At 41.9% G+C, this 57671-nt stretch carries 48 protein-coding genes (1 of these 48 running past the window's edge); 37 read left to right on the top strand and 11 right to left on the bottom strand.

Features of this window, described 5'->3' with window-relative positions; all coding sequences use genetic code 11:
- The 4 genes in view from HMPREF1535_RS19615 to HMPREF1535_RS19600 are tightly spaced (at most 35 nt apart) and all read right to left on the bottom strand, a layout consistent with a single transcriptional unit that may run on beyond the window.
- A protein-coding gene (locus HMPREF1535_RS19615; protein ID WP_046147217.1) for a DUF5682 family protein crosses the window boundary here: on the bottom strand, positions 1-1259 show its 5' portion. The gene continues 1153 nt to the left of window position 1, outside the view; the window shows 1259 of its 2412 coding nt (coding positions 1-1259); its start codon is at positions 1257-1259; the stop codon falls past the left edge of the window.
- Positions 1220-2332 (bottom strand): ATP-binding protein, encoded by a 1113-nt coding sequence (locus tag HMPREF1535_RS19610; protein WP_046147216.1) that lies wholly within the window; start codon positions 2330-2332, stop codon positions 1220-1222. The genes HMPREF1535_RS19615 and HMPREF1535_RS19610 overlap by 40 nt, the downstream gene beginning before the upstream one ends.
- Positions 2333-2367: 35 nt before the next feature.
- Complete coding sequence (locus HMPREF1535_RS19605; protein WP_046147215.1) at positions 2368-4293, bottom strand: DUF4132 domain-containing protein; 1926 nt, start codon at positions 4291-4293, stop codon at positions 2368-2370.
- A 7-nt stretch (positions 4294-4300) separates the two neighbouring features.
- Entirely contained in the window at positions 4301-7537 is a 3237-nt protein-coding gene (locus HMPREF1535_RS19600) for a DUF4132 domain-containing protein (RefSeq protein ID WP_046147214.1), read from the bottom strand.
- Between the two features lie 41 nt (positions 7538-7578).
- On the opposite strand from HMPREF1535_RS19600, the gene HMPREF1535_RS19595 reads away from it, so the two are divergent.
- From HMPREF1535_RS19595 to HMPREF1535_RS19585, 3 genes are all read left to right on the top strand, one after another.
- Entirely contained in the window at positions 7579-7983 is a 405-nt protein-coding gene (locus tag HMPREF1535_RS19595) for a hypothetical protein (protein WP_046147213.1), read from the top strand.
- A 229-nt stretch (positions 7984-8212) separates the two neighbouring features.
- Positions 8213-10513 carry a TonB-dependent receptor gene (locus HMPREF1535_RS19590; protein WP_046147212.1) on the top strand — a complete coding sequence of 767 codons (2301 nt, stop codon included), beginning with the start codon at positions 8213-8215 and terminating at the stop codon, positions 10511-10513.
- 101 nt (positions 10514-10614) lie between these two features.
- On the top strand, positions 10615-11043 hold the full coding sequence (locus HMPREF1535_RS19585; protein WP_007657113.1) for an HIT family protein: 429 nt from the start codon (positions 10615-10617) through the stop codon (positions 11041-11043).
- Between the two features lie 39 nt (positions 11044-11082).
- Here HMPREF1535_RS19585 and HMPREF1535_RS19580 read toward each other — a convergent pair whose 3' ends face one another.
- The 7 genes from HMPREF1535_RS19580 to HMPREF1535_RS19550 form a co-directional block, all read right to left on the bottom strand.
- Positions 11083-11409, bottom strand: coding sequence for a type II toxin-antitoxin system RelE/ParE family toxin (locus tag HMPREF1535_RS19580; protein ID WP_007657112.1), 327 nt, complete (start codon positions 11407-11409; stop codon positions 11083-11085).
- The gene (locus HMPREF1535_RS19575) at positions 11394-11696 is read right to left on the bottom strand and encodes a hypothetical protein (RefSeq protein ID WP_224265325.1); all 303 of its coding nucleotides are present in this window, start codon (positions 11694-11696) and stop codon (positions 11394-11396) included. Before HMPREF1535_RS19575 ends, HMPREF1535_RS19580 begins: the two co-directional genes overlap by 16 nt.
- A gap of 210 nt (positions 11697-11906) precedes the next feature.
- Positions 11907-12509 (bottom strand): ribosome biogenesis GTP-binding protein YihA/YsxC, encoded by a 603-nt coding sequence (yihA, locus tag HMPREF1535_RS19570; protein WP_007657110.1) that lies wholly within the window; start codon positions 12507-12509, stop codon positions 11907-11909.
- A gap of 4 nt (positions 12510-12513) precedes the next feature.
- Complete coding sequence (locus HMPREF1535_RS19565; protein WP_046147211.1) at positions 12514-13974, bottom strand: sodium:solute symporter; 1461 nt, start codon at positions 13972-13974, stop codon at positions 12514-12516.
- 372 nt (positions 13975-14346) lie between these two features.
- Positions 14347-15660: a SpoIID/LytB domain-containing protein gene (locus HMPREF1535_RS19560; protein WP_046147210.1), complete on the bottom strand. Its 1314-nt coding sequence runs from the start codon at positions 15658-15660 to the stop codon at positions 14347-14349.
- A gap of 8 nt (positions 15661-15668) precedes the next feature.
- On the bottom strand, positions 15669-17666 hold the full coding sequence (locus tag HMPREF1535_RS19555; protein WP_046147209.1) for an OPT family oligopeptide transporter: 1998 nt from the start codon (positions 17664-17666) through the stop codon (positions 15669-15671).
- A 196-nt stretch (positions 17667-17862) separates the two neighbouring features.
- Positions 17863-18441, bottom strand: a complete 579-nt coding sequence (locus tag HMPREF1535_RS19550) for an HdeD family acid-resistance protein (RefSeq protein WP_010802953.1) — start codon at positions 18439-18441, stop codon at positions 17863-17865.
- Between the two features lie 163 nt (positions 18442-18604).
- Between HMPREF1535_RS19550 and rfbA the strand changes: the two genes are divergently transcribed.
- The 34 genes from rfbA to rfbC all read left to right on the top strand — a co-directional run bounded on the left by rfbA (position 18605) and on the right by rfbC (position 57441).
- A complete protein-coding gene (gene rfbA, locus HMPREF1535_RS19545) occupies positions 18605-19480 on the top strand; it encodes a glucose-1-phosphate thymidylyltransferase RfbA (RefSeq protein ID WP_007657099.1) in 876 nt (291 codons plus the stop codon).
- Positions 19477-20550 carry a GDP-L-fucose synthase family protein gene (locus HMPREF1535_RS19540; protein ID WP_046147208.1) on the top strand — a complete coding sequence of 358 codons (1074 nt, stop codon included), beginning with the start codon at positions 19477-19479 and terminating at the stop codon, positions 20548-20550. The genes rfbA and HMPREF1535_RS19540 overlap by 4 nt, the downstream gene beginning before the upstream one ends.
- Positions 20551-20563: 13 nt before the next feature.
- On the top strand, positions 20564-21715 hold the full coding sequence (gmd, locus tag HMPREF1535_RS19535; protein WP_007657094.1) for a GDP-mannose 4,6-dehydratase: 1152 nt from the start codon (positions 20564-20566) through the stop codon (positions 21713-21715).
- A gap of 112 nt (positions 21716-21827) precedes the next feature.
- Positions 21828-22964, top strand: a complete 1137-nt coding sequence (locus tag HMPREF1535_RS19530) for an OmpA family protein (protein WP_007657093.1) — start codon at positions 21828-21830, stop codon at positions 22962-22964.
- 100 nt (positions 22965-23064) lie between these two features.
- On the top strand, positions 23065-24462 hold the full coding sequence (locus HMPREF1535_RS19525; RefSeq protein WP_010802955.1) for an undecaprenyl-phosphate glucose phosphotransferase: 1398 nt from the start codon (positions 23065-23067) through the stop codon (positions 24460-24462).
- Positions 24463-24531: 69 nt separating this feature from the next.
- On the top strand, positions 24532-24954 hold the full coding sequence (gene ruvX, locus HMPREF1535_RS19520; RefSeq protein ID WP_044214382.1) for a Holliday junction resolvase RuvX: 423 nt from the start codon (positions 24532-24534) through the stop codon (positions 24952-24954).
- Positions 24955-24957: 3 nt separating this feature from the next.
- Entirely contained in the window at positions 24958-25515 is a 558-nt protein-coding gene (gene def / locus HMPREF1535_RS19515; RefSeq protein WP_007657090.1) for a peptide deformylase, read from the top strand.
- A 19-nt stretch (positions 25516-25534) separates the two neighbouring features.
- Positions 25535-27082, top strand: coding sequence for an acyl-CoA carboxylase subunit beta (locus HMPREF1535_RS19510; protein ID WP_007657088.1), 1548 nt, complete (start codon positions 25535-25537; stop codon positions 27080-27082).
- Between the two features lie 29 nt (positions 27083-27111).
- On the top strand, positions 27112-27438 hold the full coding sequence (locus tag HMPREF1535_RS19505) for an acyl-CoA carboxylase biotin carboxyl carrier protein subunit (protein ID WP_007657087.1): 327 nt from the start codon (positions 27112-27114) through the stop codon (positions 27436-27438).
- A gap of 255 nt (positions 27439-27693) precedes the next feature.
- The gene (locus tag HMPREF1535_RS19500) at positions 27694-29823 is read left to right on the top strand and encodes a tetratricopeptide repeat protein (protein WP_046147207.1); all 2130 of its coding nucleotides are present in this window, start codon (positions 27694-27696) and stop codon (positions 29821-29823) included.
- A 155-nt stretch (positions 29824-29978) separates the two neighbouring features.
- Entirely contained in the window at positions 29979-31934 is a 1956-nt protein-coding gene (gene thrS / locus HMPREF1535_RS19495) for a threonine--tRNA ligase (RefSeq protein ID WP_007657085.1), read from the top strand.
- Between the two features lie 33 nt (positions 31935-31967).
- Positions 31968-32612 (top strand): translation initiation factor IF-3, encoded by a 645-nt coding sequence (gene infC / locus HMPREF1535_RS19490; RefSeq protein ID WP_046147206.1) that lies wholly within the window; start codon positions 31968-31970, stop codon positions 32610-32612.
- 50 nt (positions 32613-32662) lie between these two features.
- A complete protein-coding gene (gene rpmI / locus HMPREF1535_RS19485; protein ID WP_007657083.1) occupies positions 32663-32860 on the top strand; it encodes a 50S ribosomal protein L35 in 198 nt (65 codons plus the stop codon).
- Between the two features lie 106 nt (positions 32861-32966).
- On the top strand, positions 32967-33311 hold the full coding sequence (gene rplT / locus HMPREF1535_RS19480; RefSeq protein WP_005635321.1) for a 50S ribosomal protein L20: 345 nt from the start codon (positions 32967-32969) through the stop codon (positions 33309-33311).
- Positions 33312-33766: 455 nt separating this feature from the next.
- Positions 33767-35941, top strand: a complete 2175-nt coding sequence (locus HMPREF1535_RS19475; RefSeq protein ID WP_046147205.1) for a beta-N-acetylhexosaminidase — start codon at positions 33767-33769, stop codon at positions 35939-35941.
- Positions 35942-36069: 128 nt separating this feature from the next.
- The gene (locus tag HMPREF1535_RS19470) at positions 36070-38313 is read left to right on the top strand and encodes a GH92 family glycosyl hydrolase (protein WP_046147204.1); all 2244 of its coding nucleotides are present in this window, start codon (positions 36070-36072) and stop codon (positions 38311-38313) included.
- Positions 38314-38470: 157 nt separating this feature from the next.
- A complete protein-coding gene (locus HMPREF1535_RS19465; protein ID WP_007657079.1) occupies positions 38471-39775 on the top strand; it encodes an AAA family ATPase in 1305 nt (434 codons plus the stop codon).
- On the top strand, positions 39756-40541 hold the full coding sequence (locus tag HMPREF1535_RS19460) for a hypothetical protein (RefSeq protein ID WP_010802959.1): 786 nt from the start codon (positions 39756-39758) through the stop codon (positions 40539-40541). The genes HMPREF1535_RS19465 and HMPREF1535_RS19460 overlap by 20 nt, the downstream gene beginning before the upstream one ends.
- 463 nt (positions 40542-41004) lie before the next feature.
- Positions 41005-42918, top strand: coding sequence for a UDP-N-acetylglucosamine 4,6-dehydratase family protein (locus HMPREF1535_RS19455; RefSeq protein ID WP_046147203.1), 1914 nt, complete (start codon positions 41005-41007; stop codon positions 42916-42918).
- Positions 42919-42939: 21 nt separating this feature from the next.
- Complete coding sequence (locus HMPREF1535_RS19450) at positions 42940-43908, top strand: SDR family oxidoreductase (RefSeq protein ID WP_046147202.1); 969 nt, start codon at positions 42940-42942, stop codon at positions 43906-43908.
- Positions 43909-43931: 23 nt separating this feature from the next.
- Entirely contained in the window at positions 43932-45200 is a 1269-nt protein-coding gene (locus HMPREF1535_RS19445; protein WP_046147201.1) for a nucleotide sugar dehydrogenase, read from the top strand.
- A 62-nt stretch (positions 45201-45262) separates the two neighbouring features.
- Positions 45263-46378, top strand: coding sequence for a glycosyltransferase (locus HMPREF1535_RS19440; RefSeq protein WP_046147200.1), 1116 nt, complete (start codon positions 45263-45265; stop codon positions 46376-46378).
- Positions 46375-47277, top strand: a complete 903-nt coding sequence (locus HMPREF1535_RS19435) for a glycosyltransferase family 2 protein (RefSeq protein ID WP_046147199.1) — start codon at positions 46375-46377, stop codon at positions 47275-47277. The genes HMPREF1535_RS19440 and HMPREF1535_RS19435 overlap by 4 nt, the downstream gene beginning before the upstream one ends.
- On the top strand, positions 47274-48356 hold the full coding sequence (locus HMPREF1535_RS19430) for an EpsG family protein (RefSeq protein WP_046147198.1): 1083 nt from the start codon (positions 47274-47276) through the stop codon (positions 48354-48356). The genes HMPREF1535_RS19435 and HMPREF1535_RS19430 overlap by 4 nt, the downstream gene beginning before the upstream one ends.
- A 2-nt stretch (positions 48357-48358) precedes the next feature.
- On the top strand, positions 48359-49111 hold the full coding sequence (locus tag HMPREF1535_RS19425) for a glycosyltransferase family 32 protein (protein WP_046147197.1): 753 nt from the start codon (positions 48359-48361) through the stop codon (positions 49109-49111).
- 48 nt (positions 49112-49159) lie between these two features.
- Positions 49160-50320 carry a glycosyltransferase gene (locus HMPREF1535_RS19420; RefSeq protein ID WP_161799519.1) on the top strand — a complete coding sequence of 387 codons (1161 nt, stop codon included), beginning with the start codon at positions 49160-49162 and terminating at the stop codon, positions 50318-50320.
- On the top strand, positions 50317-50865 hold the full coding sequence (locus HMPREF1535_RS19415) for an acyltransferase (RefSeq protein ID WP_046147195.1): 549 nt from the start codon (positions 50317-50319) through the stop codon (positions 50863-50865). The genes HMPREF1535_RS19420 and HMPREF1535_RS19415 overlap by 4 nt, the downstream gene beginning before the upstream one ends.
- Before the next feature lie 30 nt (positions 50866-50895).
- Positions 50896-52404 (top strand): lipopolysaccharide biosynthesis protein, encoded by a 1509-nt coding sequence (locus tag HMPREF1535_RS19410; RefSeq protein WP_148499121.1) that lies wholly within the window; start codon positions 50896-50898, stop codon positions 52402-52404.
- Positions 52405-52410: 6 nt separating this feature from the next.
- On the top strand, positions 52411-52959 hold the full coding sequence (locus HMPREF1535_RS26435) for an acyltransferase (RefSeq protein WP_046147194.1): 549 nt from the start codon (positions 52411-52413) through the stop codon (positions 52957-52959).
- A gap of 209 nt (positions 52960-53168) precedes the next feature.
- Complete coding sequence (locus HMPREF1535_RS19400) at positions 53169-54038, top strand: beta-1,6-N-acetylglucosaminyltransferase (RefSeq protein ID WP_046147193.1); 870 nt, start codon at positions 53169-53171, stop codon at positions 54036-54038.
- Positions 54039-54040: 2 nt separating this feature from the next.
- Positions 54041-54850, top strand: a complete 810-nt coding sequence (gene rfbF, locus HMPREF1535_RS19395; RefSeq protein WP_046147192.1) for a glucose-1-phosphate cytidylyltransferase — start codon at positions 54041-54043, stop codon at positions 54848-54850.
- Between the two features lies 1 nt (position 54851).
- A complete protein-coding gene (rfbG, locus tag HMPREF1535_RS19390; protein ID WP_046147633.1) occupies positions 54852-55907 on the top strand; it encodes a CDP-glucose 4,6-dehydratase in 1056 nt (351 codons plus the stop codon).
- 10 nt (positions 55908-55917) lie between these two features.
- A complete protein-coding gene (locus HMPREF1535_RS19385) occupies positions 55918-56835 on the top strand; it encodes an NAD-dependent epimerase/dehydratase family protein (protein ID WP_046147191.1) in 918 nt (305 codons plus the stop codon).
- A gap of 39 nt (positions 56836-56874) precedes the next feature.
- The gene (rfbC, locus tag HMPREF1535_RS19380; RefSeq protein ID WP_046147190.1) at positions 56875-57441 is read left to right on the top strand and encodes a dTDP-4-dehydrorhamnose 3,5-epimerase; all 567 of its coding nucleotides are present in this window, start codon (positions 56875-56877) and stop codon (positions 57439-57441) included.
- Positions 57442-57671 lie beyond the last annotated feature (230 nt).

Raw genomic sequence — 57671 nt, 5'->3', positions numbered from 1 at the left:
AGCGAACATAAGGAACGAAACTCACGGACCACAGGCGGGATGCAATCGTTGGCCGCAATCTTTCCGGCACCCATCCCGGAGAGAAGACGATACAGGAAATCCACTTCGAAAGTCGAAGTCGCATTCAGGTCGCCTTTCACAAAACAACTTCGTACACCATCCAGCAATTCATATACGCCGGCACTCTGTTTGCCTCTCAATATAGCCAGCGAACGTGCCATATTCAAGGCATTAATCTCATCGGGCAGGGAGATTATCTGTGTTTTACGGGCATAACGGGCCGTCTTTATAATATATTCGAGAACGGTCGAAGCAAACGGGTCTTTCTTTTGTTTTTCCATCTTTTCCCAGACTTCCTGGTAGAAAGCGGGGAAGGGCATACCGGCGGCGTAACCGCTTTTACTGTCGGCTTCCTTAAATGTGTAAGGCATCAGATAAGAAGCGACGTGCTCCGGGTTGCTTGATTTCAGCGATTGTTTCCGGTCTGATTGCAACTCATCCATTAAGCCGGCGATATGGAAAGCGCCTGCCACTACCAGTATTTTCTGATGGTTGGGGATTGCTTCCCGTATTTCTGCTGCCATATAAGTTTCCCGTTGCCGGTCTTCTTTCAGGGACATTTCGTTGCCGGGTGTTGCCAGCCGCATGAAATAACCGAGATGAAAAACATTGCGCACGAAGTCGTGTGTTTTCATTTTTCCGGCATCCAGTTCGAAGCGGCTTTCCCAAAATTCCGAAAAGCTGCGGCATCCGGCTTTGCGGGCAATCATGGCTGTATAGGTATTTACTTCGTATTCCTTATTCTCATTATAATAGAACTGTGTCTGCGGCTCTTCCTCTATTTTATTTATCAGTCGAAGTGCATAGGGCAGGTCTATAAAACGGGTCGGTATGTTGCGACGTGCCCCTTCACGGATAGCGACCAGCTCCGGCGAATAAGAGAGGAATGGATAGTAAGCGCGATACTTCTCTTTTTCTTCACTTACTTTTCCCTCCTTGTCATCGTAACTGTAATAGATGCAAAAAGGCGGAACCGATTGTCCGTCGGCTATGTAAGGCAATAGTTGTGCCGAATCCGAAGGCCCTTCTATCAGGATCAGTTCCGGACGGAAACTGTTGATTGTACGTTGCAGATGCAGCGCACAGACAGGGGAGTGGTGACGTACCGGAAAGTACACCACCTGTCCGTCCATATTGAAACTGGTTGCGAAGAGGTGCTCTATTTCAGCCAGGTCCGGTTGTCGTAATATTCCTTCCATTTTCCTCCTTGTCTTTCGGCTTTCAGCCGGACTACGCCGTTAAAGTAATCTTTCAGTTTGGGCAAATCGTCTTTGTTTTCTTTCATGACGGCACCCAACAGGTTTTGTACCAGGGAACGCATGCTTACGCTTCCGTCTCCGTAATAATATCCGTCCAGGGCGGACTGGTAATAAACGGATACGGCCTCGGCTGTACTCATTACGCCCGACATCTTCTGTATCTTGGCTTTCTCGAAGGAGGTTCCGTTGCGTAGTTCATTGAAGGTGGAGGCCAGAATGTCGACAACCTCTTCCTGCACCGGCATTTCCAATCCGTTGGCAGCCAGCATTCCCTGGCATTGGTCGGTGATGATGCGGCTTTCTAATGCTACGCTGCGTATCGGTTCGACTGTCTCAAAGTTGAAACGGCGTTTCAGGGCACTACTCATTTCGTTAATCCCTTTGTCGCGGGTATTGGCGGTTGCTATCACATTGAATCCGGATGAGGCGAAGAGCAACCCTTCTTCTCCCAGTTCGGGTATATTCAATACCCGGTCGCTCATAATACTGATCAGGCTGTCCTGTATTTCCAGCGGGCAGCGGGTAATTTCTTCGAAGCGTGTGATGATTCCCCGTTTCATGCCGATATAGACGGGAGAGGGGACAAGGGCTTCCTTGACCGGTCCTTTGGCAAGCAAAAGGGCATAGTTCCAGGAATATTTGATATTGTCTTCGCTGGTTCCCGCCGTACCTTGTACTGTATTGGTACTGATGCCGCAGATAGCGGCAGAAAGCAATTCGCTTAACATGGTCTTTGCCGTGCCCGGTTCGCCAACCAACATTAATCCTCGGTTACCGGCCAGGGTGATAATGGCACGTTCAACCAGGGCGTCATCGCCGAAGAACTTCGGGGTGATGGTGACCAGCCGTCCGTCCAGTTCTATCGGTTCGCTTTGACCGAGGATAAAGGCACGGACTGCACGGGGAGAGAGTTGCCAGTTTGCCGGCTTGGCTCCTGTATCTTGTTTGCGGAGTGCGGCAAGCTCGTCGGCATAGCGCATCTCCATCAATGGTTTCTGAATTTTGTTATCCATATAATATATGTAAGTGCTGTATTTGTTTTATTCGATTATTCATTCAGCGGAAAGGCACGATTCAGTATATCCAGCAGAGTGCTGATAAAGCGTTCGGGGATAGACGATAACGGTAGCCTTTCCTCTTTGGGCAACTGTATGGTGTTTATATCTTCCCCTTCTTCCACGGATGAGAAGTATAACTCTTTCAGGAAACAATCACTTTCTTCGTAAACAAATGAAAGCTGTGCCACCACATTGAGAGACCGGTCTATGATATGAAGCGTGTTGTTTTCTATCCGGGTGGTTATATCTGCCGTTTCAAACTCGTAAATGTTGCTGAGATAGACTTTTTTCCCTGAATAACGAAGAAGGGTATCTCCCTGCTTTTCCGTTTCGGTCAGACGATGGACCGGTGCGCTCAGTTGGGGAATGAAAGGAATAAGCTCGTAATCGTCCAGTTGCTCTTTCCAGCCAGCCAGCGTTTCATCGGGCAAGTCAATCGGATGCACGAGGGAAATGACTGCGTTGTCCGGGAGAAGGAATTCTTTTTCGTCGGCAGTTGTGAACGTGCCGTCTTCCAGGTAACGGAAAGAATCCTGGAGTTTCCCTTCCTTATAGACGCCCCAGATAAGTCCGGTTGCTATATACCGCATGACCGGATTCTCTATAAAGGTTGCCAGCCAGGCCTCTTTGGGCCAGGTCCGTCCGTTCTTGAGCGACTGTTCCAGCCGTCTTTTCTGAATATTGGTCTGCGTCTTAACCCGTTTCTTCAGGCTGGCCTGTTCGGCTCTGGCATTTTCAGCTTTCTCCCGATCATCGCTCTTTAAAGGGGCGGGAAGTGACTTGCTTACTTTCTGCTTATCAAGATCAAGTACGGATATGCTGAAGTCGGGCATCAAAGTTACCCGGAAAGTACGTGTGCCATAATCCACCCTCTTTTCTCCCTGGCGGTTAAAACCGAAGTCGGGGATGATTTGGTCGGCGAGTTCTTCTATCGACAGGCCTTTCCGGATGGCGGCTTGCCGGAATGCTTCCCAGGCAGCACGTTTGTACATGCCGTTGGGAGCAGTCTCCATCCAGTCGTTGAGTATGATAAGCGCGTTAGGACTAGCCTTCAATCCCAGCAACTTCATCGTGAGACCGACAAGTTGTTTGCGGGAGGCTTTCGACCATGACTTTATCAGGGGGGCTAATTGGGCTATCTGCCATTCTGCCCCGTAGAAACAATAAGGAAGCAGAAGCATCCTCCTGTTGGCCTCCGCACTATCTGCCAACCAATACCGGAACAGTTCTTCCAGGGCCGCCTGCCATTCTTTTTCATCGACGAAAGGGACAATCGCATCACAGGCATGCAGCCGGGTGATTTGGGTGAGTGCCATATGTTCGCTTAATACATAACGGAGCACATGGCGCGGCACAAACTCGTCTACATCGGTTTCATTTGCCCAATGGATTCTCGTATAAGGTTTCTGTGGTAACCAGGCTATTTGTTGCGTGCAATATAGCTCGATATGTTTGCTGCAATAGTCGATAACAGCCTGTTTGTTTCTGAATTTGATTTTACGGGCTGAGGCATGTGCGTTATCCCAGTATTTGAATAACTGCCGGGTCCAGTTCTGCGAATCCTCGTCCAGTTCCGGATACAGTTGTTCCAGTAAATTGCGGGTTTTCTTCTCTTTGTCGAGGATGATCTTTTCGATGTTTCTGCGGATTAGTTTGGAGTTTTCCTTCAGTAATCCCAGTAACTGCTCATAGTCTTTCAAGCCGCAATCGGAAAACAGCTTATTCAACCAGATCAGTCTCTTTTTCAATGCGACATCACTATATAAATAATCGTATGCTGCCTGTTTGTTCTTACGGATTATGTCGTCGAGCGGCATCTCCTGAAATGTTTTCAGAACCTGCCAGTCGGAGGCTGTATATGCTTCGCAATAGCTGTCGAATAATGCTGCTAAATCCGGTTGTTGCTTTTTCTTCATATCCTTTTTATTCTTCTTTCAATACATCAAAAATACCCAATACACTGCTCAGGAAGCGGGCCGGAACACTTTCGGGCGAGAGGATTGCGTTGTTTTTCGGTTCGTCGTCGGTCGTCTGGTCTTCTCCCAGGCGGTAGAGGATGACATCTCCGAGTGTCACGTCGTCATTATATTCCTGGCCCATGTACATATATTCGAAGTTCAGCAGGGCGGCCATATTCAGGTATTTGTCTACCAGATGATAACAAGTGTAGCTGCCGGCATCCCATACCTCTCCGCGAACCATGTTGTGTTTCTTTGCCATACCGCTTATCTTTCCTGACTTGACGGTCAGGCCGTTGTAACGGGTTATCTTATTTCCGTCCGTCTCCTTTTCTCCTAAAACAATTATGGGAGCGGTTAGTTGCGGGATGGGCTGCACAATTTCATAATCATCCAGTTGCTCCTTCCAGCCTGCAAGAACTTCTTCCTCCAGCTCGATGGGATGGACGAGGGTGATAGCAGCTTTTTCGGGCAGCGTATATTCCTCTTCATCTACTGTATTGAATGTGCCGTCTTCCATATAACGAAACGTTCCGGTCAGTTTGTCTCCGTCATACACACCCCATATCAGGGCGGTTGCAAAACGGTGCATAATCGGGTTCTCTACAAAGAGGGTGTTCCAGGAACCGGCTGTCCAGCGACGTCCGTTCATCAGTACCTTTTCCAAACGGTTGGTTTGTGACTGTACGGTGGCCTTGATTTGTTTTTTCAGTTCGGAGAATTCCTTTTTGGCGGCCGTCGCTTTCACTGCGTCGTCATTGGCTCCGGGAGCAGGCATCGACTTGATGGCTTTCTGTTTTTCGTTATCGAAGATAGAAAGTGAGAAGTCGGGCATCAAGGTTATTGTGAAGTTTCGCGGACCGTAATCGAGTATCTTTTCTCCTTCCTTATTGAAGCCCAGGGTGGGGACAATCTTGTCGGAGAGTTCATCCTCCGGTATTTCCAATGCTTTGGCTGCAAAAGAGAAGGCTGCCTTGGCGGCATTTTTGACCTGATTATTGGGGAACTTGACAGAGATGCCGTCTATCATGACCAGTGCAACGCTTCCTCCGTTCATGGCGATGGCGTTGACCACAAAGGCGGCGATAGCACCACGTGAAGCTTCGGCCCAGTCTTTCAACTGCGTTTTGAGGCGGAGTATCTGTGTGTCGGAACCGTAGATGCAATACGGGACCATAATCATTTTCTTTTTGGCTTCGGCTCCGTTCTCTTTCCAGAACAGATAAATGTTCTCCATCATTTGCTGGAAGTCCGGAGTATGCAACTGCTCCGTTATTTTATCGCAAGCCTTTATTTTGTAGGCTTCTTCCAGACAGAGATATTCGGAGAGGATATAACGGGTGACGATGGCGGGCGCTTTTTCGGTCATGTCGGCAAAGCGTACGTCGGTGAACATGTCTTCGGGTATCCAGGCAATGAATTTCTGATTATCCTTGTCGAAGTTGTCGTTGCAATATTCGACGACGCTTTCTTTGGTAAAGGTAAAGTCTGCACCGAATTTCCGTTCGTTGTCCCAGCGTTTGATGATTCGTTTACCGGCTGCCAGGGCATCTCCTTTCAGTTTGGATAATCCCGATTCCAGCAACGGACGGGTTGCTTCTTCATGGAGGTTAATCAACTCTTCGGCAGTCTTGCGGAGTATCTTCGATTTGTTGGATAATAACCCGAGCAACGGTTGGACGTCCGTTATTTTACAGGTTCCGTAAATCATGTCGAGCCAGTTCTGTGTCTCTTCGATCGAGAGGTCGCCGCTGTTTAGCAAGTCCAGTGCCAGAGACTGGTGGCTGATAATATCTTCTTTATCCAGAACGTCCTGCATCCGGTTCGGGTTATAGGCATAGGCTTTGAAGGCTTCGGCATAGGTGAACCGGCTGGTGGTGTCGAGTAATAGCCGAAGGCTTTCCTTTGGAGAACTGTTCAGCCATTTCTTACGTGTTTCAAGGAATATGTATGTAAGATATACCGGATTATTTATTGCGGCACTGGTACGGACCTGAATCAGCAGCACGTTGATGAACCGCCGGGCCAGTTCCGACTCACAGTATAGAAGAGCCAGGGCACCGATCAATAAAGCCGGAGCATTTTTCCCGTATCCCCAGCCGAAGTTGCCGCAATTCTTCAGACGATTCTCCCAGGTAACTTGCGGTGTCGAATCGTCCGTCAGGGCTGAAATAAAATTATCGGTGTTACCTAAGTTTTCTCCCAGCAGGTTAAGCATGCAGCGAGCCTGTAACTCTGTACTTTCTGCCAGTTCTTCCGTGCCTTCTCCATGTTCGAGCAGGATTGACAAAAGGTAAAGGCTGTAGGCGGCCTGTTGGATGGGAGTTGTCTTTGCCAGCATCCGGTAGACTTCCATGAACAGTTCTTTATCTTCTTTATATAAGGTATGGAACATGGATGCCTTGTCGGCATCATTATCTTCTGTCAGAATCAAATAATAATAAATGCCTAAAGGAGCCCCGATCGATTGCAGGAATGCCAGCATCTTATGCGGATTGAGATGGAAGAACAAGGCCCGTGCCGATATAGTCTCTTTGAGCAGTTGGAGTAAACGCTCTTTTAGTTCGGGAGCGAACTTATAGCAGAAATACAGGATGAATGTGAAACTCGGACCGGAATATCTGTAAGCCAAAGCAGTCAGTACCGGCAGATAGCGAGCATATTTATCCGCATCCTGTTCCAGCAACAGGATGGCCAGGTATAAAGCCAGGTATAATTCATGGGTGTTGTTTCGCTGTTCTTCCAGTTCCTTTAATTTATCGGAAAGAAGCAGGTCGGCAAATGCTTCCGATTCGGACGGGCAATATTTCAGTAATATCTGTGCTGTTTCATATAACTCCGGACCTTGTGTTTTGTGACGGGTTACCGACTCTTTAATCAGGTTTCTGAAATCATGGCCGTAACCGATGAGCAGGCAAATCTCCAGATCATCTTTCATCCCCCATTTATGGATAGGTCCGTCGCGACGTATTTTCGAGAGGATAACCAGCATGCGGCGTGCCAGCTCCGCATTGTCCCCGTTTAATTCGTGTATAATCCAGGCGTCATAATCAACATATATCTTTGGGCCCGACATCACCGTTTCGGGAATCTGGTCGGTTTTCTCGTCCAGATATTCATATACTTTCGGGGTGAAAGTGCATTTGTAGTATCCTTGCTCATAGATTCTAGTCCATTGTTCGAGCATTTGTTCTTTTGTCATGGTGTCGTTTTAAAGTTTGCTTTGATTGAATATATAAGCAAATGTATAAAAAATATTTTGTAATTTTGCACCTTCCAAACAATAAGGGCGTGAGACAAACGATGAGAAAATATCTGAAATGGCTGCTGCCGGTGATTTTTATCGCCTACTATAGCTGTATCACGTTATTTATCCATGTCCATATCGAACATGGCACGACGATTGTCCATTCTCACCCTTTCGGAAAGATGAACGGCGGTCCCTGCCATCATCATGCTTCCCTTTCCGAAATACAGCTATTCCATATACTGACGACTCTTAGTGTGGAAGATGGGGCTGTTCATGCGTTACATCTGAATTTTAATGCACAGCAAGTCGCTGAAATAGTAGAATATCCGGTCTATCCGGATTATAAACTCCCAGACAAAGGGCTGTTTAGCCTTCGTGCCCCTCCTGTTTTCTGCTAAAGAATAGTAAGACTTTTATTGATAAGGATAGGTGTTTCTACTATAAACATACCGTCCTTCTAATCTTTTGACCCTGGTCGAATACATTTTTGACCTGGGTGAAACATGTAGTTGACCCAGGTGAAATATGTATTCGACCCAGGTCAAAAGTATAAAACATCGGAGGCTTTGAATTAGAAAGTGCCGTGTTTTACATTATAACATTACCTATTTATCAGAACAAATCGCAATGAATAAGATAATTACGCTTATACTATGTCTATGCTGTGTCTTTACAACAGCATGGGCGGATGATGCTCCGGCCCTGAATCCGTCGGATGCCAATATCGTAGGACATATACTGGACAAGAAAACGGGTGAGCATCTTTCTTTTATTAATGTATTTCTGAAAGGAACGACAATCGGTACATCGACCGATGCCACCGGTCATTATTACCTGAAGAACCTGCCGGAAGGCAAATACACCCTGGTGATGAAAACGCTGGGCTTTAAGACTGTAGAGAAACCTATCACCTTGAAGAAAGGAAAAACGCTGGAAATCAATTTTGAGGCGGAGGAAGACCTGGTATCGTTGGATGGGGTTGTCGTATCGGCAAACCGTAATGAGACAACCCGCCGCCTGGCTCCTTCGTTGGTGAATGTGCTCGATTCAAAAACATTTGAGACGACACATGCTACTTCTTTAGCGGACGGTTTGAACTTCCAGCCTGGTGTGCGTGTGGAAAACAATTGCCAGAACTGTGGGTTTCAGCAGGTGCGTATCAACGGACTTGAGGGCCCTTATACGCAGATATTGGTTGACAGCCGTCCGATATTCAGTGCTCTGACGGGTGTGTACGGTTTGGAACAGATTCCGGCCAATATGATCGAACGTGTGGAGATTATGCGTGGGGGAGGTTCCGCCTTGTTCGGTTCTTCCGCTATTGCCGGTACGATTAATATCATTACCAAAGAACCGTTGCGAAATTCGGCACAGATTTCTCACTCACTGACGATGATTGGCGGCGACCGTCCCGATAATAACACAACGATAAATGCTTCGCTGGTGACGGACGACCATAAAGCCGGTATTTATATGTTCGGACAGAACCGTTATCGCGGAGCTTACGACCATGACGGTGACGGATATACCGAACTGGGCAAACTGAATGCCCGCACGCTCGGTTTCCGTTCTTACCTGAAAACAAGCATGTATTCGAAGCTGACTTTCGAATATCATAATATCAATGAATACCGTCGTGGCGGTAACCTGTTGGACCTGCCTCCCCACGAAGCCGATATTGCCGAGCAGACCGAACATAACATCAATGGCGGTGGCCTGAAGTTCGATTTGTTTTCAAAGGATTATAAGCATCGTCTGAATGTGTATACTTCTGCCCAGCATACAAAAAGAAACAGTTATTACGGCGCAGACAAGAACCCGAATGCTTATGGCAGCACAACGGATATGACCTTTGTCGGAGGAGCGCAGTATTCCTATGAATGGGATAAATGTCTTTTCATGCCTGCCGAGTTTACGGGAGGTGCCGAATATAACTATGACGATTTGCAGGATAAGATGTTAGGCTATCACCGCACGATCGAGCAGACTGTACATATCGGTAGCGTTTTCCTGCAAAACGAATGGAAGAATGAGAAATGGAGTTTCCTGATCGGTGCACGGATGGACAAGCATAATTTGATAGACCATGCGATATTCAGTCCGCGTGCCAATGTGCGTTTTAATCCGACCAGCGATATAAACCTGCGTCTGTCTTATTCGAGTGGTTTCCGTGCTCCTCAGGCTTTTGACGAGGATTTGCATATTACGGCAGTCGGCGGCGATGTGGCGATCATCCAGATATCTCCGGACCTGAAAGAAGAGAACTCGCAAAGTATCAGTGCCTCTGCCGACTTTTACCGTCGTTTCGGTCCGGTACAGACTAATTTCCTGGTAGAAGGTTTTTACACAGACCTGCGTAATGTCTTCATCCTTGAAGAGATAGGGCGCGACAATGATAATAACTTGTTGATGGAACGTCGTAATGGGAAAGGTGCTCGTGTGATGGGAATAAACCTGGAGGCAAAAGCCGTCTATTCATGGATGCAGATTCAGGCAGGCGCAACTATCCAGCGCAGCCGTTACAAAGAACCGGAGAGCTGGAGTGAGAATGAGAATCTGGCACCTCAGAAAAAGATGTTCCGTTCGCCGGATGTATATGGTTATTTCACTTCTTCATTTACCCCGGTGAAGCGGTTGACGGCTTCGTTGACCGGTACTTATACCGGTAGCATGCTGGTTCAGCACCTGGCCGGTTATATCCCGGAAGACAGGGAGGAGAAAACGAAGGACTTCTTCGACCTGAATGTAAAGGTGGCGTATGATTTTCCTCTTTATAAATCTGTTACTTTGCAGGTAAATGCAGGTGTTCAGAATATCTTTAATTCTTATCAGGATGATTTTGATAAATATGAGAAACGGGATGCCGGCTATATTTATGGTCCGGGTATTCCCCGCAGTTATTTCATAGGTTGTAAGATCAGTTACTAAGATGCTGATTTAAAATATTCGGAAAGGCCCGGTAAAAGTTTCTTGTTTTTACCGGGCTTTATGTTTACTTTAGCGCCCATTATAAATAAATCTGATATAACATGAATTTAAGTGATCCCAAAGATTGTTTGTATTGCACGAACAATCAGACTTTAGATGATTTGATGATCGAAATAGCTCCTTTATCAGTCTCCCGGCTTTTTCTTTTCAAGGAACAGACTTATTATGGCCGTTGCCTGGTTGCCTATAAAGAGCATGTGCACGATTTGAATATGCTGAGCGATGACGAACGGAATGCATTTATGGCAGATGTCGTAAAAGTAACCCGTGCCATGCAGAAAGTATTCAATCCGCAAAAGATAAATTACGGTGCTTATTCCGATAAGCTGTCGCATCTGCATTTTCATCTGGCCCCTAAATATGAAGATGGTCCCGATTTCGGAGGAACATTCACAATGAATCCGCAGAAAGTTTATCTGTCGGAACAGGAGTACAAGGAGATGGTGGAGAAGATAAGAGAGGCGTTGTAAGGCTATATAAGATAAAAAAGGAAGCGAAACTGCTTCCTTTTATCTTAGTTGTTCATTAAAATCTTCCGGATTCTGACTGTTAGACCAAATGTTGGCAATACAGATTGTCTTTTTTTCTACATAGTAAATGATTTTATGGTTCTTATGTTCTACGAAGGAACGATAATTTCTTTTACATGTTTCGGTATTCAGTTCAATCGGTTGTCCCATATTAGGATTTAATGCCAGTAAGTTTACAGTATCTAAAATACTGTTTATGAATTTGTCGGCAGCTCTAATGCCCATTTCTTTTTTATACCAGGCATAAGTTACTCTAGCATTCTTCCTTGCTGGACGTTTCCATTTAATAGTTAAAGGTTTCTCCATGAAGCAACAGCTTTTCGCATCTCTTCCTGTGTATAATAAACAGGATCGGCCTCCGACAACCTAAGGCTTTCTATCTTCTCCTCATAAGATAATGGACGCATAGCATTTTCAATCTCTTCATCAGTGATGATGTCAATGTCATCCACTTGAGTAGTACGGGATATTTTGTATCGGTTAGATGCGATACGTTTAATATACTTCTTTACTTTCTCGATACTTTCCGTGTCAAGGTTAATGATTTCGTTGAACAGCTCCAGGCGTTCACCCTGTAATTCCATTGCTTTCATATCTTTACTCCTTTCGGTTTTGATGAATTACAAATGTATTTATTTTTTTGGAACCGGCATAAGATAAGTAAAGAAAAATTATTCAGGAGGCTGTGGTTGCACGGCAACTATACTTGGTGAAGCGCAACCTTGCAGAGCGGATGATTGTATCCGCTCCGGTATAATTGTGGCGATTCCGTGCAACCGACACCATGTCGCTCCCGGATAATGCTACCCTTTTAAACTTTTATTTATTGTATCGATATAATCAAGTATTTCTTCCCGCCCGTCTTTTTTCTCGGATGAAGAAAGTAGGATAGGGGGAAGCTCTTCCCACGTTTCAAGTAATTTTTCCTGATAGGCTTTCAGATTTTCTTGTAGACGGCCTTTACTAATCTTATCTATTTTGGTGAAGATGATGGAGAAAGGAACTCCGTTCTCACCCAGCCACTCCATAAACTCCAGGTCGATTTTCTGTGCTTCATGGCGGCAGTCAATTAAGACGAATAGATTAGTTAGCTGCTCACGTTCCAGGATATAATCTTCGATAATCCGCTGGATATTCTGTCTTCCTTCTTTTCCCCGTTGGGCAAAGCCATATCCGGGAAGGTCGACCAAAAACCAGTTGTTGTTGATAATAAAATGATTGATAAGCAATGTCTTCCCTGGTTTCTGTGAAGTCATTGCCAGACCTTTCTTGCCTGTCAGCATATTGATAAGGGAGGATTTGCCAACATTGCTTCGCCCGATAAAGGCATACTCCGGAAAGTTTCCTGCGGGGCATTTCTTTACGTCTGTGTTACTGATAACAAATTCTGCACTTTTGATTTCCATATTCTTAAACTTTTATTGTTTTGTGTTTGACTGAGGCCGCCCATAACCCGAAGAATGTGATGGCTCCGTTGAGCATCAGCATTTCGTAACCGAAGGCATAGCCTGTATGTTGTTTCACCAGGTAATCCGTTGCGAAACAGATTAGCGGCGAGAGAATACATATATAAGGAACATATTTGTCACGCGGTTGTTTTTTGGTGAACAAGCCAAAGACAAATAATCCCAGCAAAGGACCGTAGGTATAAGAAGCAATCATATAGATGGCATCAATCACGCTGCGGCTGTTTACGGCCTTAAAGATAAGGATTATTATGGCAAACAGAGCAGAGATAAGCAAATGAACCATCAATCGGGTGCGTTTAGCCTTGTTCGCTTCCTCCTTTTCCACTCCCAGAATATCGACGCAAAAAGAGGTGGTCAAAGCCGTTAATGCTGAATCGGCACTACTAAAAGCGGCTGCAATGATACCGATTGTAAAGAAAATTAGGATGGAATGCCCCAAGATTCCGGAGGTGCAGAACATCGGTAGAATATCATCGTTTAAGGCCGGCAGTTCGATATTCTTTTGCGAAGCCAGGCTCAACAATAATACACCTAATGCCAGGAACAGAAAATTGACCGGCGTGAAAGCAAAACCATAGGTGTACATATTCTTCTGTGCATCTTTCAGGCTTTTGCAGGATAGGTTCTTCTGCATCATATCCTGGTCGAGTCCGGTCATGACGATGGTGATAAAGATGCCGCTGAAAAACTGTTTCACGAAATGTTGTGTGCTGTGCCAGTCGTTGAATTCAAAGATACGGAAATGAGGATTCTCGGTCAGGGTTTGCACCATGCCTCCCATATCCAGTTCCATGGCATCTTTTACCTTCCAGATGATGACGACCAGCATGGCAACCAGGCAAAGTGCCTGAAGCGTATCCGTCCAGATAATAGTCTTGATTCCACTCCGGTAGGTGTATAGCCAAACCAGAAAAATACTGATGATAACAGTTACCCAAAAAGGAATATTCCAGGTACTGAAGACGTAATGCTGTAAAATCAGGACAACCAGATAAAGCCGTGCCGCTGCCCCGACAATCTTTGAAAGCAGGAAAAAAGAAGCACCGGTTTTATAACTCCGCTTTCCAATCCGGTCACCCAGATAGGAGTAGATAGAAGTCAGTTTCAATTTATAGTAAAGCGGTAACAGCACTTTGGCAATCAGTATATATCCGAAAAAGAATCCGAAAACCGTTTGCATATAAGTCATATCTATGCTGCGAACCATCCCCGGAACCGAAACGAAGGTGACGCCGGAAAGCGATGTCCCAATCATCCCGATAGAAACGATATACCACGGAGATTTACGGTTTCCCAGAAAGAAAGCATCGTTACTTGTACTTTTCCTGCCTGTTATCCAGGCAATCAACAACAGTATGCCAAAGTAAATTGCAATTATAGAGAGGATGATATAGCTATTCATTCACCAGTATTTAATTAAGTAGAGCAGGGTATTGGTCCCTGTCGAACGTTCGGATACAAAGATAACAACAATTTGCTAAAATGTAATATCATGTAAACTTCTTCTTCTTTCAGGCAGGACGTTAGAGGACGGATAAGGGTGTTTGTGGACCGTATGTCAGGTTCGTTCTAATGAATTTTATCGGTGTTTTTCCCTTTTTTGTGGGGAAAATATCCTTATTAATCTATTTTGTTTGTCTTCTTGATTTATTCTTTATTCCTTTGTAATCAGTTAGAGCTCGTGAGAGTAAAGACAACCGGATTCCACTAGGAACCGGAAAGATAGGTAAACACAAAAAAAGGCCGCTATCGTGAGATTAGCGACCTTTTTAGATTAATACCTTTTCTCTATGAATGCTCCCCGGAAATAATGTTCCAGTATTTTTGTATAAGCATATCCTTTTTCACCCATGACGGCTGCACCTATCTGGCAAAGTCCTACGCCATGCCCCCAGCCGGCACCCGTCAGTACGAAACGTTGGGGAATACGAACGCGTATATCTTCTTTGTCTACCACAAAGGCGGAACTGTACAGATGGGTTTCCGATAAAGTGCGCCGTATCTCCAATTCCTTGCCGATAGTATAAATACGGCGGGTTCCCACGATCTGTAACTCTTCGATACGTCCGGAAGTACCTCTTTTCAATGGTACCAGGTCTTGTATTTCGCCAAAGTCGATGCCGCTTTTACGATGAATCAGTTCGGACAACTCATCCTGGGTGTAAGACACTTTCCAGCGATAGAAATTTATCGTTTCCTGATCATAGTTGTTCAAGACCTGGCTGAGTATCTTTTTCTTTGTTGTGTTGCAAAATGCGTTAGGAGAATTACGTATCCACATTTCCGCTTCAATCGGGTCGGTCAGGTCGGGATAAGAAGTTTCTTTACTGTCCCGTACAACTGTCAGATAGGAGTGGGGCACCGGCTCCCAACAGTGTTCGAACTGCTCGGTCACGCCTCCGCAACATTTAGAGAAACGTGCGTCGCAGATGGATTCGCCATCGGTCAGTATCTCGCCGCGTGTTTCGTGGACCGCTTCCTGTACGATTGCGGTAGAGGCACGGGTTATGCCTTGGTAACGCTGGCAATGGTCGTCGGCACACACATCGAACATGGTATGATCTTCGCGGTCGTACCAACGGATTAATTGGTTATTGTCGCGATGGCAACTCTCATATTTTTCCGAAGCGTTACCCAGGCGGAAATTCTTTTCTATCTGCGCCAATAGCCAGCTGCGGGAGATTACGGCGTGTGCCTTCAGCAACTCTTTTGATGCTGTGGCACTCATTTCAGACGAAATCACGCTTGTCAGATATTCTTCAACGTCAATACTGTTGATTACAACAATCCCGTCATTCGTTGCCACCAGGTTCAGTGCTCCTTTGAAGCGTTGGTCTTCCTGGCGTTGCCAGTGGAAGTCCACTCCGATTGTCACAGCTTTCAGGTCAAACGATGATTGGGGCGAAGCCGGTTCAAAGAAAAGTTCCTTGTAGAGCTTGCCGTTATACACGATATTTCCGTTTACAAACAACGCGCGTTGTTCTCCCGTCAGGAAGGAACTGCTCTCCGTATGGATATATTCTCCATTGAATACGAAAGAGAGAGCCTTCCCCGTCATAATCCCAACATTAACTAGCGGTGCATCCATTCTTTATCTTATTCTTTTTTCGCGCTCAATGAACTTATCGCCAGATAAGCCATCAATGCAATATACATTACAACAGCCAGCGGTTCGGCAAAGTTTCCTTCCAACCATTTTTCGTTCAGCAGGTTGATGCCACCGAAACGTAAAGCTGCGCTGATAACTCCCATCAAGGCACCACCTGCGATGAAACCGGATGCAAGTAATGTTCCTTTTTCCAAACGGGCCGTATTCAATGCCTGGTCTTTGCTGCGGCTTCCTACATACCAGCTGATGGCTCCACCGATCAGCAGTGGAGTGTTCAGTTCCATCGGGATAAACATACCCAGTGCAAATGCCAGTGCCGGAATTTTACAGAAGTTCAGAACGATAGCCAGTACGGCACCGATGCCATACAGCACCCAGGGTGCTCCCGAACCGCTCATCAGCGGTTCGATAACGGCTGCCATTGCATTAGCCTGCGGTGCGGCCAGCTGCCCGGTCGTAAATCCGTACGTCTGGTTCAGGATAAGGATTACACCGCCAACTGTTGCAGCAGAGACTAAGGTGCCGAGAAACTTCCATGTCTGCTGTTTAGCAGGCGTACTCCCCAGCCAGTAACCTATCTTCAGGTCGGTAATGAAACCGCCTGCCATGGAAAGTGCCGTACAGACAACACCTCCGATAATCAGGGCCGAAACCATACCGGCCGTTCCTTTCAGTCCGGCAGCCACCAGAATGATGGACGATAAGATTAATGTCATCAGCGTCATACCCGACACCGGATTTGTTCCTACAATAGCAATGGCATTGGCCGCAACAGTCGTGAATAGGAAGGCAATAATCCCGACAATCAACAACCCGATTAAAGCATAATACCAGTTATCCAACACTCCGAAATGGAAGAACAGATAAGTAACAATCAGCGTAGCGAAGATACCAATCGAGATAATCTTCATCGATAAATCTTTCTGTGTGCGTATTGTGGCTGTGTCAGCTTCCGTATTTTTCCCTTTCAGTTCTTTGGCTGCCAGTCCGACGGCTCCGCGGATAATTCCCCATGAATTGATAATACCGATAACTCCGGCCGTCGCGATACCACCGATACCGATATGGCGGGCATAGGTCGTAAAGATTTGTTCGGCACTCATGCTTCCGACTGTTGCGGTAATAGCGTCATTACCGAATGTCAATACGTCTGCACCGAAGATGGCGGACATCAGCGGGATGATGACCAACCAGACAAGGAATGAACCGGCACAGATAATCATGGAATATTTCAACCCGATGATATAACCGAGTCCCAGTACGGCGGCTCCTGTATTGACTTTCAGTACGACTTTTGCTTTGTCGGCCAGCATTTCACCAACTCCGACAATGCGTGTGCTGACGGTTTCGCTCCACCAACCGAAAGTGGCAATAATAAAATCGTATAAACCTCCGATCAGACCTGCCAGAATAAGCGGTTTCGCCTGGCTTCCGCCTTTCTCGCCCGAAACAAGCACCTGGGTGGTTGCTGTTGCTTCCGGGAACGGATATTTGCCATGCATATCCGAAACGAAATATTTCCGGAATGGGATTAACAGAAGAATGCCGAGTATGCCGCCCAGCAACGAACTCATGAATACTTCAAAAAAGTTGATGGTAATTTCCGGATATTTGTCCTGAAGGATATACAGGGCAGGAAGAGTAAAAATAGCTCCGGCTACGATTACACCGCTACAGGCTCCGATAGATTGGATAATCACATTTTCTCCCAATGCATTTTTTCGTTTGAAACCGCTCGACAGTCCGACAGCTATGATGGCAATCGGGATAGCTGCTTCAAACACCTGTCCGACCTTCAATCCCAGATAGGCGGCAGCCGCGCTGAATATGACAGCCATGACAAGTCCCCAGAATACAGACCAGGGAGTTACTTCCCTGTATTGTTTTTGAGGTGACATAATCGGGTTAAATACTTCTCCTTCTTTGAGTTCTCTGTAGGCATTTTCGGGTAGCCCGCTTACCTTTTCTTCATCTTCCTTTTTCACTGTGAGTATTATTTTTAGTTAGATTTAATCCCAAATGTGTTTTTCTGTATCTATAGCGTTACAAAACTACGTTATTTTTTTAATTGAACAAATGATTAAGGCTGGAAGAATGACAGACAGGGATATTTAGTGAAACAAAATCCCCACCTTTTTGACATAGGTGGGGAAAATGCCCCATTCAAGTGGGGAAAAAACTTTACTGTAGCGGAGTTGTCGCTTTTTTGTGCAGGCTTCTTAGTTCGAAAGAAAGCATTACACGGAAGATGCCGATGATAAGAAGTGCATAAGCAATCATATAAACAAGGGTGAATACGCCCAGTCCCGGTTGCCAGATGATAGCGATGCTACAGATGATTGCCAGGATACCGAAAGCCATATACCAACCCCAGTTTCCGGTTCCGAACCGTTTCAGGTCCATAGCATAACCTGTGGAAGAAAAGCCTCTGAACATCAACCAGAACGCCAGGATAAACGGCAGTACGGTCATACTCAGTCCCGGACTGGCCATGAGGTAAATACCCAGTATCAGGTCGATAATACCGCCGGCCAGATACCAGCCCCAGCTCGAAATGTGCTTCCGGTTCGACACGGCAAAAAGGATTTCAAGCGTACCGCTTACGAACATGGCGACGCTGAATAAAAGGCTTAAAGCCACATAACTTGCCATCGGTGTGAACATCAGGCATATTGCGATCAGGATATATAATAATCCCAGTAAAAGTGAAACCCACCAGTTCTTTACAGCGGAACTGATTCTTTCGTCAAATGTATTCATATCAAGTTACCTTTAAAAATTATTTCTACTGTAACAAACCGTAAGAAAGAAAGGTTTCACGATTAAGTAAATTAAGGGTGCCGATTGTATTTCCTCCATGCCTTCAAAATGAAATATTTTATATACATTTGCCCCGTATTAAGTAAAATTAAAAGTCTGTTTTATGAAAGGAATTGTACTGGCCGGAGGTTCCGGAACCCGTTTGTATCCAATAACCAAAGGAGTATCCAAGCAATTGTTGCCGATTTATGATAAACCGATGATCTATTATCCCGTGTCTGTATTGATGCTTGCCGGGATAAGGGAAATCCTGATCATTTCTACCCCGCAGGACTTACCCGGGTTCCGGCGGTTGCTGGGAGACGGTTCGGATTATGGCGTGCATTTTGAATATGCCGAACAACCTTCGCCCGATGGTTTGGCACAGGCTTTTATCATAGGGGATAAATTCATTGGTAATGACTCGGTTTGCCTTGTGTTGGGCGACAATATCTTTTACGGACAGAGCTTTACGGCTATGTTAAAAGAGGCCGTTAACAATGTGGAGAACGAACAAAAAGCAACCGTCTTCGGTTACTACGTAAACGATCCGGAACGCTATGGCGTTGCTGAATTTGACACGGACGGAAACGTGCTGAGCATTGAAGAAAAGCCGAAGAATCCCAAGTCGAATTACGCGGTTGTCGGACTCTATTTTTATCCGAATAAAGTGGTCGAAGTGGCAAAACAAATCAAGCCGTCGGCACGCGGAGAACTGGAGATCACCACCGTAAATCAGGAGTTCCTGAAAGACGGAGAGCTGAAAGTTCAGTTATTAGGACGCGGTTTTGCCTGGCTCGATACCGGTACGCACGATTCGCTTTCGGAGGCTTCTACATTTGTGGAGGTGATTGAAAAACGACAGGGACTGAAAGTGGCTTGTCTGGAGGAAATCGCTTACCGGAAAGGTTGGATTGATGACGAGAAACTGAAAGAAGCAGCTACTCCGATGATAAAGAACCAGTACGGTCAATATTTATTGAAGTTGATAAAGGAATGAATAAAGACAGTAAAATATTTGTAGCCGGTCATCGTGGTCTGGTCGGTTCTGCTATCCTGAAGAATTTGCAGCAGAAAGGATACACAAACTTTGTTTTGCGTACCCATGCTGAGCTGGACCTGACCGATCAGTATGCAGTCAATGAATTCTTTGCGACGGAAAAACCGGAATATGTCTTTTTAGCAGCTGCCCATGTGGGTGGTATTATGGCAAACAGCCGGTATCGCGCAGATTTCATTTACATAAATCTGATGATCCAGAATAATGTGATCCATGCTTCCTATATTAATAATGTAAAGAAATTACTGTTTTTAGGCAGTACCTGTATTTATCCGGGCGAAGCGCCGCAGCCGATGCCGGAAGATTGCCTGCTCACTTCTCCGTTGGAATATACCAATGAACCCTATGCCATCGCAAAGATTGCCGGGATAAAGATGTGTGAAAGCTATAACCTGCAATACGGAACGAACTATATCGCAGTGATGCCCACTAATTTGTATGGTCCGAACGATAATTTCAATCTGGAGACTTCGCATGTGCTTCCGGCGATGATCCGTAAGATTCATTTGGGCAAATGTCTTCATACCGATAATTGGGAGGCTTTGCGCAAAGATTTGAATGCACGTCCTGTAGAAGGAGTGGCCGGAAATGCAACGGATAATAACATCCTGGCTATTTTAGCGAAATACGGTATCTATCCGGGAAAAGTGCAGCTGTGGGGAACTGGAAAACCGCTCCGCGAATTTCTTTGGAGCGAAGAAATGGCAGATGCTTCCGTTTATATTATGGAACATATCGATTTTCAGGATGTGCGTCCGGAGGGAAATGAAGTGCGCAACACACATATAAATATAGGTACGGGAAAAGAGTTATCTATAAAAGAAGTCGCTACGCTGATTCAGGAAAAGATCGGTTTCGATGGCGAACTGGCTTTTGATGCTTCCAAACCCGATGGGACATTGCGCAAACTGACGGATGTCAGTAAACTGCATGCTTTGGGATGGCATCATAAAATAGAGATTGCCGAAGGTGTAGAACTTTTATACAACTGGTATTTAGACAAACAATAATAAATTCGTATAAATGAGTAAAGTAGCTTTAATAACAGGTATTACAGGACAGGATGGCGCTTATCTGGCAGAATATCTTGTAAAAAAAGGATATACGGTGCATGGTATCAAACGTCGTTCATCCATGTTCAACACAGACCGTATCGATCATCTTTATCAGGACCCTCATGTGGAGAACCGGAACCTGATCCTTCATTATGGCGACCTGACCGACAGCCTGAACCTTACCCGTATCATCGGTGAAGTGCAGCCTGACGAAATATATAACCTGGCAGCTATGAGCCATGTGAAAGTAAGTTTCGATACTCCTGAATATACGGCGAATGCCGATGGTCTGGGGGTGTTGCGTATCCTTGAAGCGGTACGTCTGCTGAACCTGATCCCTAAAACCCGTATCTATCAGGCTTCTACATCCGAATTATATGGATTGGTTCAGGAAGTGCCTCAAAAGGAAACGACTCCTTTCTATCCCCGAAGTCCGTATGCTGTTGCTAAACTATATGGTTACTGGATTACGGTAAACTATCGTGAAGCCTATAAAATGCATGCTTCCAACGGCATTCTGTTTAATCATGAGTCGCCGCTTCGCGGAGAAACGTTTGTTACCCGTAAAGTAACCCGTGCCGTTTCGCGCATTGCTTTGGGTATGCAGGAAAAAGTTTATATGGGAAATTTATCTTCCAAACGTGACTGGGGCCATGCCAAGGATTATGTCCGTGCCATGTATGCGATTCTCCAGCAGGATGAACCCTCTGATTATGTTATTGCTACCGGAATAACGACGACTATTCGCGATTTTATCAGTAAAGCATTTAAAGAAATAGGGGTAGAAGTCATTTTTAAAGGCGAAAATGTTAATGAGGTCGCAGTATTAAACTATATTGACGAAAAAATGTTTATAGAGAAAGTAGGTGAGGCTTATCTCGAAAATTTTAAAGAACGGATAGGTGAAGAGGTAGTCGGTATTGACCCTCAGTACTTCCGTCCGACCGAGGTTGACTTACTTATCGGGGATGCTACGAAGGCCCGTACCCGTTTGGGGTGGGAACCGAAATACACCCTTGATACTCTTATTCAGGATATGATGCAGAATGATATCAAGCTGATGAAAAAAGAATCCTATCTGAAAGAAGGTGGATATAAAATTCTGAATTATTTTGAATAAATTAAGAACAAAACATAGATTTATTTTGTTTTAGTTAAAAAAAGATTTAATTTTGCTCTAAATTTGAGCGTTATTTAAGGTAATTGATTGTTTAATTAAAAAGTTGATGAATATGAAGACTAAAGTATTACTTTTAGCTTTATTGTCAGGTTTTGTTTTCTCTGTGTCAGCACAGGAATTTAAACCACAAGTTGGTTTTAGTACTGAAAAAGGTTATAAGACAAATTTCAAGAAAAACAAAGCTGGCGATAATTGGTTTATTTCTGTTGCCGGTGGTGCAAGTATGTTATTGGGTGACCAGAATAATAAAGCAGATTTTGGCAACCGTCTGAATTTTGCGCCTCAGTTCTCGTTTGGTAAGTGGTTCAACCCGTATCTGGCTTTCCGTACTCAGTTGAACGGTGGTATTTTACACGGATTTGTAGGTGACAACGCAGAGATCATGCAGCACAACAAATATGCAGCTGCTCATGTAGACTTGTTATGGGATGTTACCAATTTCTGGGGAGTTTATAATGAAAAAAGAGTATTTCGTTTGATTCCTTGGGTCGGTTTCGGTTATGCACAGCGTTTCGAAAATCAGGGATATGCTAGAACAGAATCTCCTACATTAAATGCTGGTATCCTTACTGCTTTCCGTTTGAGCAAACGTGTTGATTTGAACGTGGAAGTTCAGGGTTCTTTGCTGAACGAACAGTTCAATCGTGTTAACATGTTCCACTTGACAGACGGTATCGCTCAGCTGAGCGCTGGTTTGACATTCAAACTGGGTAAAACTGATTTCGAAGTATTGGAACCAATGGATTACGCTTTGTTGAACGACCTGAACAATCAGATCAACTCATTGCGTGCTGCTAACGATGAATTGAGCAAACGTCCGGAATCTTGTCCTGAATGCGAAGAAGTTGTAACTAATGTTGTAAACAACTATGTTGACAATGTAGTATACTTCCGTCTGAATAGTTCTAAGATCGATAAGAACCAGCAGATCAGTATTTACAACACTGCTGAATTCATGAAGGCAAACAATGCTCCGATCAAGGTTATCGGTTATGCTGATAAGAACACAGGTACTTCTAAATACAACATGGGTCTTTCTGAAAAACGTGCTAAAGCCGTTGCTAAAGAATTGATCGATAAATACGGTATCAACTCTAACCAGATTACTATCGAATGGAGAGGTTCTGACGAACAGCCGTACAGCGAAAACAACTGGAACCGTGTTGTTATCATGTCTGCTAATAATTAATTTATTTTTAATTATATCTGAAAAAGGCTGCACATTCTATTGTGCGGCCTTTTTTTTGCACAGAATATTCATTACTTTTGTGGAATTTTAGAACACAGTTATGGAATTCGACAAAAAACATGGTTACCTTATCCAGTGGCTGATAGGAATGGGAGATTTAGTTGTATTAAATCTATTGTTCTTCGCTGTCTATTATGGGTTGGGGGAATTTTATACAAAAGCTATATCTTATAGTTTGAGAGAGGTTGTTCTCTTATTGAATTTCTGTTATTTCTTTGCCCTTTATTTTGTTCCCATGCAATTGCATGTGGCTGTTGTTTTTATTGACAAAATTGTACAGCGTGCCTTTGCGTTGGTCTCTATATTTGTTTTTCTGTTCGCTACTTGTCTTATCTTTCTGAATATAGGGGATGCCCTGGCTACATTTCTGCTGGTTTATTTTGCTGTAACAGTTATAATTTTTGCTCTTTGGAGAGTGTTTGTTCGCGTTACACTAAAGATGTACCGTAGAAAAGGACATAATTTTAAAAGAATTATTATTGTAGGAGCAGGTAAGAATGGTATGGAATTGTACCGGGTTATGAAGGATGATCTTTCCTATGGATTCAGTATCATGGGTTTTTTTGATGATAATCTGTCTTTGCAAAGTGTGTTGCCGAATTACCTGGGTATGACGCATGAAGTGGAGAAGTATGTATTGGCCAATGATATAGACGAAATCTATTGTACTTTGCCTGGAACGCAGGACGAGAAGATATTGCGGATAATGAATTTTGCTGAAAAGCATATGATTCGTTTCTATATTGTTCCGGAGTTTTACAGGAATATAAAGAAGAGTCTTGTTATGGAAATAATGGAGTCGATTCCATTATTGGCTGTTCGCCGTGAACCTTTGCAAGCAGCTTATAACCGGGCATTAAAGAGAACTTTTGATATTCTTTTTTCTTTGGGTATTTTACTGACCATTTATCCGATACTTTATGTCGTTATAGGAATATTGATAAAAGCAACATCTCCGGGACCTATATTTTTCAAGCAAAAGCGTACCGGTTTGTACGGGCAGGAATTTGAGTGTTATAAATTCCGGACAATGCGGGTCAATGCAGATGCCGATAAATTGCAGGCAGCAAAAGATGATCCGCGTAAAACCCGTATCGGAGATTTCCTTCGGCGTACGAATCTGGATGAGTTCCCTCAATTTATCAATGTATTAAGAGGGGAGATGTCGGTAGTGGGCCCTCGTCCTCATATGCTGAAACACACTGAGCAATATTCGGCTCTTATCGATAAATATATGGTACGCCATCTGGTAAAACCCGGAGTGACGGGATGGGCACAGGTAACCGGTTATCGGGGAGAAACCAAGACGCTCGAACAGATGGAAGGACGTGTGAAACGGGATGTGTGGTACATTGAGAACTGGTCGTTCTTCCTGGATCTGAAGATCATCGTGGTGACGATTCTGAACATGTCTAAAGGTGAAAAGAATGCCTATTAAACTTATAAATTGCACACTTTTTGTGTATTTGTGTAATACAAATGCATATTTGTGCTATCTTTGCAGCCGATGGGAAGGATACTAGCAATTGATTATGGCCGAAAACGGACCGGGTTAGCAGCTACAGACAATTTGCAGATGATTGCAAACGGTCTGACAACGGTGCCGAGTGGGGAATTGGTCTCCTGGTTATCTGCCTATGTGGCAAAAGAACCGGTGGATTTATTCGTGGTCGGTCTGCCGAAGCAGATGAATAACGAGCCTTCGGAAAACATGAAGTATGTAGAGGCTTTCGTGACACATCTGAAACGGACCATTCCGGATATTCCGGTTGAATATTATGATGAGCGTTTCACGTCTGTCCTGGCGCACAAGGCAATGCTCGACGGAGGTTTGAAGAAGAAAAAAAGACAGGATAAAGGCCTGGTGGATGAGATCAGTGCAGTTATTATCCTTCAATCATATTTAGAAAATAAAAAATATCAGTTATAGTTTATGATTTTACCAGTATACTTATACGGTCAGCCTGTGTTAAGAAAAGAGGCTGAAGATGTACCCAGGGATTATCCGGAATTAAAGCAGTTAGTAGCTAATATGTTCGATACGATGTACAATGCCGATGGAGTAGGCTTGGCCGCTCCCCAGGTTGGGTTGTCGATTCGTTTGCTTGTGATCGATGCTGATGTGATGGGAGATGATTTCCCTGAATGTAAAGGATTCAAGCGTGCGATGGTTAATCCGGATATCGTTGAAAGCAGTGAAGAAGAGATTTCTATGGAAGAAGGTTGTTTGAGCCTTCCTGGCGTACATGAGAAAGTGTCCCGTGCCAGCAAGATCCGGGTGAAATATTTTGATGAAAACTGGGAGGAACATGACGAGGTGGTAGATGGTTTTGCTGCCCGTGTGGTACAGCACGAATGCGAGCATCTGGAAGGTCACGTGTTCATCGACAATGTTTCGGCTATCCGTCGCCAGTTGAATAAAGGAAAACTAAATAGTATTATTAAAGGGACTGCTCGTTGTTCATACAGAGCAAAAGCTGTCGGTAAATAATAAAAATCTATTAAATAATATGACAGATTTAAGTAAAAACATTCAGGCCCTCAGGGAGAAGAAAGCCGTCGTTGAGATGGGTGGAGGCGAAGCTGCTATCGAAAAGCAGATCGCAATGGGTAAACTTACTGCCCGTGATCGTATTCTTTCCTTGCTGGACAAGAACTCTTTTCATGAGTACGATTTGTTTGTAAAGCACGATGGCCGTGACTTCGGAATGGATAAGAAAGATTTTCCGGGTGATGGTGTAGTTACAGGTACAGGTACTATTTTCGGTGCTCCGGTATGTATCTACGCACAGGACTTTACTGTAGCCGGTGGTTCATTGGGTTTGCAACATGCTCGTAAGATCACCAAGATCATGGATCATGCATTGAAGATGAAATGTCCGATTATCGGTATCAACGACTCGGGTGGTGCACGTATTCAGGAAGGTGTTGGTGCTTTGGCCGGATATGGTGAAATATTCTATAGAAATACAATCGCATCAGGCGTTATCCCTCAGATCTCATTGATTCTGGGTCCGTGTGCCGGTGGTGCTGTTTATTCACCTGCTTTGACAGACTTCGTGTTCGTGGTTGAAAATATCTCCAAGATGTTTATCACCGGTCCGAATGTGATCAAGACTGTTTTAGGTGAAGACATCTCTATGGAAGACCTGGGCGGTGCCCGTGTTCATGCGGAAACAACAGGTAATGCTCATTTCTATGCCTTGAGCGAACAGGATTGTTTCGAACAGGTTAAACGTCTGGTCAGCTTTATCCCCTGGAATAACCAGCAGCGTGCCAAGACTACTGAGCCAAAAGAACCGACAGCGATGCTGAACATTGAAGAAGTTGTTCCAGCTGATCCGAAACAGCCGTACGATGTTCGTGACGTTATCAAATGCATCGTCGATGATTCCGACTTCCTGGAAATTCAGGAACTGTGGGCTGCCAATATCGTGATCGGTTTCGGTCGTATGGCAGGCGAAACAGTCGGTTTCGTTGCTAACCAGCCGATGGTGCTGGCCGGCGTACTCGATTGCGACAGTGCCGACAAAGCAGCCCGTTTCATTCGTTTCTGCGACTCATTCAATATTCCTATTATTACCTTGGAAGATATGCCGGGTTATCTGCCGGGCGTAGACCAGGAGCATGCCGGTGTGATCCGTCACGGGGCAAAAGTATTGTATGCTTATTCGGAAGCAACTGTGCCTAAGATCACAGTAATCTTGCGTAAGGCTTACGGTGGTGGTTACATTGCGATGAACTCGCGTCACCTGGGTGCCGACTTTATGTTTGCATGGCCGAGCGCAGAGATTGCCGTTATGGGACCGGAAGGTGCAGCCAACATTATTTTCCGTAAGGAAATCATGGAAGCTGAAGACCAGAATGCAATGCGTCAGGAAAAAGTGAAAGAGTATATCGAGAAGTTCGCTAATCCTTATGTGGCAGCTTCGAAAGGATTTATCGATTCTGTTATCGAGCCGAAAGAAACACGTGCGTTGTTGCTTCACGCTCTGAAACTTTCTATTTTGAAAGAGGAATACAGACCGGCTAAAAAGCACGGAATCCCTCCGTTCTAATTAAATCCGTACATATACTTTTTGAAAATATGGAAAATAAAGAAAACGAATATGTAGATTTTGTAGTTACCGCCCGTAAATACAAAACACTGCTGACAGAGAAATATAAGAACCGTAAGATGTGGCATAAGCCCTTCGTCGGTGATGTGATTTCGACTCTTCCGGGAACTGTCGTGAAGATCTATGTGGAAAAAGGGCAGGAAGTTGAAGCCGGCCAGTTGCTCCTCATTCATCAGGCGATGAAGATGTACAATCGGATCGTCGCTCCGGTATCCGGAGTGATTACCGAGTTGGATGTAACCGAAGGAGATAAGATCGCAAAAGATCATTTGATGGTAAAAATACAGCCGAAGTAAAATTTGGTTATTTCATAATACGTGCGAAAAGGTTGTGCCAGTAGTGTTTATACACTGGTGCAACCTTTTTATTTGATACATTTTACATTCAATTTAAGTTTTTTGGCTTGATTACGGTTTGTTGAGAATTATTTTTGCTACGAACCGTTTTAACATTCACATGAATTGCTTATTTTTGTTCGCTGAATAAAGAGGGGTGTCAAAAGTCTGTTGAAACCTTTTGGCATGCCTCTTTTTAACACTTAAGGCAATCTGATGAAAAAAATATTCCTCTTTTTGATGTTTGTAGCATATTCGTTAGTGATGTCAGCGCAGATCAATACGGATCGTGTTCTGGCTATCGGACGTAATGCCTTGTATTTTGAAGATTACGTATTGTCGATACAATATTTCAATCAAGTCATTAAAGCAAAACCTTGGATCGCGGAACCCTATTTCTACCGCGCTGTTGCCAAGATCAATCTGGACGATTATAAGGGAGCGGAAGAAGACTGTACGCTATGTCTCCAGCGGAATCCATTTCTGGTTCAGGCTTATTATGCCCGCGGTATTGCCCGCCAGAGCCAGGAAAAATATGCCGAAGCGATTGCCGACTACGACAAAGGTCTTGAATTTAAACCCGAAGACCGCCAGATGCTTGTTAATAAAGCCGTAGCCAATATCCAACGGAAAGACTATGATGATGCTGAAAAGACTTTCGATGTGCTGATGAAAGCGCATCCTAAATATTCGATGAATTACCTGACCCGTGGTGCTATGTACACCGAGAAAGGCGATACGGTAAAAGCGCTTGCCGATTATAATAAGGCTATTGAAATGGACCCCTATTATGCTCCGTCCTATGGTAACCGTGCGATCCTGCTTTATCAGACAAATGATCTGAAAGGTGCTTTGGCGGATCTGAACGAGGCCATCCGCTTGAATACCCGTGAAAGTGGCTATTATATCAATCGTGGTCTGGTACGTTACCAGATGAATGACCTCCGTGGTGCGATGGATGATTACGATCAGGTAATCGGTATGGATAAAAATAATCTGATTGCCCGCTTTAACCGGGGACTCCTCCGTTATCAGGTAGGCGATAACAACCGTGCTATCGAAGACTTCGATGTGGTGATCCAGCAGGAACCGGATAACTATATGGCTTATTATAACCGTGCTCTCCTGCGTTTTGAAACAGGTGACTACCGTGGTTCTGTTCAGGACTTCGATGTTGTTTTAGGTCAATATCCGAATTTTACTCCGGGTTATTACAGCCGTTCCGAAGCTAAGCGTAAAATGAATGACCAGGTAAGTGCCGATCGCGACTACTGGACCGCTATCGAAATGGAAAACAATTCGAAGAAAGACCGCCAGTCTGCGCAGGGTGGAAATGCCATGGCCTCTACTAATACGACAGGACAGGATAGTAATGCTTCTTCTTCGGATGACAAAGGTGAAAATACACGTGAGAAATCAGATAAGAACATCAGTAAATTCAATCGCCTGGTGGTGTATGACAAGGAAGAGGAACGTAGGAATAAATACCAGAGTGATGTCCGCGGACGTGTGCAGGATCGTAATGTCCGCGTAGATATCGAACCTCAGTTTGTCCTGACTTATTATGAAAAGATTGATCCGATCAAGAAAATTGTCTATTACGACAAGACGATCGAAGAATATAATGCCCGTATGGTGTTATCACGCAAATTGCGTATAACCAATGAAGAGGCTGCCCTTACGGAAGATCAGATTTCGGTTCACTTTGCCTCGATCAATGATTATTCCGCGAAGATAGAAGCCCAGCCGGGAAATGCGGATGCGTGGTTTGGCCGTGCAGTAGATTATATGCTTGTACAAGACTTTACGGAAGCTATCAAAGATTTCAATAAGGTTATCGAACTTGATCCGACCTATACGATGGCTTATTTCAACCGTGCAGTGGTACGTTACAAACAATTGGTTTATGATATGTCCCAGACTACTACAACCGATGACTTGTCAGCCTCTATGGGTAGTATGAACTTTAAGATGGGGCAGAGTCCGACACAGCCGAAAGCTCCTTCTGATCCTAGATCGGCCGAAGTGAAGGATAAAAGGAAGGCTTACGAACATGAATTGATTACACGTGATTACGATATGGTTATCCGTTTGAATCCCGGATTTGTGTATGCTTATTTCAATCGTGGAAATTTACGTTGTGTGCAGCGTGACTTCCGGGCGGCCATACAGGATTATGATGAGGCGATCAAACGTGACCCTGATTTTGCAGAGGCTTATTTTAACCGCGGACTGGCTCATCTCTCCCTGGGTGATGCCAATCAAGGCATTGCAGACCTGAGTAAGGCAGGCGAATTAGGTATTATCAATGCCTATAGTATCATCAAACGTATGACAAGCAATTGATCTGAATAAGCTTTTTTAGATTCAAAACAGGCATGTTTCCCAACAAAACATGTCTGTTTTGGGTTTAAAGCATATATCTTTTGACCTAAAAAGATCATTTTACGAAAAAGAATGCTAAATTTGCATGCTAATTAAAGAATTATAGAGAACAGATTATGATAAAGATTACATTTCCGGATGATTCCGTAAGAGAATACGCCGAAGGAACAACTGCTATGCAGATCGCAGAAAGCATCAGTTCCCGTTTGGCTCAGGAAGTTTTGGCCGCAAGTGTGAACGGAGAAACATGGGACCTGTCTCGTCCAATTATGCAGGATTCAACTGTGAAGCTGCTGAAGTGGGATGATGAAGAAGGTAAACATGCTTTCTGGCACTCAAGTGCTCACCTGATGGCTGAAGCGCTGCAGGAACTTTATCCTGGCATCAAGTTCGGTATCGGTCCGGCTATCGAGAATGGATTCTACTATGACGTAGATCCGGGTGAAGCTACAATCAAAGAAGGTGATTTCGCAGCAATCGAAGCAAAGATGCTGGAACTGGTAGCTAAAAAAGAAGAAATCAAACGTCAGGACATTACCAAGGCAGATGCCATGAAAATGTTCGGTGACAGAGGTGAAGAATATAAAACTGAGTTGATCAGTGAACTGGAAGACGGTACGATCACAACCTATACACAAGGCTCTTTCACAGATTTGTGTCGTGGTCCGCATTTACCTAACACATCTTACTTGAAAGCTGTAAAGATTCTGAGCGTGGCCGGTGCTTACTGGCGTGGTGATGAAAAACGCAAACAGCTGGTTCGTCTGTATGGTATCACTTTCCCGAAAAAGAAAATGTTGGATGAATATCTGGCATTACTGGAAGAAGCCAAAAAACGTGATCACCGTAAGATCGGTAAAGAACTAGAGTTATTCACATTCTCTACCGCAGTAGGAGCAGGTCTGCCATTGTGGTTGCCCCGTGGTACTCAGTTGCGTTTGAAACTGGAAGATTTCCTGAAACGTATCCAGAAGAAATACGGTTACCAGCAGGTAATGACTCCGCATATCGGAGGCAAACAACTGTATGTAACATCTGGCCACTATGCAAAATACGGTAAGGATTCATTCCAGCCGATCCATACTCCGCAAGAAGGCGAAGAATTCCTGTTGAAACCGATGAACTGTCCTCACCATTGTGAGATATTCAAGGCATTCCCACGTTCATACAAAGACCTGCCTTTGCGTTTCGCAGAGTTCGGTACGGTTTACCGTTATGAACAGAGCGGTGAGTTACACGGTTTGACGAGAGTACGTGGCTTTACGCAGGATGACGCCCACCTGTTCTGCCGTCCGGATCAGTTGAAGGATGAATTCCTGAAAGTAATGGATATTATCTTTATCATTTTTAAAGCGCTTGATTTCGAAAACTTCGAAGCCCAGATCTCTTTACGTGATAAAGTGAACAGAGATAAATACATCGGTTCGGAAGAGAACTGGGAAAAAGCTGAAACCGCTATCATCGAAGCCTGTCAGGAAAAAGGCCTGAAAGCGAAGATCGAATATGGTGAAGCTGCTTTCTATGGTCCGAAACTCGACTTTATGGTGAAAGATGCTATCGGTCGCCGTTGGCAGTTGGGAACTATCCAGGTAGATTATAACCTGCCGGAACGTTTCGAGCTGGAATATACAGGTGAAGATAACAAAAAACACCGTCCGGTAATGATCCACCGTGCACCGTTCGGCTCAATGGAACGTTTCGTTGCCGTGCTGATCGAACATACAGGAGGTAAATTCCCGTTGTGGCTGACTCCGGATCAGGTATGTATCATGCCTATCAGTGAGAAGTTTAATGAATATGCATGGGACATCGCCCGTCAGCTGGAAGAACAGGATATTCGTGTTCTGGTAGATGACAGAAATGAAAAAATCGGTCGTAAGATTCGTGACAATGAATTGAAACGTATTCCTTATATGCTCATCGTCGGAGAAAAAGAAGCAGAAAATAATGAAGTTTCTGTAAGAAAACAGGGCGAAGGTGATAAAGGTTCGATGAAAATTGCTACCTTTGCAGCGCTTTTGAACGATGAAGTAGAGGACATGATGAATCGTTGGCAAAATAAAAACAAGTAAATAACTAATAACGAGGAGAATAAATCTTTTTGAATGAAGAATGACAATCTGAAAGAACAGTACAGAATCAACGAACGAATTCGTGTTCGTGAAGTTCGTTTAGTAGGTGACAATGTAGAACAAGGTGTATTTCCTACATCTCAGGCATTAAAAATGGCTGAAGATCAGGGATTGGACCTGGTAGAAATTTCACCCAATGCTGCGCCCCCCGTTTGTAAAATAACCGATTATCAGAAATTCCTCTATCAGCAGAAAAAGCGGCAGAAAGAGCAAAAAGCGAAATCTGTGAAGGTTGTTGTGAAGGAGATTCGTTTCGGACCTCAGACAGATGATCATGATTATAACTTCAAACTGAAGCATGCTAAAGGATTTCTGGAAGAAGGCTCTAAAGTGAAAGCATATGTGTTCTTTAAAGGACGTTCCATTCTTTTCAAAGAGCAGGGTGAAGTTTTATTGCTTCGTTTTGCCAATGATTTGGAAGACTACGGTAAAGTAGAACAGCTACCGGTTTTGGAAGGTAAACGTATGATCATCATGCTAACACCTAAAAAAGCGGGTGCATCGGCTACAGCAGCTGCTCCGAAACCAGCATCTGCAGGACCGGCAAAGCCTGTGGTTAAGAAAGTGATAACTTTGAAGCCGAGGACAGAATCTGAAGCTGAAGAAAATAAAGAATAAAAAACGCCCGTAGAGGGTGTCAAGTTTAATAATTAAAACAAAATTGGAAAATGCCTAAGATGAAGACTAATTCCGGTGCCAAAAAGAGGTTCGCCCTTACCGGAACAGGAAAAATCAAAAGAAAACACGCTTTTAAAAGTCACATTTTGACTAAGAAGACTAAAAAAGCTAAGAGAAACCTTACTCACACTGGCCTTGTTGCTACTGTTGATGTAAACAGTGTTAAGCTAATGCTTGGCATGAAGTAATCTTCTTAAATTAAGCGAGTTTTACAAAGATTTTTATTAACCGAATGTATTTAGCAAGTAAGATCATCATAAAGGATGACGCTAACATTCAAAACAGATTAGAATTATGCCTAGATCAGTAAATCATGTTGCTTCAAGAGCAAAAAGAAAACGGATTTTAAAACTTACCAGAGGTTATTATGGTGCACGTAAGAATGTGTGGACCGTAGCAAAGAATACCTGGGAAAAAGGTTTGACTTATGCATTCCGTGACCGTCGTAACAAGAAACGTAACTTCCGCGCATTGTGGATCCAGCGTATCAACGCTGCTGCTCGCCTGGAAGGTATGTCTTACTCTCGTTTGATGGGAGCTTTGCATGCTGCAGGAATTGAAATCAACCGTAAGGTGTTGGCCGACCTGGCTATGAACCATCCGGAAGCTTTCAAAGCTATCGTTGCAAAAGTAAAGTAAATTGATATATAAATGTCAATAAGAGAAGGGTTCCGGTTTCGGGACCCTTTTTTTGTTAGCTTTTTGCAATTCATACCTTCTGAAACACTGAGACTTTACTTTTTTATTCATTATTTAAGGGGAAATTGTTGACATTTTGTTTGGAAGATTCAAAGGCTTTACATATCTTTGTGATAAGAAAAATGAGTTAGCCGCACTTGTTCGATTGGGAAACTCATCAGTTTTTTTTAATTCCGAGACAAAGCTCTTGTCGCTAATGGCGGGCCGCACCCTTCGGGGCATGCATCGCACAGCGGATTACAAAGGTGGCAAAGCACTCAAATCCTGTCATACGGAGTTTGTTCATATCTACGGTGCGGCTTTCTTCTCATATAAAGGGAAAATCTCTTACGGGATTTTCCCTTTTTCTTTGTATATTTACCGCACCAAGAATAAATACACAAAAACTGATTATTATGTTACTGCCAAAACAATCGCGCATAGCGATGACGGGTGTTACTGTAGTATGCTCTTTGCTTCTTGTTGCCTGCTCTCCGAAAGAGACTGTGCAACTGAATGTAATCCCGCTGCCTGCACAGGTTAGTGCTTCAGGAGGCTTTTTGAAAGTCGACAGTGCTGCTGTTTTTTCTACGGCAAAGCCTGCAAATGTTCGCTTTATCGTGGATGAGTCAATAGGTGGAAATCCGGAAGGATACCAGCTTGTAGTGAATGAAAAGGGTATCGACCTGAAAGCAGCCACCGGGACAGGTCTGTTCTATGGCGAACAGACACTCCGTCAGCTATTTTCTCCCCAGGGAGTCCCTTATGTCACCATACAGGATGAGCCTCGGTTTAAGTACCGAGGGATGCACCTGGATGTGTCGCGTCATTTCTTTCCCAAAGAAGAAGTATTCAAGTTGCTGGACGTGATGTCCTTTTATAAGCTGAATAATCTGCATCTTCACCTGACGGATGCAGGAGGATGGCGTATCCAGATGGATAAATATCCTAAACTGACTACGGATGCTGCTTTCCGTACCGAATCCGACTGGCGGAAGTGGTGGGATGGAAAAGACCGCAAATATCTTCCTGAAGGAACTCCGGGAGCCTATGGCGGTTATTACACCAAAGACGATATACGTGCGATCGTTGCCTATGCAGCATCTAAACATATTAATGTATTGCCGGAAATCGAATTTCCCGGTCATTCGGAAGAGGTCCTGTTTGCTTATCCGGAGTTAAGTTGTTCCGGTCAGCCTTATAAGAATGGAGATTTCTGTATCGGTAATCCGAAATCATTTACCTTTATGGAAGACGTACTGGATGAAGTGATCGAACTTTTTCCATCCGAGTATATTCATATAGGAGGGGACGAAGCCGGTAAAGGTGCCTGGAAAACCTGTCCTAAATGTCAGGCTTTGATGAAAAAGAATGGCATGAAAAGCGTGGATGAACTGCAAAGTTATATGATACATAAGGCAGAGGAACATCTGATCTCTAAAGGCCGTAAGCTGATCGGCTGGGATGAGATACTGGAAGGTGGCCTTGCTCCGGAGGCTACCGTTATGTCCTGGCGTGGCGAAAGTGGTGGCATTAAGTCTGCCCGTATGGGACATGACGTGGTGATGACACCGGGTAATTATATGTATTTTGACTTCTATCAGGCTGATCCGAAAACACAACCTTATGCTATCGGCGGATATACTCCGATTAAGAAAGTGTATAGTTATAATCCGATTCCGGTCGACTCCCTGACTGCCGAAGAAAGTAAACACATCATGGGAGTACAGGCCAATACCTGGACAGAATATATTCCGAACGAACAACATCTGGAATATATGATGTTTCCTCGTGCTTTGGCTTTGGCTGAAATAGCCTGGTCGCCTCAGGAAAAGCGTGAATGGAATGACTTCAAACCCCGTATGAATGCCCATATTTCAAAATTACAGCAGATGGGCATCAATACATTTACTCTTTCCGACGAACTGGAGGTAACGATGAAGGTCGATACGGTCAGCAAACAGATTGAAGTCTACCTGGATGCCGAAAAGTATCCGGCAGAAATCCGTTATACGACGGACGGTACTGTCCCGACAGCCTCCTCCACAGTTTACGACGGGATGATTCAGGTGAAGGATTCAGCTTATATCAAAGCAGCCATTTTCAGTAATGGCCAGTTGCAGGGAACCCCGACCGAGAAGAAAGTCGATTACCACCGCGCCATCAACAAGCCTATACATTATAATAGCAAGTTGTATCCCGGTTATATGGCAGGCGGTATGAATGCGCTGCTCGATGGTTATCGGGGAGGACTGACCTATCTGGATGGTCGTTGGCAGGGCTACCTGAACGACCTTGATTGTGTGATCGATATGGAAGAAGTTACCGATATTCACAAAGTATCCGCCCGTTTCATGCAACTGATCGGGCCGGGAGTTTTCCAACCGGCTACAGTCGAGTTATTGACATCCGAAGATGGAACGAATTTCACTTCACAGGGAATTATCCCGACCACCATCTCCAATAAAGATCCCGAACTTTCTTTCCAGGAATATCTTTTCCAGGGAGACTGGAAAGCCCGCTATGTCCGTCTGAAAGCTGATGAAGCGAATAAGGGGTTCATCTTTGTGGATGAAATCGTCGTATGGTAAGAAGGATAATGAACCGATGTGGTAAATATGCCAATGTGCCGATTCTAAGAATGAATGCATATGTATCTCATTGGCATATTGGCACATTTTCAAATTAGCATATTATTAATTAACTAAATAAATCGAGAATGAAGAAGCAAGTAATGAGCCTCCTGCTGTGTGGTAGCCTGATGGCGGCAGCACAACAGCCGGTAGATTATGTAAACCCTTTTATCGGGACCAGCAACTACGGGACTACTAATCCCGGAGCCATCTGTCCCCAGGGTATGATGAGTGTCACTCCATTCAATGTGATGGGATCGGAGAGCAACCGCTTCGATAAAGACAGCCAATGGTGGTCCACTCCATACTCAGCCGACAATGACTACATGACAGGTTTTGCCCATGTAAACTTGAGCGGGGTAGGTTGTCCCGAATTAGGTAGTCTGTTATTGATGCCGACCGCCGGCGAACTGAAAGTCGATTACCGGGAATATGGTAGCAAATATAAGGATGAAGTAGCTCATCCCGGTTATTATAGTAATGTCCTGACAAAATATGGTATCAAGACCGAAGCGACAGCCAGTATGCGTACCGGCCTTAGCCGTTTCACTTTCCCGAAAGGGCAGGGGAATATTCTGCTGAACCTGGGAGAAGGATTGACCAACGAAACCGGAGCAACCGTTCGTATCGTCAACGAAACCGAGATTGAAGGAAGCAAGTTGCTGGGAACTTTCTGTTATAACCCGCAGGCTGTTTTCCCGATCTATTTCGTAATGAAGGTCAGCAAGGCTCCCAAGTCGATGGGATACTGGAAGAAACAGCGTGAAATGAAAGGTGTGGAAGCCGAATGGGATGTCTATTCAGGCAAATACAAACTATATACCAAGTATAACCGTGAAATGAGCGGTGACGATGTCGGTGTATGGTTCACCTATGATACGGAAGAAAACGAAGCCATCGAAGTCAAAATGGGTGTCTCTTTTGTCAGCATCGAAAACGCCCGTCTCAACATGAATACGGAACAACCCGGTTTCGACTTCGATAAAGTCAGGACAACCGCCAGCAATATGTGGAACAGCGACCTGTCTCGTGTAAAGGTAGAAGGCGGTAGCAAAGACGACAAGACAATTTTCTATACCGCTTTATATCACCTGCTGATTCATCCGAACATTATTCAGGATGTGAACGGTGAATACCCGATGATGGAAAGCCTGAAAGTAGGTCATACTACCGGAAACCGTTACACCGTATTCTCTTTGTGGGATACCTATCGTAACGTAAGTACCTTGATGACCTTGCTTTTCCCCGAACGTCAGCTCGATATCATCCGTACCATGGTCGATATGTATAAGGAAAGCGGCTGGTTGCCTAAGTGGGAACTATACGGACGTGAAACCCTCACGATGGAAGGTGATCCTTCCATACCTTATATAGTAGATGCCTGGATGCGCGGCCTTCGTGATTTCGATGTAGAAACAGCTTACGAAGCGATGCGTAAAGGAGCTACTACACCGGGTGAGTTCAACCTGCTTCGTCCGGACAATAACGATTATATGAGCAAAGGATATGTTCCGCTTCGTGAACAATACGACAATTCTGTATCCCATGCTTTGGAATATTATATAGCTGACTGGAACCTGTCCCAGTTTGCCAAAGCATTGGGAAAGAAGGAAGATGCAAAACTCTTCTATGACCGCTCAATGGGCTATAAGCATTATTACAGCAAAGAATTCGGTACGCTTCGTCCGATTCTGCCCGATGGAACATTCTATTCTCCCTTCAACCCTAAACAAGGTGAAAACTTCGAACCCAATCCCGGTTTCCATGAAGGAAGTGCCTGGAACTATACTTTCTATGTTCCCCACGATATCCCCGGTCTGGTTAAGCTGATGGGAGGCCAGAAGAAATTTGTAGACAAATTGCAGATGGTATTCGACGAAGGCCATTACGATATGGCAAACGAACCGGATATCGCCTATCCATATCTGTTCAGTTATTTCAAAGGTGAAGCCTGGCGTACACAGAAGCTCGTTCGTGAATTGTTAAGTAAATACTATCATAATGCACCGAACGGTCTTCCCGGCAATGATGATACCGGAACCATGTCAACCTGGGCCGTTTTCTCTATGATGGGATTCTACCCGGCTTGTCCCGGCGATATGGATTATGTACTGACTTCGCCGACCTTCAATAAGGTCACCATCGATTTGAATAAGAAATTCTATCCAAAAGGTGAGTTAGTAATCGAATCCATGCATAACAATCCGGAAGATATCTATATTAAAGAAGTAACAGCCGACGGAAAGAAGCTAAAAGGCTATACTATTTCTCAGGAAGAATTGGTAAATGCCGGAACGCTCAAATTCATTTTGGAAGATACGCATAAATAAGAGATAAAAACATGGCAGAAATAAGCCCTGGAAGTTTTGAAACTTTCCAGGGCTTTCTATTTCGAATATAGGATACTTGATAAATAATAAATCCTTTTACCTTTGTAGTCATCGGTTTTTCCTTTATTTTTGCAAAGACAGAATTAAAAAAGGACAGATGAGCAAATATAAATATTCGCTATATGGGTATCATGCTATAGAGAAAGCTGATATTACTATCAATGGAATAACTGTGTTGTCCGGAGAAAATGGTTGTGGCAAAAGTACTTTGTCAAGATGGTTGTATTATATAATTAATGAATCGAACAAATTTGATGAATCTCTTTATGAGGAATTCTCCAATCAATTAAGAGGAAATCTTCATAAATTGTTTAGAGCTAGTCGGGAGATAAGTCAGAGCGATGAATTCACCTCATATCATGAGGTGATCGATCAGATAAATGATCAAGTTGATATAGACACATTGAAAGAAAGATATATAAGTTTGGTTAAGCAGTTCGAGTTGAGACTGATATCTTTCTTATCTGCAGAAATGATGAAGAGCAGAAAAAAACGTATTTTCTCTTATCTGAAAATTTCATATAATGATGATAAAATCCTCTTAGAAAAGAATATTGCTGAATTTTTTAGTTTATTAATAGCTGATTTTGATCAAAAATATGAAGAACTTTATCTTAATAAAGAAAAACGCTCATTAGATCAACTGTATAGATTTATAAAAAGAAATTATTTAGAGGAAGATAAAGCCCCGTCAAAGATACAGCTTTCAGAAGATGGGGTTAAGCTATTGGAAAAAGGAAAATTTGATGCTCCATTGATGATTCATAGAGCAATATATATAGATACTCCAATGGCTTTGTCTGATAAAGCTAAAACGTTAAGTACCCATTGGACAGATTTATATGAAATGATGATAAGTCCTCGGGGAGAAATGCCTCAGTCTGGCAAAAAAGTGTTGTTACGTATCAGGCGACTGATAAATGGGCAGATAATAGTTGAAGACGATACATTTGGTTTTAATAAGGAATTGCATTTTCATCGGGAGGATGGTTTAAATATACCTTTGGAAAAAGCTGCTACCGGTTTGAAAGCTTTTGCCTATTTACAGCGTCTTTTGGAAAATGGTTATCTGAATGAAGAGACCTTGTTGCTTATTGATGAACCCGAAGCCCATTTACATCCTCAGTGGATAGTGGAATTTGCACGTTTATTAGTTTTGCTGCATAAGGAATTAGGCTTAAAAATTATGATTGCCAGTCATAATCCGGATATGGTTGCAGCTATACAATCGATTGCTCATAAAGAGGATATTATCGAAAATACCTGTTTTTATCAGGCGACTAGAAGTGAGAATTCATTACAATATACATATCAAAACCTCGGAAGCGATATAAAAGAGATTTTTGAGTCTTTTAATATTGCGATATCCCGTATTCAAGATTATGGTTCCAATAATTTATAATGAAGACATTATTGTTTCTCATTTGATAGCAAAACATTGTTTGTGTTTATTAGATGAAGTCTCTCAAAGAGATTATAATAAAGTAGGGATTTTTTCAAGCAAGATCAAATGTTTGGCTTTGGATGATTACGAAACAAAGTTCTGTGGTGGTTCAAAAGATAATACAATGGATGCAGCAGTCGGAATTAGTGATTATCAAAATAATCGAAAAGTAAATCATAGATTGTTGTTGGTAGAATTGCGTTTGGATTATCAAAGTTCTAGAAATCTGGATAAAAGCTCGTTAGTTCGCAAAATAAAACATTCTAAAGATTTATTATCAGAGTCTAGGATTGCCCCCAATAGTTGTTTTATTTTTTCTGAAGAGGTTGCTCCCAAGGCTCAAAGTTGGGTACGGCGCTTTGCTCGTGAGTTTAGTGCGAATTGGGAGGTGATGAATCCCATACAGTTTAATGCTTTTATAAAATTTGAATCAGATATGCCGTATCAACCGGAAAATGATTTAGATAGAATAAAAGAAGTCTTGTATGAATGTTTGAAGAAAAAGGATTTAAAGAACTTTTTTGATAATACAAGATATTGGCGTACAGAAGCTTTAAAATATAGGAATCAATTTAAATTATTGGAATTTGAAGCCATTACAGATACGCTATGGGATATATGGAAATCTTTTGATATAGCGGCTTATTCATCTGATGAAATGGATATTCTTGAATCAGAAATAGAAAAAGAGGATTTGCAGATTCTCATTGGAAGATACGCATAAGTAAGAAAAATAAATTATTGTAAGGGAGCCCTGGGGAGTAATGAACTTCTCAGGGCTTTTTGTATTTAGGAAACTGTATTATGAGTGTAGAGATTGATAGGCGAGCTTGTTACTGAATGTAAAATCTTTTGAAAAGATGAAAGGGGGATAATTCAAAATGACTAGAAAAAACGATCGTTTTTTCTAGTCATTTTTTTGTGCTGCAAAGGTAAGTGATATTTATTGAAATACAAAGAGTTTCTGAGAAATTATCTATTTGTTCTTCAATGTTTTAATTCGTTTTTTTCAAAAAGCCGCTTCAATCATAGGTTAACAAAAATTAGGTAAATATAGTGACTAGAAAAAACGATCGTTTTTTTTAGTCACTCCAATGACCTTTAAGTATAAGAATTACAATGATTTATGTAGGTTGGCCGCTTGGGACTGACGAACTTTTTTACATAATATCCTTAATTTACAACTTATGAATATCAATGGTTTTGCACTAGTATTATCACGCGTTAAATTTTTTAACCGTTGGATCGTCCTATTTATTGACTTATTTCTATCAATTCTGGCTACTGCTACTTCTCTGTCATTCCTATGGTATATCCTTGGAACAGAGCTTGTGGACGATTCTCTATTTCACATATTATCCATTTCTTTCTGCAGCAGTCTGGTGAGTTTCTTTTTGTGCCAGACCTATAAAGGTGTGATCCGGCATTCTGCATTTACAGAAGCTGGACGTCTTGCTTTATCCTCATTAATAAAGGTTCTTTTCATCGTCGTTTTGGTCTACCTGACTACGACGATTCAATCTCCTCGTGAATTAGCCTTAGGAGCTGTAGTAGACTTGTTCCTTACCTTCTTCCTTTTGACAATACTCCGTGTTTTCATGATCGTTTTCTATTCAATTATAGTCAATAGTGTATCCTTGAATCAAGGAAAATTATTGATCTATCAGGGTGATAAATCCGGAACTTTCTTGTTTGATGCTTCCCTGAGTGACAAACTATTGTATAAAGTTTGTGGTTTCCTGCGCTTTGGAGATCATACCTGTTTACGTGTAGGAAAATACAGAATTTATTCAATTAAAAAGCAAGTAGACTTTAACCATTTGGTTAATAGGAAAAATATTAAAGCAGTATTGTTTACGGACTATCATTTAGTAAAAGAAGAGAGTGAGCGTTTAGTCCGTTATTGTGAAAAGAAGAAAGTTCGTATGTTGATGCTTCCTTCTGTAGATGAATTGAAGAAGGGTAAGGTTAATTTCCGTAATCTCCCTGAAGTACATATAGAAGATTTATTAGGTCGTGAGGAAATATGTATCAATATGACTGAAATCGCTACATCCTTGAAAGGTAAAGTTGTTTTGGTAACCGGAGCCGCCGGTTCTATTGGTAGCGAATTATGCCGTCAACTATGTACATTCAATCTGAAGCAATTGATCTTGTTTGACAGTGCAGAAACACCTATGCACAACATACGTTTGGAACTGGAAGAAAAATTTCCTCAGGTAGAATTTGCTGCCGTAATGGGAGATATCCGGATGATCGACCGTGTAGAGTCCCTTTTCTTGCGTTTCCAACCTCAATATGTATTTCATGCGGCTGCTTATAAGCACGTACCTTTGATGGAGGAAAATCCTTGTGAAGCAGTCCATACGAATGTATATGGAACTCGTAATGTGGCGGATATGGCTGTCAAATACAATGTAGATAAATTCATAATGATTTCTACCGATAAGGCGGTTAATCCGACTAACGTAATGGGAGCTTCCAAACGCCTGGCAGAAATCTATGTACAAAGTTTAAGTATCGCTATCAGCAAAGGTTTGCATCCAGGCAAAACCCGTTTTATTACGACTCGTTTTGGTAATGTTTTAGGAAGTAACGGTTCTGTTATTCCCCGTTTCCGTGAACAATTAGCAAAAGGTGGTCCTTTAACAGTGACTCATCCCGACATCATCCGCTACTTTATGACAATCCCGGAAGCGTGTCGTTTGGTACTCGAAGCTGCATTTATGGGCAAGGGAAATGAAATTTTTGTATTCGATATGGGAACCCCTGTAAAGATCGTTGATCTGGCTCGTCGTATGATTGAACTGGCAGGTCTTGTCCCCGGCGAGGATATCGAAATTCAATACACGGGTCTCCGTCCGGGAGAAAAACTGTATGAGGAACTTCTGGCAACTAAAGAAAATACCCTTTCTACAAATAATGCCAAAATATATCGTGCCCAAGTGAGAGAATATGATTACAATGATATTTGCTCGGTTATGAGCCCGCTGATTGCTTTGGCGATTAAAGTGGATAAAATGGGGACAGTCCAAATGATGAAAGGGATTGTACCGGAGTTCAAGAGTAAGAATTCGGAGTATGAGGTGTTGGATAAGTGATTGATAGAAAATTGAAATAAAATGAAAGTTCTAGTTACAGGCGGAGCCGGTTTTATAGGCTCTAACCTCTGTGAGTATCTTTTAATGGAGGGGCATATAGTTCGTTGTTTGGATAACTTCTCAACAGGGAAACCAGGAAATATTTTTCCTTTATTGGAGCAGTATCCGCAAACCTTCAACTTGCAAGTAGGTGATATTCGAAATATAGAAGACTGTCGAAAAGCAGTGGAAGATATGGAATATGTTTTGCATGAAGCAGCGTTGGGTTCCGTACCACGTTCCATCAAAGATCCGATTACGACAAATGATGTCAACATTGGTGGTTTTATGAATATGCTTGTTGCTGCTCGTGATGCAGGAATCAAACGTTTTGTTTTTGCAGCCAGTTCATCCACTTACGGGGATAGTAAATCTTTACCAAAAGTAGAAGATGTAATTGGTAAACCGCTTTCTCCATACGCGATAACTAAGTATGTTGATGAACTTTATGCTGATGTATTCGCTCGTACGTATGGTATTGAATATATCGGATTACGCTATTTCAACGTTTTTGGTCGTCGTCAAGACCCATTTGGAGCGTATGCAGCTGTGATACCTTTGTTTGTAAAGAAATTTATGAACCATGAAGCTCCGAATATTAATGGGGACGGGGAATACAGCCGTGATTTTACTTATATAGACAACGTTATTCAGATGAATGTGTTGGCTTTGACGACTACGAGTCCGGAAGCTGTCAACCAAATCTATAACACTGCATTTGGAGAACGTACCACATTGAACCAATTGGTTACTTATTTGAAAGAATATCTTTCCGATTTTGATTCGGAGATAGCTAAGATAGAACCGACACATGGTCCTAATCGTGCAGGTGATATTCCTCATTCTTTAGCTTGTGTGGATAAGGCCAAGCGATTATTGGGATATGATCCGAAATACAGTATGAAACAGGGTTTGAAAGAAGCCGTGAAATGGTATTGGGAAAATATTTAAAACAACGAATAATTTAAAAATCAATGAACATAGAAGTAAAAATTGCCGTAATCGGTTTAGGTTATGTAGGCTTGCCCTTGGCCCGTTTGTTCTCCACGAAGTATAAAACAGTCGGTTTCGATATGAATCAAGCTCGTGTGGATGCTTTAATGAGTGGACATGATGCGACTCTTGAAGTTTCAGATGAATTGTTACAATCTGCCATTGCGAATGGTTTTACTTGTACATCAAATATTGAAGACATTCGTGATTATAATTTTTATGTTGTAGCTGTTCCTACCCCAGTAGATGAAAATCATAATCCAGATCTGACTCCACTTTATGCTGCTAGTACTACAGTAGGCAAGGTTATTTCTAAGGGTGATATTGTGGTTTACGAATCAACTGTATATCCGGGAGTTACAGAAGACGAATGTATCCCGGTAGTAGAGAAAGTGTCTGGTTTGAAATTCAATGTTGATTTCTTTGCTGGTTACAGCCCTGAGCGTATCAACCCGGGAGATAAGCTCCATACGGTAGAAAAGATCAAGAAAGTAACATCGGGTTCTACACCTGAGATCGGAAAGAAAGTCAATGATGTCTATGCTTCTGTCATTACGGCAGGTACTCATTTGACCCCGACCATGAAAGTTGCTGAAGCTGCGAAAGTAATTGAGAACTCTCAGCGTGATATTAATATTGCTTTTGTGAATGAGTTGGCAAAGATTTTCAACCTAATGGGGATTGATACGCAAGCGGTTCTTGAAGCTGCAGGAACGAAATGGAATTTCTTGCCTTTCCGTCCTGGTTTGGTTGGGGGGCATTGTATAGGTGTTGACCCTTATTACTTGGCACAATGTGCACAGCGGTATGGCTATAATCCTGAAATCATTTTGGCTGGTCGCCGTATGAATGATGGTATGGGAGAGTTTGTGGCGAATCAAGTAGTTAAATTGATGTTGAAAAAAGGTATTCAGGTCCTAGATTCGAATATTTTAATTTTAGGTTTCACATTTAAGGAGAATTGCCCCGACTGTCGTAATACTAAGATTGTAGATATTGTAAAAGCGCTTAAGGAATACAATCTTAATATTACCATTTACGACCCTTGGGCCAATCCTGCAGTTGCTATGTACGAATATGGTATTGAGATTACTAACGAGTTGCCTGTAGATAAATTTGATACTGTAATTTTAGGTGTTGCTCATGAGGAGTTTAAAACAATGGATGTTCGTTCCTTGGGTAAGGAAAAGTCTGTTGTTTATGATGTTAAGTGGCTTCTTCCTGAAGAGCAAGCTGATGGTAGATTATAATCTGTGAAGTATAGGACAGATAACTTACATTAAAGAACTGTTTGTTTTATAAAATAACGTTAATGTCGGAATTGATTATACAAGTTTTTGGTACCCTTGGTGCAGGTGGCGCTGAGAGTCGTATGATGGATGTATATCGTAATATAGATAAGCAACACGTACAATTTGCATTTGTTACTTTGGACAAATCCAAGAATCAATTTTATGAAAAAGAGATATTATCCCTTGGTGGCAGTATAATAAAGATTTCATCCCCTAAGGAGAAGGGGCTTATGAGACATTTTAGTGAGCTTTTATCCACTTTTAAATATTTGAAACAGCAAGGTGCAATTGCAATACATTCTCATACGCTTTATCATTGCGGCATAGTGTGTATGGCTGCTAGAGTGGTCGCCATACCGGTGCGTATAGCTCATTCTAGAAATACCGATACGTTAAATGGTAAAACATTTGTTGGTCGAATGCAGGTAAATATAGGTAAGGTACTTATAAAAATATTTGCAACCCATTGTTTGGCTTTGAACAAGGAGTGTGCAGAATATCTTTATGGTAAAGGGTGTATTGAAAGTGGTAAGGCTACAGTTCTGCCCAATGCCATTGATTTGACAAAATATAAGATGAAGAAGCGTGCACAACTACCTAATGTACCAGATGATGCATTGGTTATTGGTCATGTGGGACGTTTTCAACCTATGAAAAACCATACATTCTTAATTGATTTCTTTGCAAAGTTTCATACATTGTACCCCGAATCCTATTTGGTTATGGTTGGTGATGGTCCACAACGCCAAGAGATTGCAGAAAAAGTAGAAAGTTTAAATCTTTCTAAGTATGTGAGATTTTTGGGTCTTAGAAACGATGTATATGCGTTAATGCCTTGTTTTAATCTTTTTGTTTTTCCATCTATATTTGAAGGTTTGGCTGGAGTGCTGTTAGAGGCAGAAGCTGCGGGTATTCCCTGTTTGGTATCGGATACAATTCCCTCCACTGCAGATATGAATTTAGGACTAATAAAATTTATTAGTTTGAATAAAGATTTGTCTGAATGGTGTGAAGAAGCAGCCTACTTGTTGGAACAGGAAAAACCTGATTATTCAGTCATAGAAGCAGCCTTTAAAAAACGTCATTTTACACTTGAACAGGAAATAAGTGATTTATATTCGATTTATGGAGTATGAAAATATTGACAATTATAACAACAACATATAATAGAGGATATTGTTTGCATCAACTGTATAACTCGTTGTTTATGCAGCAGAGTCGTGATTTTATTTGGTTGATAGTTGATGATGGCTCCACGGACAATACCCGTGATGTTGTGGAGAAATTTATGGTTGAAGCTGATTTTGAGATTCGGTATGTATATCAGCAGAATAAAGGAATGACGGGAGCACGTAATACGGCTTATAGGTATGTTGATACAGAAATTAACATCATTATAGATTCTGACGATTGGATGGCTCCAAATGCTGTAGCTAGAATCATTGAATTTTGGAATAGTAATAAGCGTGATGATATTGCAGGTATCATTGCTCTTGATGTAGATAAATTTGGAAAAGTGATAGGAACACAGTTACCTCAAGGTGTAAAAGAGAGTACATCTATAGATATGCGCTTAAAATATCGTATGAAAGGGGATAAGAAGTTTATCTTCCGTTCCTCAATCTCAAAATTATATCCTTATCCCGAAATTGAAGGGGAAAATTTTTTTCCGCCAAGCTATAAGTTCTACCAAATAGATCAAAGTTATACAATGTTACTTATGAATGAGGCTGTTTGTGTGGTAGATTATAATGATGATAGTATGAGTTTCGATAAGATTGCACAATACAAAAGTTGTGCTAAAAGTTTTGCAATGTATAGAGACCTGTGTGTGAAGTTATCTCCTAAACTGTCGTTCACACTCATTCAACTTTTGCATTACATATCGGCAAGTAGGTTTGCAGGTAATAAACACTATATAAAAAATAGTAGTAAGCCATTGCTCGCTTTTATAATTTGGCCGTTCGGACTAATTTTTCATGAATATCTAAAACGTACAAAGCGAAAAGCTTTGTCAGTGCCGGTAAAAGTATGATTATTTCACCTTGGTGGTTACTTTTAGTACCTTTGTTATGTATTAGTGTAAAATCTGGTATCTATTCTTATGATACGTCACGAGGTGACTTTGGGCGTAATGTTAATACTGGTATAGTACCATGTTTTATAGTATTTATAATATTGGTGTTGGTTTCAGCATATTCTGTATATAATGATGCTGGAATTTATATAGCTAATTTTAATAATCTCCCAGACGAATTGTTATGGAAAAATATAACAAGCCGCTCTTGGGGCGAGAATCCCGGCTTCTATCTGTTTCAAGTTGCTTTAAAGGATTTTGTGTCAACTGATGCATTTGTATTTAAGTTTGTATCAGCTATTATCATTCAATTCGGCATATTAGAGTTTTATCGTACATACTCCTGCAATCTAAGTCTCACATTGTTTATTCATATAGTATTGGGATTGTATATGTTTACGATACCGGCTATGAAACAATCTATGGCTATCTCTATTGGGCTGCTTGCTTTTACTGATTTGGTAAATAAACGTTGGCTGGCAGCGGGTTTAATTCTTTTATTGGCGGCTACAATACATCCTTATATTGTTATGTTTTTAGTTATCCCATTTCTTAACGGTGATGTATGGAGTAAGCGAGAGATGCTTATTCTGGGTACGGCTGTTTTACTGGGATTTATGTTTGAAAAATTTGTTTCCGTAGCGATAAACACAACACAAAGTATTACGGGTGACTCCTATGAACTAGAGACCTTTACCGAATCGGCAGGTTCAAATATATTACGTGTGCTTGTATATGCAATAGTCCCCATTATGTCATATATCTATCGTAACAAAATAAATACTCAAGTCGGAATTTATACAAAAAGATGTATTTCACTATCGGTTATACCTTTGGCATTTTATGTAATAGGAACCTTTGGCGGTGCCAATTTCTTTGGAAGGCTAGCCAATTATTTTGCTCCTTTTGAGTTTGTTGCTTTTACATATATTTTGAGTAACATAGTACCTGTTAGATGTAGAGCTGTAGTAAAAATACTTGCAATTATATTTTTAACTGTTTTTTATTATTTTTTAGTAAGAAAATCTTTCGCTTAAATATGATACCGAAACTCATACATTACTGTTGGTTTGGCAGGAACCCTTTACCTGCCGACGCCTTGAAATATATTGAATCATGGAAAAAATTTTTTCCGGAGTATGAGATTAAAGAATGGAATGAAGACAACTTCGATGTTAATATTATTCCATATACTCGTGAGGCTTATAAGGCAAGGAAATATGCCTTTGTAAGTGATTACGCCCGTTTTTGGATACTTTATAAGTATGGAGGCTTGTATTTTGATACTGACGTAGAGGTCATAAAGCCCATGGACGATATTGTGAAGGCTGGTTCCTTTATGGGATTCGAGGTTGACCCATGTGCTAACAGACCTATGGGAGCCGTAGCCCCCGGTCTTGGGCTTGGTGTTACTCCCGGTCTTGCATTGTACAAAGAAATTCTTGATTACTATACTCAGCAAACATTTGAATTAGGAGTGAAGTCGGTCACTGTGGTGACACACACTACCAACGTGTTGAAACGACAAGGGTTAAAGTCGTATTCTGGTATTCAGGATGTTGCAGGTGTGAGAATCTATCCTAGTGAGTATTTCAATCCCTTTGATGATGGAACAGGAAAGCTGTACATTACAAAAAATACTCGAACCATCCATTGGTATTCTAAGACTTGGATAGATCCTAAAATAAAATGGCGCATAGGTATCACAAGAATGGTGCATCGTGCTATTGGGTCGGGAGTTACAAGTAGAATTCGCAAATTCTTGGAAAAGAAACTAAATCGTAAAATATAGCATTGGGCAAATATGGGGAAAAAGAGGATATTAATAACAATGACATCTATGTACATAGGCGGAGCAGAACGAGCATTGCTGGGGCTGCTCAATGCCATAGATACTACTAAAAACGATATAGATCTTTTAATATATAGCCACGAGGGAGAATTTATGCCGCTTATTCCAAATACCGTCAATCTTCTTCCCTATGATTCACGATTCGATGTATTTGCCAATCCCATAAAAACACTTTTCAAAAGAGGTAGTTATTGTGTAGCTTTCGATAGAATAATGGCAAAGATACACGATCTGGTCTATTGTAAAATACATGGTGTTGCTCACTGTGTGTGGCACCAGCAGCAGTTGAATCATAAGTATCTAATAAAGCAGATTCCTCAAGTAAAAGGAAAATATGATTTGGCAATATGTTTTATAGGTGTGCCTTCTATTATAGTGAAGCGTGTTGATGCTAATGTGAAAATAGGATGGGTGCATACCGATTACAGCAAATTGATATTTGATAAAAATCTCGATAGAAAGATGTATTCACAACTTAGTTATATAGTGAATGTGTCCATTGATACAAAAAAAATTTTTGATTTAATCTATCCCGAATATAAGAATAAGTCGATAGTAATAGAAAACATACATAGTTCAAAATGGATCCGTTCTATGGCAGCGGGCTCTCCAAATGATATGGTTGATGACGGAAGAATAAAGTTTTTGTCTGTGGGCAGGTTTGGATATGCAAAGAATTTTGATAATGTGCCCTTTATTGTTGCTCTAATGAAGGAGTGGGGAGCATCTCCCTTTGTGTGGTATCTCGTTGGAGGTGGTCCGGATGAAACTTTAATTCGCAAGAATATAGCTATAGCCGGTGTTGAAAATTGTGTGAAAATAATAGGTATGCGTTCCAACCCTTATCCCTATATAAAAGCATGTGATGTTTATGTACAGCCTTCTCGCTTTGAGGGAAAAGCAATAACAGTAACCGAAGCACAGATATTGGGAAAGCCAGTTGTTGTTGCCAACTATGCAACAGCAAGTAGTCAAGTGACTGATGGCGTGAACGGATATATTGTTCCGCAAGATAATGAGGAATGTGCTTCTGCTTTGGTTAATCTATTGAAAGATAAAGAAAAACTAGTGAGGATAGTGGAATATTGTCAATCGCATGAGTTTGGAAACGAATCAGAGATTAATAAAATAATGAATCTTATACAATGATAAAAAGTTTATTAAGAAATATTCTGTTCCATCTGCGTGGTTATGAAACTACAGAAGAGTTAATAAAGCGTGGAATGACAGTGGGCAGCGGCTTTAAACGTATGGCTCATGTGATGATTGACCCCGGTCATAGTTGGCTCATTACTATAGGTAATAATGTGACATTAGCTCCACGAGTTCATCTGCTGGCCCATGACGCATCTCCTCAAGCATGGCGTAAGGTCACTCGTATTGGCCGAGTGGTTATTGGTAACAATGTATTTATAGGGGCCGATACGGTGGTGTTGCCAGGTGTGTCGATAGGTGACAATGTAGTGGTGGGGGCCGGCAGTGTGGTGAGCAGAGATATTCCCTCCAACTCTTTGGCTGCAGGTTGTCCAGCAAGAGTTATTTCAAATATAGATACATACCTCTCTAAAGTAGATACCATCAATATGAAATTTGATGAAAGTTACCTGTTTCCCAATATTACCTCTTATAAAAAGGCAGAAATGAATGCTTATTTAGAGAAGCATAAGTATGCTCTTCTTGTGAGGAAGAGATAAAAGTAGTGATAAATCTTATTCAGAAATAGCGTGTCTAAAGTAGCAAAAAATTCACTTGCCCTATATTTGAGGATGTTCTTTGCGATGATAATTTCCTTGTATTCATCGCGAATAATCATCAATGCGCTAGGCGAGGTTAATTATGGTGTGTATGTTGTGGTAGGGGGGGTCATTGGTATGCTCTCCTTTCTCAATACCACCATGAGTGGTGCTATATCCCGATTCATTAACTATGATATAGGTAAGGGGGTATTAAGTGCAGTCAACAGGCGTGTCTCCTCTGCGTTTATGCTTCAATTGGGTATAGCTGTCATTTTTGTGGTCGCCTCAGAAACAATAGGACTATGGTTTGTGAACACACATTTGAATATTCCTCCCGACAGGATGATAGCGGCAAATTGGTTATATCAAATAAGCATATTAATTTCTATTTTGTCATTGGTACAAGTGCCTTACACTTCGTTGATTTTGTCCTATGAAAAGATGGGATTTTATGCAATAGTTGAAATTATTCATGTGGTGTTGAAATTGGCCTGTGCCTTTGCCATATATTTCTGTGGAGGAGATCAGCTGATAATGTATGGTGGGTTGCTCCTAGTTGTTCAGTTGGCGGTATTCATACTTTATGCTTTTGGTTGCTTCAAATATATGCCCAGTCTAAAAATAAGATTCCATAGAGATTTCTCACATATAAAGCCAATGTTGGTATTCTCAGGCTGGGATCTTTATGGCAATGTGGCGTACACAGGTATGTTGCAAGGTGCAACAATACTTATAAATATATTTTTTGGTCCTATAGTGAATGCTGCTGGCGGTATAACAATGACTCTTAGCTCACAGGTGGCATGGTTCGGTCGAAATGTAACGATGGCTTATCGCCCCCAAATAATAAATAATTATGCGCAAGGCAATATACATACAATGAATAAACTTATGAGCGATGCATCTAAGTATGGTCTCATGTTCTTGTTGTTGGTAACAGTTCCCTTGTATATAGAGGTTGACTACGTTCTACATTTGTGGTTGGGAGATGTTCCCATGTTTACATCTACGTTTTGCCGCATTATGTTAATAGCAGGCTGCATCAATGTGGTAAATGCGGTAATAACAACAAGTATCCATGCTACCGGTAGAATTGCAAAACTCAGCTTTTATGCAGGAAGTTTATACATTCTTACAGTGCCCATTACTTATGTGTTATATGAACTTGGATTACCCGCTATGTATGCCTACATAACCATGCTTGTCATTCATGTTATGGTTATGGGTGTAAACTGTATCATTCTTAAGAGCCTTGCCAACAGCTTCAATATAAAGGAGTTCCTTTGTAATACTATAGGTAAATGTCTTTTGGCTTCGTTTATCCCCGCTTTACTGGTTATACTAATACATTATAATATGCAAGTCGGTTTTATCCGTTTATTGGTAGTGGTTATTGCTTTTGTTATAACATATATTTTTTCGGTATATTATATTGTATTAGATGTTGATATGCGTAGCAAATTAATAAACATGCTGCTTCAAAAAATTAAAAAATAGTTTGATATGATACAGCGCATATATTCAATTTTATATAGAATTACAGCCAATCTTTTCCCCGATAGCTATTGTTATGTATCCTTTTTAGGGAAAAGTTATCACATTTCAATAGGTCTCAAATATCGAAGATTTTTAGCAAAACACATTATAAAGAAATGTGGTAAAGAGGTTAATATTGAGAGGCATTCTCATTTTGGTCGTAATATTGTTTTGGGAGATTATTCAGGCATTGGTTCTCGTTGTCATGTTCCAAACGGTGTTGTTATCGGTTCGCATGTAATGATGGGACCCGAGGTAGTTTTTTATGTAAGAAACCACCTGTTTAGCAGGCTGGATGTACCTATGTGTCAACAAGGTTTTGGTGAGGTTAAACCTATTGTTATAGAAGATGATGTATGGATTGGACGAAGGGTAATAATATTGCCTGGTGTAACTATTGGAAGAGGGTCTGTTATTGGTGCAGGTGCAGTTGTTGCAAAAGATATTCCGCCCTATTCTGTGGCGGTTGGTAATCCTTGTAAGGTAGTAAGGAATCGTATAAATAACGGCATATAGTGTAATGAAAGATCTATAAACATATGTTGTAATTTCTGTTTATGGGCTTGGATGGTTATAGTAGAGTAATTTTTCAAGCATATAAAATGAGATTGTGTTTGTTGACAACTGTAATAAAAAAGAATGTTATTACACTGAGCGTTGTTACAGAATATTTATGAAACTATTATTTATATAGAATAATTAACGGATTATTCTTTAGGTAGAATATGAAACATGCAATTATGATTATGGCTCATGCCAATTTTTCGCAGTTAAGAATGCTGGTTTCGTTACTTGATTATCCTAATTTTGATATATATATACATGTAAATTCAAAAAGTATTGATTGGAATGAGAATTTATTATCAGGTTGTGTGTCAAGGGCTGGATTGTATTTTGTTCCAAGGGTAGCAATCTCATATTGCAACTATACTCAGATAGAAGCTATAAAATCGCTACTTAATGAGGCAGTAAAGAAAAAGTATGATTATTATCATATTATATCAGGGGCAGATATGCCGCTAATGAAACATAATGAGTTTAATGCTTTTTTTAGTCATAATAGAGGAAAAGAGTTTGTAGGTTTTTCTCAAAACCCAAACATTTATTTGGCTCAACATTACTGGTTTTTTTCAGACAAGATACGTACTTCTTCGTCTTTAATAAGTAAGTTTTATATCAAACTTAACCAACTTCTTCAAAAAATACAGTCATCTTTTGGTATTAATGCTTTGAAGAGTTATTCAGGTTACCCAAAGAAGGGTTATGACTGGTGGAGTATTTCTCATGGAGCAGCTCTTTATGTTCTTGAACAAGAAACGGAATTTAAACGTCATTTTCAATATGCTTATTGTCCATCTGAATGGTTGATACAGACGATTCTTTATAATTCAGACTTTAGAGATTCATTGTATGATATTCATGACGAATGTCGTGGTTCAATGAGGCATATTGACTGGAATAGGGGGCAGCCATATGTATGGAAAAATGCAGATTTTGAAGAACTGGTTACCTCTCAAAGAGCTTTTGGACGAAAATTTGATAGTCATATTGATAATGAGATTATTGAAAAGATAAAACAATATTTAAAATCTTAATAATGAAAGTTGTACTTCTTGCAGGCGGCTTTGGCTCTCGTATTAGTGAAGAGAGTGTTTTCAAGCCTAAACCTATGATTGAGATAGGTGGTATGCCTATCATGTGGCACATTATGAAGGAATATGCATATTATGGACATAACGAATTCATAATTTGCGCCGGTTACAAACAAGAATATATAAAGGAGTGGTTTGCTAACTACTTTTTGTACAATTCAGATGTTAGCTTCGATTTCAGGGATGGTAAGAATAGCATGACAGTGCACCACAGCAATTTAGAGTCTTGGAAAGTAACTGTTGTAGATACAGGTTATAACACCATGACTGGTGGTCGCATAAAACGCATACAAAGGTATGTTGGTAATGAACCTTTTTTTATGACTTATGGGGATGGAGTTTGCGATGTAGACATTGATAAACTTTTATTGTTTCATAAATCTCACGGTAAAATTGCAACGTTGACAGCAGTAAAACAGACCCAAGAAAAGGGGGTACTAGAAATTGGAGGTGATCAGGCTGTTAAGGCATTCCGCGAGAAAAACATCAATGACGGGGTTCCTATTAATGCTGGTTACATGGTATTAGAACCTGCTGTATTTAACTATCTTACCGATGATACCTGTGTGTTTGAGCGTGAACCATTGCGTCAACTAGTGGATAATGGTGAGCTTATGTCTTACATACACACTGGCTTTTGGCAGTGTATGGATAATGTTCGTGAAAAAACTATGCTTGAGAACCTTCTTGCTGCAGACAAGGCTCCTTGGAAAAAATGGGAGCGTGCAATACCTGATAACCCTTATGGAGAATAATATGGAAAATATCTTAGATTTTTATAAAGGAAAACATGTTCTTGTAACAGGCCACACAGGCTTCAAAGGTTCATGGCTCTGCAAAATGCTGGCGAATGCAGGTGCACAGATTACCGGCTATTCATTGAATCCGCCTACCTCACCTTCGTTATTTGAAATTGCAAACATCGCGGCAGACACACACACTGTAATTGGCGATATTCGTGATTATGCCACACTAAGAAAAGTATTTGACGAAGTACGGCCTGAGGTGGTTCTGCATCTTGCAGCGCAGCCGATTGTGCGTGACAGCTATAAGGATCCTGTCTTTACCTATGAGACCAACGTAATGGGTACAGTAAACATTTTGGAATGTGTACGTAACTCATCGTGCGTGCGTTCATTTCTTAACGTTACAACTGATAAGGTATATCTTAACAAAGAGTGGGCTTGGGGCTACCGCGAGAACGAAGAGCTTGATGGCTATGACCCCTATTCAAACTCAAAGTCCTGCTCAGAACTGGTGACTCATTCATACAAAAATAGCTTTTTTGGCGATGGCAAGGTAGCCATTTCTACTGCCCGTGCCGGCAATGTGATAGGTGGTGGCGACTTTGCCAATGACCGCATTATCCCCGACTGCGTTCGTGCAGCTCAGGCAAAGAAGGATATTATCGTGCGCAATCCATTTTCTATACGTCCCTACCAGCATGTGCTGGAACCTTTGTATGCATATCTTATGATTGCTGCCCGTCAGTATGAAGATGGCAAATTTGCAGGATACTACAACGTGGGGCCCGATGATGTAGACTGTTTTCAGACAGGAACACTTGTAAATCTCTTTGTACAGAAGTGGGGTGACGGTATAAAGTGGATTGACCGTTATGACGGTGGTCCTCATGAGGCTAACTTTCTGAAACTCGACTGTTCTAAGCTAAAAACTACCTTTGGTTGGACACCGCGCTGGGATCTCGATACCGCCATTGCCAAAGTTGTGGAGTGGAGCAAGTGCTGGGTGAATGGAGGGGATGTGAGAGTATGTATGGACAGACAAATAAGTGAATTTTACAATAAATAAGCGTAAAACAATGAAAAAGGTATTGGTAACAGGACCTAACGGATTTATTGGTAGTGCTTTATTGAAAGTATTATCAGAAGAAGGAGTGGAGGTTATTGCTGTAGTTAAAGATATTAATGAGAATATTACTGCCATAGAGTCACTTCCTAATATTAAAATAGTATATTGCGAATTGTCTGAAATTGATAAATTGTCCAAAATTGTAACCGACCGCGATATTGATACTTGTATTCATTTGGCATGGGTCGGCTCCTTTGGTGATGCAAGAACTGCATATGATTTGCAATTAAAGAATGTAAAGTACGCTTTAAATCTTGTTGACGTACTTCCTAAAATGAATATCAAAAGATTTGTAGGTGCCGGAACACTTGCCGAACGTGATGTTTTGAATTATCATCCTACAGACGGTGCAACACCGAATGCTGTGAGTATCTATGGTATCGCTAAAATTACTGCCAATTATATGACTAAAGCTGAATGTTCAAAACTTGGAATTGAACATGTATGGTGCTTACTTTCTAACACCTATGGAGTGGGCAATACAACAAATAATTTTGTGAATATGGCTTCGCGTCTTATGCTTGAGAATAAAAGGGCGGCATTTACATCGGGAGAACAGACTTATGATTTTGTATATGTTACTGATACTGTTAGGGGTATTTATCATGCGTCTGCGTTTGGCAAGGCTAATACCTCTTATTATATTGGCAGCAATCAGGCAAGACCTTTAAAGGAGTATATAAAGATTATCAGAGATACGATTAATCCTGATATTAAATTATATCTGGGTGAGATTCCTTTTAATGGCATTCCGTTGTCCAAGGAATGCTATGATACGACTAAATTGGTCAATGATACTGGTTATAAGCCTACTGTTACATTTGAAGACGGTATCTTAAATACCATAAACTGGTTAAAACTTCAGTAATATATTTCCCTTTCCAAAAAACAATTCTCGGAAATATCTATGATACAAAAATTTGAATTTAAGGAGCTGGACCTTAAAGGTGCATTCTTCATACAACCATTCTATGCAACAGATGAGCGTGGTGGTTTCGTCAAGGACTACAATATGGACATATTCAAGAACAATGGCATTGAGCATGAGCTAAAAGAGGTATTTTACACTATTTCAAAATGTGGGGTTATTCGTGCTATACATTTTCAGTTAGTAAAACAACAGGCAAAACTTGTACGTTGCATTAGCGGACATGTATATGATGTAATTGTAGACCTTCGTCCCAATTCGCTTACATTCGGTCAATGGAGAGGTTTCGATTTGACTGGCGAAAACCAAGCAACACTTTATGTGCCTCAATATTTTGGTCATGGCTATCTTGTGCTGGAAGATTCGGTGGTCTCATATAAGTGTGGTGAGGTTTTTTGTGGCGAGGGAGATTCGGGCATTATGTACAATGATCCCGATATCGCCATTGAGTGGCCGTTTGAGAAAATTGGCGGCATGGAAAACTTGATAATTTCGGAAAAGGACAAGTCATTGATGAGTTTTGCCGATTATAAGAAACTTTTTTAAGGGATGATGAAAGTAGATGTTGTGCAACAAAACGGAAGGGTGAAAAGTGTTGATGTTGCTAAGTTTTTGGGGGTATTGTTGGTATGTTACTGTCACCCCATTAAATGACGGTTGCTTCAATAACTTAGGTTTATTTGTTCCACATGCCGTTGTTTTTTCTTTGCGAGCGAACTGTTTTTCAAACCGGTTAAGCTAGTGAGGTTCCGGTTGCTCTTGCCTTTCTTTATATT

This window comes from Parabacteroides goldsteinii DSM 19448 = WAL 12034 (assembly GCF_000969835.1).
GTDB classification, from domain to species: Bacteria; Bacteroidota; Bacteroidia; order Bacteroidales; family Tannerellaceae; genus Parabacteroides; species Parabacteroides goldsteinii.
The sequence above is the reverse complement of the archived record's forward strand: the minus strand, read 5'-3'. Positions and strand labels throughout refer to the sequence as shown.

Coding starts and splice junctions, on each gene's coding strand:
- HMPREF1535_RS19610 (WP_046147216.1), bottom strand. CDS start 2,332: ATGGATAACAAAATTCAGAAACCATTGATGGAGATGCGCTATGCCGAC.
- HMPREF1535_RS19605 (WP_046147215.1), bottom strand. CDS start 4,293: ATGAAGAAAAAGCAACAACCGGATTTAGCAGCATTATTCGACAGCTAT.
- HMPREF1535_RS19600 (WP_046147214.1), bottom strand. CDS start 7,537: ATGACAAAAGAACAAATGCTCGAACAATGGACTAGAATCTATGAGCAA.
- HMPREF1535_RS19595 (WP_046147213.1), top strand. CDS start 7,579: ATGTATAAAAAATATTTTGTAATTTTGCACCTTCCAAACAATAAGGGC.
- HMPREF1535_RS19590 (WP_046147212.1), top strand. CDS start 8,213: ATGAATAAGATAATTACGCTTATACTATGTCTATGCTGTGTCTTTACA.
- HMPREF1535_RS19585 (WP_007657113.1), top strand. CDS start 10,615: ATGAATTTAAGTGATCCCAAAGATTGTTTGTATTGCACGAACAATCAG.
- HMPREF1535_RS19580 (WP_007657112.1), bottom strand. CDS start 11,409: ATGGAGAAACCTTTAACTATTAAATGGAAACGTCCAGCAAGGAAGAAT.
- HMPREF1535_RS19575 (WP_224265325.1), bottom strand. CDS start 11,696: ATGAAAGCAATGGAATTACAGGGTGAACGCCTGGAGCTGTTCAACGAA.
- yihA (WP_007657110.1), bottom strand. CDS start 12,509: ATGGAAATCAAAAGTGCAGAATTTGTTATCAGTAACACAGACGTAAAG.
- HMPREF1535_RS19565 (WP_046147211.1), bottom strand. CDS start 13,974: ATGAATAGCTATATCATCCTCTCTATAATTGCAATTTACTTTGGCATA.
- HMPREF1535_RS19560 (WP_046147210.1), bottom strand. CDS start 15,660: ATGGATGCACCGCTAGTTAATGTTGGGATTATGACGGGGAAGGCTCTC.
- HMPREF1535_RS19550 (WP_010802953.1), bottom strand. CDS start 18,441: ATGAATACATTTGACGAAAGAATCAGTTCCGCTGTAAAGAACTGGTGG.
- rfbA (WP_007657099.1), top strand. CDS start 18,605: ATGAAAGGAATTGTACTGGCCGGAGGTTCCGGAACCCGTTTGTATCCA.
- HMPREF1535_RS19540 (WP_046147208.1), top strand. CDS start 19,477: ATGAATAAAGACAGTAAAATATTTGTAGCCGGTCATCGTGGTCTGGTC.
- gmd (WP_007657094.1), top strand. CDS start 20,564: ATGAGTAAAGTAGCTTTAATAACAGGTATTACAGGACAGGATGGCGCT.
- HMPREF1535_RS19530 (WP_007657093.1), top strand. CDS start 21,828: ATGAAGACTAAAGTATTACTTTTAGCTTTATTGTCAGGTTTTGTTTTC.
- HMPREF1535_RS19525 (WP_010802955.1), top strand. CDS start 23,065: ATGGAATTCGACAAAAAACATGGTTACCTTATCCAGTGGCTGATAGGA.
- ruvX (WP_044214382.1), top strand. CDS start 24,532: ATGGGAAGGATACTAGCAATTGATTATGGCCGAAAACGGACCGGGTTA.
- def (WP_007657090.1), top strand. CDS start 24,958: ATGATTTTACCAGTATACTTATACGGTCAGCCTGTGTTAAGAAAAGAG.
- HMPREF1535_RS19510 (WP_007657088.1), top strand. CDS start 25,535: ATGACAGATTTAAGTAAAAACATTCAGGCCCTCAGGGAGAAGAAAGCC.
- HMPREF1535_RS19505 (WP_007657087.1), top strand. CDS start 27,112: ATGGAAAATAAAGAAAACGAATATGTAGATTTTGTAGTTACCGCCCGT.
- HMPREF1535_RS19500 (WP_046147207.1), top strand. CDS start 27,694: ATGAAAAAAATATTCCTCTTTTTGATGTTTGTAGCATATTCGTTAGTG.
- thrS (WP_007657085.1), top strand. CDS start 29,979: ATGATAAAGATTACATTTCCGGATGATTCCGTAAGAGAATACGCCGAA.
- infC (WP_046147206.1), top strand. CDS start 31,968: ATGAAGAATGACAATCTGAAAGAACAGTACAGAATCAACGAACGAATT.
- rpmI (WP_007657083.1), top strand. CDS start 32,663: ATGCCTAAGATGAAGACTAATTCCGGTGCCAAAAAGAGGTTCGCCCTT.
- rplT (WP_005635321.1), top strand. CDS start 32,967: ATGCCTAGATCAGTAAATCATGTTGCTTCAAGAGCAAAAAGAAAACGG.
- HMPREF1535_RS19475 (WP_046147205.1), top strand. CDS start 33,767: ATGTTACTGCCAAAACAATCGCGCATAGCGATGACGGGTGTTACTGTA.
- HMPREF1535_RS19470 (WP_046147204.1), top strand. CDS start 36,070: ATGAAGAAGCAAGTAATGAGCCTCCTGCTGTGTGGTAGCCTGATGGCG.
- HMPREF1535_RS19465 (WP_007657079.1), top strand. CDS start 38,471: ATGAGCAAATATAAATATTCGCTATATGGGTATCATGCTATAGAGAAA.
- HMPREF1535_RS19460 (WP_010802959.1), top strand. CDS start 39,756: ATGGTTCCAATAATTTATAATGAAGACATTATTGTTTCTCATTTGATA.
- HMPREF1535_RS19455 (WP_046147203.1), top strand. CDS start 41,005: ATGAATATCAATGGTTTTGCACTAGTATTATCACGCGTTAAATTTTTT.
- HMPREF1535_RS19450 (WP_046147202.1), top strand. CDS start 42,940: ATGAAAGTTCTAGTTACAGGCGGAGCCGGTTTTATAGGCTCTAACCTC.
- HMPREF1535_RS19445 (WP_046147201.1), top strand. CDS start 43,932: ATGAACATAGAAGTAAAAATTGCCGTAATCGGTTTAGGTTATGTAGGC.
- HMPREF1535_RS19440 (WP_046147200.1), top strand. CDS start 45,263: ATGTCGGAATTGATTATACAAGTTTTTGGTACCCTTGGTGCAGGTGGC.
- HMPREF1535_RS19435 (WP_046147199.1), top strand. CDS start 46,375: ATGAAAATATTGACAATTATAACAACAACATATAATAGAGGATATTGT.
- HMPREF1535_RS19430 (WP_046147198.1), top strand. CDS start 47,274: ATGATTATTTCACCTTGGTGGTTACTTTTAGTACCTTTGTTATGTATT.
- HMPREF1535_RS19425 (WP_046147197.1), top strand. CDS start 48,359: ATGATACCGAAACTCATACATTACTGTTGGTTTGGCAGGAACCCTTTA.
- HMPREF1535_RS19420 (WP_161799519.1), top strand. CDS start 49,160: ATGTACATAGGCGGAGCAGAACGAGCATTGCTGGGGCTGCTCAATGCC.
- HMPREF1535_RS19415 (WP_046147195.1), top strand. CDS start 50,317: ATGATAAAAAGTTTATTAAGAAATATTCTGTTCCATCTGCGTGGTTAT.
- HMPREF1535_RS26435 (WP_046147194.1), top strand. CDS start 52,411: ATGATACAGCGCATATATTCAATTTTATATAGAATTACAGCCAATCTT.
- HMPREF1535_RS19400 (WP_046147193.1), top strand. CDS start 53,169: ATGAAACATGCAATTATGATTATGGCTCATGCCAATTTTTCGCAGTTA.
- rfbF (WP_046147192.1), top strand. CDS start 54,041: ATGAAAGTTGTACTTCTTGCAGGCGGCTTTGGCTCTCGTATTAGTGAA.
- rfbG (WP_046147633.1), top strand. CDS start 54,852: ATGGAAAATATCTTAGATTTTTATAAAGGAAAACATGTTCTTGTAACA.
- HMPREF1535_RS19385 (WP_046147191.1), top strand. CDS start 55,918: ATGAAAAAGGTATTGGTAACAGGACCTAACGGATTTATTGGTAGTGCT.
- rfbC (WP_046147190.1), top strand. CDS start 56,875: ATGATACAAAAATTTGAATTTAAGGAGCTGGACCTTAAAGGTGCATTC.